The following is a 57,671-nucleotide window of genomic DNA, read 5'->3' as shown; positions in this document are numbered from 1 at the left end:
ATCCCTCATACTGTCCCTTTCTAACATCTGCTAAATTCTTTCTCTCTGGCCTTGTTGCCGCTTCTTCATACAAATACACTGGAACACCAAGCTCCTCACCTATTCTTTTACCTAAAGCCTTTGCAATTTCAACACATTCCTCCATTGTAACCTCTCTAACTGGTATAAAAGGTATAACATCCATTGCCCCCATTCTTGGATGTCCACCTGTATGAGTTCTCATATCAATAAGCTCACACGCCTTCTTTGTCATATTAAAGGCTGCCATAGACACTCCCTCAACATCCCCAACAAAGGTTACAACTGTTCTATTGTGATCTGTATCTGATGAATAATCAAGAAGCTTAACACCCTTTACCTTTCTAACCTCCTCTACAATCCTTTCAATCTTTTCCTTATCTCTTCCCTCTGAAAAATTTGGAACACACTCAACTATTTTAGCCATCCTACAACCTCCTACTTAAGCATTGGTATTTTAACACCCTTTTGTTTTGCAAACTCAATTGCTTCATCATATCCAGCATCAGCATGTCTTAATATTCCCATACCTGGGTCGCTTGTTAATACTCTTTGAAGCCTTACATCCATCTCTTCGCTTCCATCAGCACAAACAACCATACCAGCGTGAATTGAATAGCCTATTCCAACACCGCCACCGTGGTGAACTGATACCCAAGTTGCACCATTTACAGCATTTATTAGTGCATTTAATATTGGCCAATCGGCAATAGCATCTGAACCATCCTTCATTGCTTCTGTTTCACGTCTTGGAGATGCAACTGAGCCACAGTCTAAATGGTCACGTCCTATAACAATTGGTGCCTTAAGTTCACCCTTTCTTACAAGTTCATTCAGTGCAAGTCCAAATTTTGCCCTCTCTCCATATCCAAGCCAACAAATTCTTGAGGGCAATCCTTGGAATTTAACTCTCTCTCTTGCCATCTTAATCCATCTTGATAGGTGTTTATTTTCTGGGAATAGCTCTAAAACAAGCTCATCTGTTCTATAAATATCCTCTGGATCTCCTGATAGTGCTGCCCATCTAAATGGTCCCTTGCCTTCACAAAATAGAGGTCTTATATATGCTGGAACAAATCCTGGGAAGTTGAAGGCATCCTTTACACCTTCATCATATGCCATTTGCCTTATATTGTTACCATAATCAAAGGTCACAGCCCCACGTCTTTGCATCTCAAGCATAGCCTCAACGTGACGAGCCATACTCTTCTTTGCAAGTCTTATATATTCCTTTGGATTCTTCCTTCTTAGCTCAAGTGCCTCTTCATACTTCATACCACCTGGAACATATCCATTTAGTGGGTCGTGGGCTGATGTTTGATCCGTTAAAACATCTGGAACAAATCCCTTTTTCACAAGCTCTGGAAGAATGTCTGATGCATTTCCTAATACACCAATTGAAATAGCCTCTCCCTTTTCCTTTGCTTCGATTGCTCTATTTAAAGCTTCGTTTATATCCTCATAATATACATCAAGGTACTTTGTATTTATTCTCTTTTCTATTCTCTCTCTATCTACTTCAATACATAGTGCAACACCTTCATTCATCGTAACTGCAAGTGGCTGAGCTCCACCCATACCTCCAAGACCTGCAGTTAGCGTAATTGTTCCCTTTAAGCTTCCTCCAAAGTGCTTTTCTGCAACTGCAGCAAGTGTTTCATAGGTTCCCTGAAGAATTCCCTGTGTTCCTATGTATATCCAAGAACCTGCTGTCATTTGTCCATACATTGTAAGCCCCTTTTGTTCAAGCTCCCAAAAATATTCCCAGTTTGCCCAGTGTGGAACAAGCATCGAGTTTGAAATTAAAACCCTTGGTGCCCACTTATGGGTTTTAAATATTCCAACAGGTTTTCCAGATTGAACAAGTAAAGTCTCATCATCCTCTAAGTTCTTTAGTGAATTTACAATAGCATCAAAACACTCCCAATTTCTTGCTGCCTTACCTCTTCCGCCATATACTATTAAATCCTCTGGCTTTTCTGCAACCTCCACATCAAGATTGTTCATAAGCATTCTTAAAACTGCCTCCTGCTGCCATCCCTTACAGTTTAGCTGATTTCCTCTTGGTGCCCTAATCTCTCTCATAGATTAACCCCCTTACATAAGTTCTCCTATTTTTTCTTCAACCTTTATAACAAGCTCCTCTAAAAGAGCTGTTGCTCTATTTATATCCTTATACATAATTCTATCCTCATCTAATGTTGGTATATGCTGCCTTAAAAGTTCATAACCTGCTAAAGTTGCCTTTGCAAGTCCCTTCATACCCCTCAAATCAATCGCCTGACAGGCTGAAAGATATTCAATTCCTAATACCCTCATTGCATTATATAATATACTTCTTGCCTTCCTTGCTGCTATTGTACCCATACTGACGTGGTCCTCTTGATTTGCAGATGATGGTATTGAGTCAACTGATGCTGGATGTGCTAATACCTTATTTTCTGAAACAAGTGATGCCGCTGTATATTGTGCTATCATAAAACCTGAATTTAGTCCACCCTTTTTAGTTAAAAAGGCAGGTAAATCATTTAATTGATAGTTTACAAGTCTTTCTATTCTTCTCTCAGAAATGTTTGCAAGCTCCGATACTGCAATACCTAAAAAATCCATTGCCAGTGCCATTGGCTGTCCGTGAAAGTTACCCCCTGAAATAACCCTATTCTCATCTGAGAATATAAGCGGGTTATCGGTTGCTGAGTTTATTTCAATTTCAACAACCCTCTTCACATATTCTATAGCATCCTTACTTGCACCGTGTACCTGTGGAATACATCTTAATGTATAGGCATCCTGTACCCTAAGTTCCCCCTGTTTTGTTGTAAGTTTGCTTCCCTCAAGAATTCTATTTAGATTCTGTGCACATTTTTGCTGTCCAACCTGTGGACGAACATTGTGTACCTTATAATAATATGCATCTGTTATTCCCCTTAATGCTTCAACTGTTAATGATGCAACAATATCTGCAGCTTTAGATAACATAACAGCATCATATAATGCAAGTGTTCCAATTGCTGTCATAACTTGTGTTCCATTTATAAGTGCAAGTCCCTCCTTTTCTACAAGTTCTATTTCTTTTATATCTGCTCTGTTTAGGGCTTCTTTGCCAGATAATCTTTCACCGTTATAGTAGGCCTCCCCCTCACCTAACATAACAAGAACCATATGTGAAAGAGGTGCTAAATCTCCACTTGCACCAAGAGAACCCTTTTCGTATATAACTGGGTGTACACCTTTATTTAACATTTCTACAAGAGTTTCTAACGTCTCAAGCCTAACACCAGAATAACCCTTAGACAGTGCATTTGCACGAAGAAGCATTATAGCCCTTACAACCTCCTGTGGTAGCTCCTCTCCTACTCCACAGGCGTGGGATACAATTAAGTTTCTTTGTAGCTTTTTTGCCTCCTCCTTTGAAATAACAACATCCGAAAACTTGCCAAAACCAGTTGTAATACCATATACAACCTTTCCTTCATCAACAAACCTATCTACAACCTCTCTTGCAGCCTTTACTTTTCTTTTTGCCTCCTCTGCAATCTCAACCCTATACCCATATCTTGCAACCTTAACCACATCTTCAATAGTTAGATTTTCCCCATCAATAATTATTTTGTGCAAACCCACCACCACCTCAATGTTCAAAATTTTCTAATAATATTATAACATTAAATTATTCTTGAAATTTTCTGAATATTTTTAACACATTAAAGTGCCACCCAGGTGAAATGTGACATTTTCAATATTTTTGTTATTTTGTTTTACCAAAGTTTATTTTTCATTAACTGTAAAAATATTAAACCAAACTATTTTTTTATTTTTATCGTAAGTAAAAAAAATTTCATATTCAATATAAACAAAAGCATAAAACTAATTTTTTTCTAATATAATCTAATAGAAATAATTTTTTTTAGGAGGTATTATGAAAAAAACAAACAATTCAAAATGCGGCAAAATAAAATTAATTGCTAAAAAAATAAGAAGAAAGCATAATAGCGTAATTAACTTTACAAAAGATTATAGAAAAATGTACAGTATAATTTATAATACTTCTTGTACTGAAGGCTTTAACATAGAAGATATATATTCTAATGAAAAAATAAAAGAAATTATTTGGCGAAAAATTTTAATAAACAAATATAAAAAACAAATTAGAAAATTAAAACATGAAATTGAGTTATTATGGAGGTGATTAAAAATGATAAATTCTATATCAATAAGAGAAAATAAAATATCTTTATTAAAAGCTTCTAAAATAATATCAGAACAGTTAAATACAGACGAAAAAAAAGTTTATAAAGCTTTGTTAGAGTTGGCTCATAAAGGTTCTTCTGAAATTGAAAATCTTAACAATAGATTCTATGTTGATAATGAACGACTTAATGATATAAAACAAAAGATAACTGAGTTATTAAACGATGAAAACAAGGATAAAAATAAACAACATAATAATAAAAATAATAATCAATTTGATAGGAGTTATATTGAAATGATTTTGCTATTAAATAAGAAAGGATTAGATTCTAAAGATATTGCAGAAATAATGCAAGAAGTAGACAAAGTCTATTCTGCAAAAAAATAATATTAAAATTTATTATAAAAAAATGCCACTCGTTTTATGAGTGGCTATTATTTTAAGTAAAATACTTGTTTTTTAAAACTACAGAAATTATTTATGCAGTATCATAAAATTTTTAAAAATTTTCTGTTCTTTATTAAAGAGCCACCTTAAACTTCGAAAAATAATACCTAAAAATTATCTATAATACAAACAGTAGCCTAAATTTATATTTAAACACTATATTATTATATATTATTGAATACAAGTTTGTTTTTTATAATATATGCCATCAAAATAAAATGCATTATTCACCACATATCATCACTTAAATCGAATATATAGCACACTTTTCATATAATAAGTAAAAATCTCCTAAATTTCTTTAGGAGATTTTTACTTTAATTACAACTTCTGAAGTTTGGTTTTTTATGTGTTTGTTATGAATATTATGCATTTTTTTATTAAATGTACATCAAGAGGTGTTGACAAATTAAGTCTTTTCATTAACCTCCTGTTTTCAAGTTGAGCATCTTTGCTACATTTTAATTATTAACCTGTTATCAATAGTTTATACATACATCTAAAAAATTTTTATAAATTTTCCAAAATTGCCTGTGTTACTTATTGGAAAATGTCACATTTCACCTGGGTGGCACTTTTATCTTGCTAATTCATATATGGCATTTGCATAAATTTTTGCACAGGCTATCAGGTCGTCTATAGATATGTATTCATTTGCCTGATGTACTACATCCTCACACCCAGGGAAAAGTGGTCCAAAGGCAACTGTGTTTGCCATCTCCTTTGCGTATGTTCCGCCACCTATTGCAATAGGCTCACATCTTTGTCCCACATAATCCTCATATACCTTCATAAGCTTCTTTATAAGCTCGTGTTCCTTTGAGAAGTATAGTGGTGCCTGATGTTCAAAATTTTCAACTCTAATTCCGCATTCATTTATTCTTTCATTAAACGGATTCATCATATCCTCAAGCTTGTATGTAACTGGATATCTTAAATTTAGTCCAACCCTTACTCCCTTTTCATTTAAATCAATTGTTCCAAGATTAAATGACAGTTTTCCTGAAGGCTCATCCTCTAAATAAACCCCAAAGCTTCTTCCATCTGTTTCAAAACCAACATACTTATTTAAAAAGTTAATGAAATCCTTTACATCACTATCCTCTAAATTCAATTTTCCTAATAGACTCATCATCTTCATAATAGCATTTTCCCCAAGCTCAGGTGTGCTTCCGTGTGCAGATACACCATACACCTTTATAACTATTCCTCTTTCCTCTACTTCAAATTCAATCTTGTCCTCTGTCTCCTCCATATGTTTAAAAATGATGGACTTAATATATTCTACATCCCCAACAAGCTTTGCCTCACAATAGTCTGGTACCATATTCACCCTTTGTCCGCCCTTTACATACTCTATCTTTATATTTTCAGGCTTCCTATTAAAATCCTTCACAATATCAAAAACAGTTAACCCCTTTTCACCAAAAATAAGAGGAAATTCAGCATCTGGTGTAAATCCTAAAACAGGAGGCTTTTCAAACCTATTGTAATACTCGATATCCTTTGAACCTGTCTCCTCATTTGTTCCAAATATTATCCTAACTCTTCTATCAAGCTTTAATCCTAACTCCTTTATCGCATATAGCCCATAAAGTGCAGCAATAATTGGTCCCTTATCATCCATAGTTCCTCTTGCATATATCTTACCATCGTGTATCTCTGCCCCATAAGGCGGATACTTCCATCCATCACCTTCTGGTACCACATCAAGATGTCCAAGAACCGCAACATAGTCCTCCCCTTCACCATATTCAGCATATCCAACATACCCATCAAGATTTACTGTCTTAAATCCAAGCCTCTTTGATAGCTCTAATGCATAGTTTAGAGCCTCATCAACGCCTTCACCAAAGGGCTTCCCCTCCTTCGCTTCTCCTTCAACACTTCTTATTCTGCAAATCTCCTGCGTACTCTTTACAATCTCATCCTTAAGCTCATCAATTTTGCTAAAAAGCTTCTCCATAATGGCACCTCCTATATAAGTGCCACCCAGGTGAAATGTGACATTTTTCAAATTTTAGTCACAAGACACACAGGGTGGCTTATAATCTTTTATTTACGTCTCTTTTTTATCATCTTAATTGCATCCTGAAGTTCTTCCATCTTTAATAAATATGCACAGGTAACATACACTATTACACCGATTCCAATCGAAACTCCAGCATTAATTAACTGAGCAAGCTTTGAGGCATTACCTAAAACTTTATCCATTCCATAACTTGTTAAGTAAACAACTGCCCCCATAATTAAAGCCGCCACAATAGATTTAACAAAAGTTATCATTACCTCTCTTGTTTTAAGCCCCTTTGCTTTTATAGAAAGAACCTTGTATAAAACAAACATTTGAAGTAGCGACGCTAATGAGTTAGCAAGTGCAATTCCTCCAATTGCAAGATTACTAAACTTAACAAATATTAAATTCAACGTTATATTAAAAATAACTATACCTAAACCAATTTTAGCAGGTGTAATTGTATCCTGTAATGAATAGAAGCATCTAATAAGCACAGGAACTGAGCATAATGCTAAAATACCTATTGCATAAAAAACTAAAGCATACGCCGTAAATAGAACATCTTGTTCTGTAAATTTTCCAGTCTTAAATAATAATCTAACAACTGGCTTATTTAAAACCATAAGTCCTACAGTAGCAGGTATAGTAATGAAAATTAATGTTCTTAATCCTTGTGAGATAACTGTTTTATATTCTTCATACTCTTTTCTTGCAATATGTGCATTTAATGTTGGAAATATAGCTGTTGAAACACTTGCACCAAATATACCAACTGGAAGCATAATAATTCTTTGTGCGTATCTTAGCCCAGTTATGCTTCCTTGATCTAATAAAGATGCTATATTTTGGTTAACAACCAAGTTAATTCTCATAATTGCAAGTCCAAATATAGCAGGTCCCATTAACTTTAACATTCTCTTATAGCTTTCATTTTGTGTGTCTAACTTTAATCTAAACCTTTTTCCAACTTTTATAAAGCTTGGCACTTGTATACCAAAATTTAACATTGACCCAAGTATAACGCCTGTTGCAAGCCCATATATTCCAAACTTACCACCAAGAATTATCGCACCAAGTATTATACCAACATTATACATAACAGGACCAAGAGCAGGTGCTGTAAATATCTTATATGAATTTAAAACACCCATTGAAAGACCTGCAAAAACAGCAAAACTAACCGAAACTGTCATAAAACGAGTAAGCTTAACTGTTAATGCATAAGTTGCTGGATCCTTTGCATTTCCAATTGCAACAAGCGGTACCAAATACCTTGCTAATGCATAATATAGAATATTAAACACAACTATAAATATTATGGCAACAGTTATAAACGTATTTGCCGCCTTCCAAGCCCCCTCCTCATCATCCTTTGCAAGGTGTTCATTAAAAACTGGCATAAAACCAGAACTTAAAGCCCCCACAACCAAAAGGTCATACATAACATCGGGTATTGTAAAGGCTGCAAAGAAGGCATCAGTAACAGAGTTTCTACCAAAAACTTTTGCAATAATCATTTCCCTAATAAAACCTAAGAATCTTGAAAGAAGATTTATCATCATTAAAAGAAAGGCTGTTTTTTTAATATTATTCTTTTGTGACATTATTAGCCTCCTAACATTTTTATTTTTGCCTCATAATAATTTTGCGATTATTTAATTTTATTCAAAAATTGAATTTGAAACAGCTAAAACTAAAAACGCATAAAGTCCTGCAGAAGCACTAAATAAAACGTGTCCTGCTAAAAAAGAAGATCCAAATCCAATAAACAATGATACTAATAGTGCAACATAAAGCAAACTACCCTTATATTTGGTAAATCTCAACAAAAATTGTATACCATATTTTATAATATAAAAGGTCATTACAATAAATCCTACTAAACCATAAAATAAAAAAACATCCGCGAAATCCATTTCAATATTTTCAACCTCACCAGACCTACTTATACCAAACAATTTCCTTAGTAAATTAGTTTCCTTATAATCTTCATAAGCTGCTCTAAACTTAAGATTTCTCTGGTTTAAAACGTAGCTTGTTACATCATTCTCCGTTCTATTTAGAATTGCTTCTTGCCTTTCAATTGTATTTTCAATTAAGTTAATGTTTTTATGTGTTTGTATCATGTATGAAAATAAATGAAACGTAATCACCGTTAATAAAGCCATATAAATAAATTGTCTTAACATACTTTTATTTCTTGTGATAACCACATAAATAAAATATGCAATAAATGAAACAAATATTGATAAATAGGCCACTCTTGTCCCAATAATAACTAATGCCAACATAATAATAAGATTATAAATAACCAATAAATCTAATTTTATATCTTCTCTTCTAATAATCAAATATAAGCTTATCGGATAAACAACAGAAATTGCCGCAGTTAAGTCATTTCCAGCATAAAAAAATCCCTTTGTTGCTGTACTATAGGAATAGGTTTTATATCCTACACCAAGTAAAAATGTTACTACAACTACTACCGCATAAATAAAAGCTGATAATGTAAAATATTTAAATATCTTTTCATATTCATATTCTCTAAATTCCTTAATTATTTCCAGTCCAACTAATAAAATTGCCATATTATAAACAAATTTTAAAAAGTATTGGGTTTCACTAAAAGCATTCAGCTGTAGGCCACTTAAAATTTGAGATAAATTAGTAAATAAGAATGTTAATACTAATAATATAAAATACTTTATTTTTAACTTATTTACATAAACCAAATAAAACAAATACAGCAAAATCAAATTCCTAACAATAATCCCTGGCGTAAATTTAGGGTTCAAATTAAGAGTTTTTAAATAAACCCCCGTTAACAAATCCACTATTGGATTCATTAAAATTAAAAATAAAATAAATTCAAGCTTTTTGTCACCCTTTAATATGTTCATCACCATACCTCCGATTTACGACATAAGTTAATCTCTGCTAAATAAATCCCTTGTATATACCTTTTCTCTAACATCTTCTAATTCTTCACACATTCTATTTGCAACAATAACATCTGAAATCTTTTTGAACTCATCTAAATCTCTAATTAACTTTGAATCAAGAAAAACTTCATCCTTAATAACTGGTTCAAAAATAACTACTTCCACACCTTTTTCCCTTAAAAGTTTTATAATATCTTGAATTGCAGACTGTCTTATATTGTCAGAGTCCTTCTTCATAGTCAATCTGTAAATGCCAACAATCTTTGGATTTTTATTTGCTATCATATTCGCAATATGTTCTTTTCTTGTACTATTTGCATTAACAATTGCCCTTATTATATCATTAGGCACATCCTTATAATTTGCCAAAAGTTGTTTTGTATCCTTAGGCAAACAATATCCTCCATAACCAAATGAAGGATTGTTATAATGGTTTCCTATTCTTGAATCAAGGCAAACACCTTCAATTATTTGTTTTGAATTTAGCCCCTTTAATTCTGCAAATGTATCAAGTTCATTAAAAAAGGCAACCCTCATAGCTAAATAAGTATTTGCAAATAATTTTATAGCTTCAGCCTCTGTAGGGTCTGTTAACAGTACAGGAACATCCTTCTTTATAGCTCCCTCTAATAACAAATCTGCAAACATTTTTGCTCTATCAGATTGTTCTCCAACAACTATCCTTGAAGGATATAGATTATCATATAGTGCCTTGCCCTCCCTTAAAAATTCAGGTGAAAATATAATATTGTCAATTCCATACTTTTTCTTTATGTTATTTGTATAACCTACTGGAATTGTTGATTTTATTACCATAAGAGCCTCTTTATTAATTTCAATAACAGACTCTATAACAGATTCTACAGAACTTGTGTTAAAGTAATCCTTATCTGGGTCATAGTCTGTTGGAGTTGCAATAATAACAATTTCAGCATCCTTTATAGCCTTGTATTTATCTGTTGTAGCAACTAAATTTAATTTTCTTTCTGTTAGAAATTCCTCTATTTCTCTATCCACAATTGGCGAAATCTTATCATTAATTTTATTTACCTTTTCTTCACTAATTTCAAGAAGAACCACATCATTTTTTTGTGCAAGCAATACAGCCAATGATAAACCAACATATCCTGCCCCAACAACAGTAATTTTCATACTCCTCACCTCTTAAACTTTTTTATAATGAATCAATAAAATCAGAAATATAGTCTATTATAACCTGAGTCTTAGATTCATACTTTTTAGGTTCAAACTCTTCAATTTTTTCAACTGCCTCTTTAAATTGTTCATAATCATAGGCAGTTAATATAAGTCCCTGTTCCTTTAAAAGTTCAACTATTTCAATTTGATGGTCATTATTATGTTCACCATACTTTGCTAACCTTGGAACACCTATCATCTTCTTACCCTTCTTTACTCCCATCATAAGTGAACCTGTTCCACCGTGGCTTACCACAAAGCTTGCCCTATCATAATAATCCTCCATCTCATCACTACTTGTAAAATCAATTATTTTAAAATTCTTAGTGTTGTGCTTTGTAAAACCAGCTTGTACAATTACTTCCTCCTTTATAATGCCCTCTTCTATGAGTTTATCTATATACTCTAAAAGTCTATTAAAGGGCAAATCAAAGGTACCTAATGTAACAAATATCATGTTAGTATAATCCTCCTCCAAGATATTTAGCCTTTGGATAATATTTTAGTAGCTCTGGCCATTGAACAATAAAAAGATCTGCAATAGGATAGATTAACTTTCCAGATAAATTTGGGGTGTTAACCTTTGCAAAGCTTTCAATATATATAACCTTTTTACCAAATAATTTTGCTAAATAACACATAGGGACTGCTGTATGTGCCCCTGTTGTTATAACAACATTGGGCTTCTCCCTTAATAGAATATATAAAGATTTAAAAGCATTAAATAGAAAAAGGAAAAGATATTTAAATTTATTATTCCTACCTCCATGTAAAAGAAAGCTTACTTTATATTTTTCCTTTAGTTTTTCATTGCAAGGTAGATATTCTGTAACCAAATGATAATCATACCTTTCAAACAATGGCTTTAAATGCATAAGTTGAGCAAGGTGTCCACCACTTGATGAAATAAAAAGAACCTTTTTTCTTTTCATAGCACTACTCCTCTAACATTTTATTTATTTCCCTTAAAAACCTATCAATCACATAATTTGATTCGTACTTAAGTGCAGTTTTATATGCATTATCTATAATTCTCTCCCTTTGTTCGTTAGAAAGACCAATAAATTCTATAACCCTTTCTACATAACCATCAACATCATCAACATCAATCAAATATCCATTTTCTTTATCTTTTATATATGTTCTTATACCCCCAACATTTGAACCTAAAACTGGAACTTTGGCAGCCATTGCCTCAAGTCCAACAAGTCCAAGGCTCTCCTCAAGTCTTGTTGGGAAAATAAACAAATCCATTAAATTTAAATACATATTTATCTCTCTTTGTGATAATCCTCCTAAATATTCTATTTTATCTTCTAAATCAAGCTCCTTTATTAACCCAATACATTTATCCCTCTCACTGCCAGAACCTATCATTATGCCTTTAAAGTTAATGTTACTGTACTTTTCATTTAAACTTTTAATAACATTAACAAAGATGTCCCATCCCTTTCCTCTCTCTATTCTTGAAATATAGCCTAATACTACAGTATTTTTATTTTCAGTTTTATTTTTTATCTCCATTGGTTTAAATATATCTGTATTTATTCCACCAGATGGATAAACAATTATCTTATCCTCCTTAATTTTAAATTTTTTCTTTACAACCTCTTTAAAAAATTCAGAAGGAACAACTATTCTATCACACATTTTAACAAGTGGATAACTAAATACCGATAAAACTTTTGCAATTTTCCCTCTAATGATTACATCAGATCCATGCACATTTAACATCAACTTTTTTTTAGTAAAAAGTTTTAAAATCAAAACTGGTAATGCACTATGACTTATAAAATGTACATAAATTAAGTCATAAGAATTTCTATGTGTTATACCCTTTAAAATATCTCTATAAAACTTAAAATATGTAACTAATTTCTTAAAAGACTTTTGATTAGGTTCTGTAACAACAACCTTAGAAACAATCTTGAATCCATTTTTCTCAAGAATATCAGCAGTATTTTTAACGAATATACCAAAATAAGGATGGTTTTCATCTGGAAACATATTGGATATTAGAAAAATTCTTTGTTCCTTTTGTGAAATTGTCACTTATATCACCTTTTTCTAACTATTTTGCCAACAATATTTTGCATAATTTTATAAAAAGAATAATTTCTCAACGTTATATTATATCAGTTTAAATTCATTATTTCAACTTAATCGTAAAACCAAAACTATGTCCCTACAGGTTACCTTTACCTATAGGGACATAAATTACTAACAATTATAAAAGCTTTACCTAATCAAACAAACCTTTTCCTACAACATAATCCAACTTACTTAGAAAATAAGTTGTTTAAATTATCTGTTGTTACAGCTTTATCCCCACCTAAAATAAATTTAACAGTATAATTAGTATATTTAACATTTAAAAAGCTATTAATATCAGTAATTTGTTTATTAGGTGCGAGTATTATCATCCCACCATTCTTTGCCGCCAAAGACGAGCCCGAAAGAGCATCTGGGAAGTTTTCACCTGTTGCAACGTATACTTTATTATGGGATATTATATCATTAAACCTTTTAGCTATTTCAACATTTGTTAAATACCTATCCTGTCCACTTATTCTATCTACCCTATCCTCAAAACCCACAACTACATCTATAGAAACTACATCCTTCCCACCAATTAAATATATCTTCTCTGGGTTTATATTTTGTAAATATTGAAGCACCTTGTCATTTGCTCTATTTTTAGGTGTTAAAATTATTGGAACACCCTTAATTGCCGCAATTGGTGAAATAGACAACGCATCAGGGAAATTTTGTCCTGTTGCAACAAACACTTCATTTGGGTTTCCTAATTTTTCAGCAATTTTCAAAGCAGTTTCGTATCTATCATCTCCGCCTATTCTCTCTACATTTATATTAAGTGTCTTTATTCTATCTTCAACTGCTTTAGATACTGCAGCTTCACTACCAATTATAAATACATTTTTTACCCCAAGCCTTAAAAGCTCAATCTCCACATCCTGGTTTAAGCTATTTATATCTGTTAAAAGAATTGGAGCATCAAACTTTTTAGCAAGAGGACCTGCAGATAATGCATCTGGGAAGTCATCTGCCCTTGCAATTACAGCATACTCTGCCTCATCCCAACCAGTTTGGCTCACTGCAACTGCAGTTTTAATTCTATCTTCTCCATATATTCTAAATGTATTAACTGCAATTTGTTCTCCTCCTCTTGAAACCTGAGGAAGTGCAGCCTTGAAGCTTACCTCCTTTACATCGCCATAGGTGCTTGCTATCTTTGGCTTTGCTGACACCTTTATAGTATAATCACCCGCAGAAGTTGGTCTATAGCTAAACTGCTTTTCTTCCTTTTCATCCTCTGTATAAACAACCTTACCATCCTTTATAACCTCATATTTAAAAACTGCTCCATCCTCTGCCGTAACATTAAGACTTATTGCATCATTTACAAGCACAACAGCTCTTGATAGAGATAATCTATTAATATATGAAGTTAAGGAGAAAACTTGTGTGTTTGGATAATAAAAACTTAAAATTTCTGCTGAGGTTTGTCCAGCTCTTGCTCTATATTCTGCCCCCCACTGGCTTAAACCCAAGCCGTGTCCATACCCCTTTCCTGAAAATACATACTTATTTTCAGCCTCTTCAAACCTTACAGTATACAAATTACTTGGAAGTGAAAGGGCACTTCTTAATTTTTCCTTTTGAAGATCTACAACTACTTCCTTCCCAGTTGCATCTTTATAAATCGCCTTTATATTCGCAACCCTACCACTTTCATAATAGGTAATATTATTAAGATCCAATCTTAAAAATGTTCCTGTTTTGGGTATATATGCTTTATTTTTCAATAGCTCATCAATCTTTTGTACTGTAAATGTTCTATCTCCACCTGGCCAATTTGTTTCACTAAACTCATCCCTCTTACTTTCCAAATATGGAAGAGACTGTGACCAAACATTTTGACAAAGCTCAGTATATCCACCGTTACTTGAATGAAAGTATGCAGGTATTATATATTCTATATTTTTACTTTTATCAAAATAGGTTAAAACCTGTCCCTTTGTTTCCTCTACAGCTTGTCTACACTTAGTAAAGGAAGCATTATATCCCCTATACACCTGATGGCTTGTTGAGTCCATTACATCATACTGGCTTCCTGCCTTTGCATTAATATGATAATAAAGCCCATAGCTTCTTGATGCAATAGCCTGTGCCTTTAGAGCCTCAAGCTGAAAGCTCTCCGACATCTCATAAGGTATAACCCCAAGCACATATCTTTCAATATCAAGGGAATTTATAGCACTTACCTTTCCTTCACTCACTTTAAAAACAAACTTTCCAAAATAGCTTCTTCTTATTATTCTTCCGTAGCTATCCTTTAATGGTTGTAAATTTGTATCAAGGAGAGTAATTGTAACTAAATTATCTACATCCTTTGGCTCTAAACTAATCTGCTCCTTTAAAATACCGTCTATCTCAATTTTATCTCCATTTACCTTAAGTATAAACTCACTATTTTCTACCTCTTGTCCATCTAAAATATACTTTCCAGTTAATTTAACAGAAATATTCTCCTTCATCATACTATAGAGCATAACCCTTATATCTTCATAATAGGGCTTTCTATCGACAGCTGCATATACACCATTAAACCAAGATGTAACTATAACTAAAACAAGAAACAATGATAAAAATCGCCTTTTCATTTTCATCCCCCTTTAGTTAAACATTTTAAAGATATAATCTTTAGGTAGCATCCTTTCACCACCTACTACAACAACCTCTTGAAAATACTCTATATATTTTTTTATATAATCATTTCCACTAACACCTGAACCACATAAAAAAATCGGATTATTATTCTTAACACTTAAGGATGTTGCAGAAAGTGCATCTGGATAATTTTCTCCAGTTGATATAAATATCTTTGAAAAATCAAACTCTCCTTCAAAGGCTTTTATAATTTCTATATTTGTTTCATATCTGTCCTTTCCAAAAATACGCTGATAATTTGAAAATTTATCTGTAACTTCGTTTGAAACTGCTTTTTCTCCTCCTATTACATATACCCTTTCTATTCCATTAGTTTTCACATATTCCAAAGCATCTTCAAATTTGTTGTTATCAACGAATAAAATTGGAACCTCCCTGTACGAAGCAATAGTTGAAACAGAAAGTGCATCTGCAAATCCTCTTCCTGTAACTAAGAAGGCCTCCTTTGGACTTTCAAAATACTTTGCAATCTCCACAGAAGTTTTATATCTATCACTTCCTGCAATTCTTGTAACTTTTATGCCTAAATTTTTTAGCGTATCCTCTACCTGATTTGATATAACTGCTTGTCCACCTATTATATATGCATTTTTAACACCAAGCTTTATTACTTTATCCTTAACTTCCTCTTCAAGTACATTACCCTTTGTTAAAATTATAGGTGCATCTAATTTTTTAGATAGAGCCGCCGCTGTTAGTGCATCTGCATAATCTTCACCATAGGCTAAAATTATGTTTTCTGCACTTTGCCATCCCTCGTCTAATATAGCTAAATTAGTTTTATACCTATTTTCTCCTGCAATTCTTTTTGTTATTTCTATACTTTCTTTTATAAAAAACTCTTTATTTTTCTCATACACAGCATAATATTCCTTTATTGCATCGGCAATCTTTTGTGCCGCCTGCATCTGAAAATTTTCATCTACCAATTTTAAAAGCTCTGTTGGATTTGACATAAACCCCGTCTCTACTAATATCGACGGCATTGTAGTATATTTTGTAACAACATAGGAGGAGTCCTTTGCCCCCCTATTTTTTAATCCAAGGCTTGATAGATTTGAAACAACCATCTGGGCAAGTTTTTTACTCTCTAATACCTGCCAAGGTGTTGTTGAAGTTATTATTTTAACTTTACTTTTTTCTATCTTTGCCTCGACACCATCAACTAAAACATAAACATACTCAACATCATCTTCTTTTGTCTCCCTTAAATACTCATATTTTGCACCATTGAACTCCACATACTTTGTTGATTTTATGTTTGGTCTATTTGAAGAATAATAGACTTCAACTCCATTTGCAGTAGGTATATCCTTTACTGAATTTTGATGAATGCTTATAAAAATTTGGGCCCCGCTATTATTTGCAATTTCTGGTCTTTCATATAGTCCTACCGCATAATCCTGATAAGGGTCCCTTGTAAAAATAACTTCGGCTCCATAACTTTTTAAAATATCTGATAACTTTTGTGTTATTAAATTATTTAAATCCTTTTCACAGTACACTACATCACCAATTTTAGCCTTAGCACCAGGGTCATCTCCCCCGTGCCCAGAATCTAAAATTATCTTGAGTCCCTGAAGACTTTGGGCAAAGGCTATATTAGTTGTTATTAATATTCCTGCGACTGTCTGCAACAAAATTTTTTTAAACTTCAATTAAAGCCCCCCTTAATCAAATAAATGTGTATATACATCAGTGTCAATTAATAAATTAATAAGCTCTAAAAACAATGTACAATTCTTAAATTCATTCTACAATAAAAAGACATAATTTTCAACAAAACCAGATATTTTGATATATCCTTATTTTATAATTTTACTTCATACATTTTCTTAATTTTTCAACTGCCCTCTCCTTCAATCTTACAATTGAGTTGTAATGGCACCTTTTTTCCCTTGCAATCTCAACCATACTCTTACCATTAAAATAATACTCCTCTATTATCTCCCTCTGCTTCTTATTTAAACAGTTTAATGCTCTATATAACTTTTTTATATCCTCCTCTTTAACACATTCCTCCTCAAGGCATATATCATCTGGTATTAAATCATATAAGCACCCACCATCCTCAAGCTCTTCATCTAAACTTATATTTTCCCTTATCTTCTTTGAAAAGGCCTTTACAGAATAAATAACCGCACACTTTATATAGGCATTAAAATCTCCCTTCTTTTCGTCATATCCTCTTAAAACTTTAATGATAGATAGTGCCGCCTCCTGGTATGCATCCTCATAGTAATTTTTATCGTGTATATACATCCTTATAGCCCTCTTTATAAGCGGTTCATATTTTTTTATAACCATATACTCATCCATATTTACCCCTCCAAAATTATTTCCGGCCGGTTGAGTATATGGTAAAATACATAATATTTATTTTCCAAAACGTAAAGAGCAAAAAACAAAAATTATTTCGCAAAAAAACGAGCGTAATAACTGCAAAAAGTGCATTATTACGCTCATTTTTATGTTTATTGTTAACTAAAGATATATCATTTGTAATTGTAATATATATTGGTCATCAATTATAAGTTAAAATCACTTCACAATTCTAAAGCCTTAACTATTTAACATACACTTTACAACTCCTCTTATATCCCCCATCCTTTGTCCTTACAGTTACTATTGCAGTTCCTCTTCTTACCGCATAAACTTTACCATAGGCATCAACCTTTACTACCTTTGAATTGCTTGTTGTCCAAACCACATTTTTATTTGTTGCATTGCTTGGAAGAACTGTTGCAATTAATTTATACCCATTTCCTCTTTTTAATGTTAAAGTTGATTTATTTAATTTAACGCCCTGTACTTTTATAGGTGCCTTAACAGTTACTGTACATTTTGCTGTAAAACCACCATCTTCAGTTTTTGCTGTTATCACTGCTGTACCTGTTCCTACTGTCGCAACCTTTCCATATTTATCAACTACTGCAACCTTTGTGTTACTGCTACTCCATATTACTCCTTTATTTGTTGCATTGCTTGGTGCTACTGTTGCATATAAATTAAAACCTTCACCTTTATATACCGTCTTATTCGTCATATTTAATTTTATTCCTGTAACTTTAACATCAGATTTTGTGGTAAACTGTGTTTGTGCATATAAACCAACATAAGAATAGTAATATGGTATAACCTTTAATGTATAACTTGTTGAACTTTTAAGCCCTGTTATTATTTTATCTAATATACCAACATTGATATAGCTTGAATCAATTGTAGATACATCATAGGATTTTTCCTTAACACCTGTTTGATTATTAAAAACCTCAATTCTAAATTTTGTAGCATAATGGTTTTCTTCGCTTACAATATCAAAATTAACACTATTATTTGAGGTAATAACATTTTCTATTCTTGGTTTTAACAACATCTTGTCTTCTTCTTTTATATCTAAAGTTTTAACCTCTATTGTTTTTCTATTATTTAAATATCTATCATTGGTTTTAGAAGCAATTTCAATTTTATACTTTTTATTTGGAATAAGATTTTTAACTTTTATTGGATAATCCTTAATATTTGTTCCTGGAATATAAAGCCTTATGCGATCAACCTTTTCATTTGTTTCAGAGTCATAAACATTTATTTCTACATAATCTAAACTTTTAGTGCCTTCATAATTGACTTTCAGGTCAATACTTCTATAAGTAGTATTGCTAACAACAAAATCAAGTTTTACAGGATTTATTTTGGTTTTTTCTCCATACAAATTGTATGCAGATAAAGTCCATCCCCAATCAAGTTTTGAAATTGAGCCATAGCTCTCATAATCGTGATAATAATATGTAAGCCAATTAGAATCGTTATAATCAGAGATTATGTGCTCACTTGATGGGAAATCCTGTATAAATTCTCTAAGATTGGTTGTTTTTTCCCATTCTCTCTTTTCAGCATTATATTTCGGTTCTGGATGAGTTGTTGGATCCATTGGCAACCAACCGATATTAGGGAAATATACCTCAACCCAAGCGTGATAATCTCCAGACACTTCAACTGGCGTATAGTAAGTTGAAAGGTTTTCAATATTTCTAAAACCAATAACCTCTCTTGCAGGTATCTTTTGTACTCTCAAAAGAGCAATTAATAATTTTGCGTAGTCTTCACATACACCTTTTAAATTATCGATTGCTGATTTTGCACCTCTATTACCATAGGCAAAATCATACTCCATTGAAAATTGAATCCACTCATATGCCTTTAAAATTTTATCATATACATTAGTTTGTGAATCAAGCAATTCATGGCTTTTATCAATTATTGGTTGATAGCTTGTTTCAATTTTAGGTTCTTCACTAATATATCTTTCATATTGACTAAAATCTGAATAATCAGGATTTTGCTTTAATACATTTATATCATAAAAATGGGGGGTTGCAATTTCAAACTTTTGTACAATTGTTAGTCTATATTTTTGGTTTGCCTGAACAAATGGAATTCTTACTGCTATTTTTCTATCTCCATTTTCATCTACTAAAAATTCATACTCCTCGATGTCTTTATTGGTTATATACACATCTAATTCAAATTGATGGATTGAATCAATTTCATTACCTATATCAATAATTACTATAAAATCTTTAGCCGGTTTATTATTAGTATTAAATTCTACATATGTTTCTAAATATCTTTCTTCTCTGTTTCTTAATTCATAATAAGGATTAGACAAAAGCCTTTGATACTGTTCTACCTTTTTTCGTGTATATTCTTTTGGTGTATATCTTTTATAATTTTTAAACTCATCCTCAAGTTCATTTATATCTTTTTCTTCTATAATTTTTGTTTCAACATTTGTTGATGGGTTTTTCTTTACAGTAACGACATTTACTCTTTGTTTTGTATTGTTATCTATTGTATTTGCAAAAACATTGTTGAAATTTATAAATAAAAATACAAACGTTATAAAAAAGGCTATTATTCTATTTTTCCTATGCATTTTATTCCTCCATCCACCTTAAAAATAAAACTAATATTTTAACTATTTCTCATACCCATTTGGATTGTTGCTCTGCCATCTCCATGCATCCCTACACATATCCTCTAAATTTTTTTCTGCAATCCATCCAAGCTCCCTATTTGCCTTTGATGGGTCCGCAAAACACTTTGCAACATCGCCAGGCCTTCTTTCAACTATCCTATAAGGCACCTTTTTACCCGTTACTTTCTCAAACGTATGAACTAAGTCTAAAACTTATAGCCTGCACCACCAGTCACTAAAATTGACATCCTTTCATCCTCCTGTAAAAAAATTTAAAATATAAATCTATTCCTACCTAAATCTATCTTGTTTTATACATTCTATATATATAATAAATAGGTATACTTATTATCACAAATACAAGCCCTGCATTTGCAATATATAGACTAAAACTATTTAGAAGCTCATATAATATATCTTTAATTACAGCCTCATCTATTTTTAATAAACTAAAATACCTTGTATAATACAATGTATAAAAAGGAATTGCCAAAAACATACCTGAAACAAAAAGTTCCAAAGACAATATCTTAAATCCCCTATAATTTGTCATAAAAAATAGTGTAGATAAGCCTGCTAATAAAATAAAAATATAAAAGTTTAAGTTTTTATAAAGGTTGTTTATAACATCCCTTGCCAAAACAAGTGCTTCGTTTCTCTCTATTTCTTCAGCAAATTTAACATTTATCTTATCCTCAACTACACTATTAATTTCTGTTCCTAATTTCTCTAATACCTTTATTTCTTTATCACTTAAGGTTTTACCCTGCTTTATATAATAATCATCTACCTTGTTTATAAGTTCCTTATCTAAGCTTAGGCTTATTCTTGGTATTTCACCTTCTGTTTTAGTAAAATAATCTATAAACCCATATATTAGCCTGTTTACATTTGCTTCAACAAAGGATTCATCAATATATTCCTCCACCATAAATCCCTTTATCTTCTTTTCCTCTATAAACTTCTTTAATTCCTCTGAAGCCTCTTTACTAATAAGTTTATACACGCCATTTCTCTTTAAAACCTCAAAATACACCTTCTCATTAAGCAGCCTATTTTTAGTAAAAAAGCTAAACACAATCGCAAGCATATCAAAGAATATAACCAAAGTGAGCAGGACCACAACAACCTTTTTCAAATACCTCATAAAACCACCTTTTCATTATTGATTATAATATAAAAAATATCATACCATACGTAAGTGTCACCCTATTGGCTATGCTATATTGTTATCTTATTTTCTCATTTCACTTGTATGTCGCTCTTACTTAACCCTAAAAGTAATACAACATAGCCTCCAATTCTTACATTTGTGCCATTCTTGTAACTATATCCCATTAGTCTCCCACTGATGATAATGTCACATTAATATCCCCCAGATTACTTTGTTACATAAGTGTACCTGTGACAATGTGATAAAGTCGCAAATTTCTAAACTTGTGCCACCCTGGTGACAATGTGATAAAGTCGAAAGACTTTTCACATTTCACTTGGGTGGCACTCTTTATCACTTCTCATCCGCTGCAACTTCAAAATCCTTCTCATACGCACCAACAATATCCCTTAAATACCTATAAAACTCATCCTTTAAATCTTCCCTCTTTAATGCATATTCAACAGTTGCCTGAAGGAAACCAAGCTTATCCCCCACATCATATCTTCTTCCCTTGAAATTATATGCATACATAGCCTCTCTTTGTAAAAGCTCCTTTAATGCATCTGTTAGCTGGATCTCTCCTCCTTTACCTGGGCGAGTATGTTCTAAAATCTCAAATATCTGTGGAGTTATAATATATCTTCCAAGAATTGCAACATTGCTTGGTGCCTGCTCCTTACTTGGCTTTTCAACAAGGTCCTTTACCTTATACACTCCATCCTCTATGTGCATCCCCTTAACTATTCCATACTTATTTACATCTGACATTGGTACCTGCTGAACACCAAGTATAGTTGTCTTATACTCATTAAACACATCAATTAGCTGCTTTAAACAAGGAACCTCTGCATCAACAACATCATCCCCAAGCATTACTGCAAAGGGCTCATTTCCTACGAATGTCTTTGCACAAAGGATAGCATGTCCAAGTCCCTTTGGCTCCTTTTGTCTTACATAGTGTATTTGAACCATATTTGATATGTCCTGTACCATCTTTAGAAGGTCGTCCTTCTTCTTCTCCTTAAGCTCAAGCTCAAGCTCAACAGACTTATCAAAATGATCCTCTATTGCCCTTTTGTTACGTCCTGTGATAATTAATATCTCCTCAATTCCAGCCGCAACAGCCTCCTCGATTATGTACTGTATAGTTGGCTTATCTACTATTGGAAGCATCTCCTTTGGCTGTGCCTTTGTTGCTGGCAAAAATCTTGTTCCAAGCCCTGCGGCCGGAATAATCGCCTTTCTTACTTTCATAAAAATACCCCCTACACTTTTCATTTGTTAACAAAAAAATATCTTAGTATAATATATACCGTTCAAATCAAAACATTACAGCAGTATTTGTATTTTAACATAATTTTAAGAAATTATAAAGTAGTCAAATAAAATTCTTCCCCAAATTGTTCAACCCTTATAGTTGTTGCCACCTAATGGCAACCTAATAAAATCGCAAAACCTATTAGTTCCATTCTAATGATAATGAGATAAAATCCAAAAATTTTCTGCCATCGTGGTAATAATGTGATAAAGTCGCAAAAGCTTTAAGTGCCACCCTGGTGATAATGTGATAAAGTCGTAAGACTTTTCACATTTCACTTGGGTGGCACTCTTTATCACTCTGCCATCTTCAATATCTCTTCCTTAAACCTCTTTATATTCTCCTCTGCCTTCTCTAAAGTCTCTCCCTTTGTCATAAAATAGAACTTAATCTTTGGCTCTGTTCCTGATGGTCTTGCAGTTATAACACTTCCATCCTCTAAAATTAGTTGAATTACATTTGACTTTGGAAGATCTATTCCACTCTCTTCTCCATTTACCACATTCTTTATCTTGCTCATCTTATAGTCCTTTACAAGCTCAACATCATATCCTGCAACCTTCTTTGGAGGGTTGTTTCTTAAATCCTCCATTATCTTCTTTATCTTTTCGCTTCCTTCAATTCCCTTTAGTGTTATTGAAACAAGATCCTCCTTGTAGAAGCCATATCTATTGTATAGTTCCATTAAGCCTTCATATAGGCTCATTCCTCTTTCCTTGTAATATGCAACCATCTCAACAATTAGCATTGATGCTATAACCGCATCCTTATCCCTTACAAATGTTCCAGCAAGATATCCATAGCTCTCCTCAAATCCAAGAACAAAGCTCTTATCCCCATTTATCTCAAATTCCTTTATCTTCTCTCCTATATACTTAAATCCAGTTAAAACATCAAGTATCTCTACCCCATAGTCTTTGCATATCGCCTTTGCAAACTCTGTTGTAACGACAGTCTTTATAACCACAGGGTTTTTAGGCATTGTATTTGTTGCCTTTAGGTTTTCAAGCATATAGTGGGTTAAAAGAGCACCTGTTTGGTTTCCTGTTAAAACAACATAGTTTCCTTCGGAATTTTTTACAACAACACCCACTCTATCACAATCTGGGTCTGTTCCTATTATTACATCCGCATCAAGTTCGCGTGCCATCTCCATTGCCCTAACAAATACCTCTGACTCCTCTGGGTTTGGATACTTTACTGTTGAAAAGGCTGGATCTGGATTTTCCTGCTCCTTTACAACATACACATTCTTATATCCAAGTTCCTCTAAAACCCTTCTTACTGGCTTGTTTCCTGTACCGTGAAGAGGAGTATATATAACCTTTACCTTATCCTTCATCTTTTGTACTATATCTTTATTTACAGTCAATCCCTTTACAAGCTCAACATATGTATTCTCAACTTCCTTTGGCATAAAGTTGAATAATCCTGCCTCAACCGCCTTATCATACTCCATTGTCTTTATGTCACTATAGTCTACGTTCTTTATCTCATTTAAAATACCCTCTGCAAGCTCCTCTGTAACTTGACCTCCATCTGACCAGTAAACCTTATATCCATTGTACTCCTTTGGATTGTGGCTTGCAGTTATAACTATACCTGCTGTTGCCTTCATATGTCTTACTGCATAGGATAGCATTGGAGTTGGCTTTAGTTCATCATATACATATGTCTTTATTCCACTTGCATTTAAAACAAGGGCAGCCTCCCTTGCAAAAAGGTCGCTATATTTTCTTGAATCGTATGCTATTGCAACAGAAGGATTCTCTATTTTTTGCTTTAATATGAAATTTGCAAGGCCCTGTGTTGCCTTTCTTACTGTATATACATTCATTCTGTTTGTTCCTGCACCAATTACACCTCTAAGTCCACCTGTACCAAACTCAAGCTCCTTATAAAACCTTTCCATTATCTCCTTCTCATCAAGCCCCTCAAGTTCCCTTCTTGTTTCTTCATCAAACTCTAACCATCTCTTATACATATCCATATATTCCATAGATAAACCTCCATTCTTTCGAAATATTTTAAAAAACACTTGATAATAAATTATCACTTTTTAGAATTTTTTTCAAGAAGGAGGGGAAATTTTGTTGAAGATGTATAAAAAATTTTTGCTGCCCATAAGGGCAGCAAAATGTAAAATAAACAATTTCTTATTCATGCTACTTTTCTTAAAAACTTTTGCTTAATCTTTAAAACAATTTCATCAACTTCCTTTATCTTCATAAATAAAATCACAACAAAATAAACAATTCCACCTATTATAATTGAACAAATTAATGATAAATTTTTTGAGATTACACCAACTAAAACATTGTAGCTTATCTTTGCAACTGCTCCCATAATAATAGATGCAACTGTTATTTTTATAAATGATATGCTTATCTCTTTTAATCCAAATGAACCTATCTTTTTTCTTAGTGAAATAAATAATAGGCCTGTACATACTATAGCTGAAATACTTGTTGCAAGTGCAAGACCTGCAATTCCCATAAACTTAGATAACGTTATATTCAATATTATATTCATAATCAACGCTATTACAGCATTTATAGTTGGTGTTTTTGTATCCTTCATAGAATAAAAAGCTTTAGATAAAACTTCACGAAGTCCATACCCTATCATACCAATTGAATAGAAAAACAACGCACTTGAAGTCATTTGAACTGCCCTTTCATCAAAGGCACCACGTCCAAAAAGCATCTCAACAATAGGGGTTGAAAATACCATAGCTCCCACTGTTGAAGGAATAACAAGAAAATTTATTGCAGAAATTGATTCTGATAAAGACTTTTTCAACCCTTCATAATTATTTTCTGCAACCATCTTTGATATCAAAGGAAATATTACTGTACTTATAGATGTTACAAACAATCCCATGACAAATCCATTTAATTTATTAGCATAATTTAACGCTGAAATCCCACCCTCTGCTATTTTAGATGCAATTGTTCTGTCTACCAATACATTTAATTGATTCACCGAAACACCGAATATAGCAGGTAATGCTATAGCTATTAAGTTTTTAATATATTTATCCTTAACATTAAATATAAAAGTAAATTTATACCCCTTTTTAAAAACAAAAGGTAATAGTAAAAGAAGCTGTGCTAAAAAAGCTACAACACTACCTATAGATAAATATATATTATATGTTTTAGATGCCACAAACATAGAAAATATTATTATAATATTCATTGGAAATCCAATTAATGCTGGAATAACAAAATTATTTTTTATCTGCAAATAAGCTGAAAAAATATATACTAAACCAGAAAAATATATTCCAAAAATACTTATCCTTGTAAATTTAACTGCCAGCTTTAATGTTTCACCACTAAAACCTGTTGCAAACAATTTTACTATAGGTGTTGTAAATAATACAGTTATAACAACCAATATTGTACATAGTACAATTAAAATGTTTACTATATTATTAGTAAATTTAATTGTCTTCTCTTCACCTTCTTTGGCTTTTAAATCACTAAACATAGGAATAAACCCTGTGCTTATAGCTGTTCCAATAAAAGCAAATAAAACACCTGGTATTGTTAGCGAAATCAAATATGCATCTGTAACATTATTCGCCCCAAAGAAGTAAGACAAAGAAACTTCCCTTGCAAAACCTAAAAATTTAGAAAAAATAGTAATTATCATTATGATTAAAGCAGTTTTTTTCATTTAGTCACCTCTTAGTCTCTACCATATAAATCCCTTGTATAAACCTTATCCCTTACATCCTCTAACTCCTCACACATTCTGTTTGCAACAATTACATCTGATATTTCCTTAAACTCATTAAAATCTTTTATTACCCTTGAATTAAAGAACTTGTCCTCTTTTAAAACAGGTTCATATACAACAACCTCTATTCCCTTTGCCTTTATTCTCTTCATTACACCCTGTATAGCCGATTGTCTAAAGTTATCTGAATCAGTTTTCATTGTAAGTCTATATATACCTACAACCTTTGGATTTCTCTTTATTATCATTTCAGCTATATGGTCTTTTCTTGTTGTATTTGCTTTAACTATTGCCTCAATCAAATTATTTGGTACATCTTGATAATTTGCAAGAAGCTGTTTAGTATCCTTTGGAAGACAATATCCACCATATCCGAAGGATGGGTTATTATAATGGTTTCCTATTCTTGGATCTAAACAAACACCCTCTATTATTTGTTTTGTATTTAGTCCTCTAACTTCTGCATAGGTATCAAGCTCATTAAAGAAGGCTACTCGCATTGCAAGGTATGTATTTGCAAATAGCTTTATAGCCTCTGCCTCTGTTGAATCTGTAAATAATACAGGAACATCCTTCTTTATTGCTCCTTGCAGAAGTAAATTTGCAAATCTTTCAGCCCTCTCTGATTTTTCACCTACTATTATTCTTGAAGGATAAAGGTTATCATAAAGTGCCTTTCCTTCTCTTAAAAATTCTGGTGAGAATATTATATTTTCTGTATCAAACATCTCTTTAACCTTCTTTGTATATCCTACAGGTACAGTTGATTTTATAACCATAACTGCGTCTGGATTTATTGCAAGAACTGTAGCTATAACACTTTCCACTGTTCTTGTGTTAAAATAGTTTTTCTCTGGATCATAATCTGTTGGAGTTGCAATAACTACGTATTCAGCATCCTTATATGCCTTATATGTATCTGTTGTCGTCTTTAAATTTAGCTCCTTTGTTTGTAAGAATTCTTGTATCTCTTTATCAACTATTGGAGATATTTTGTCATTAACCATATCTACTTTTTCTTGTAATACATCTACAGCCACAACTTCATTGTGTTGTGCTAAAAGTACTGCTATGGATAGTCCTACATATCCTAATCCTGCTACTGCAATTTTCATCTTTGGTCTCCCCCTTTTAAATGAATATAAATTTAATTTTTTTCATTTTATATTCTTATATGTAACACCAATAATTTAACTATCGTATATACATCCTTTACGTCTTATAATTCTAAATTAATAATTAATATAAATAGCTGATAAAATCGATATTTCTATTAGTTTTAATATCTTAGTTCTAATTAAAAAGTAACTATATAGATTATTATTATTATTATTTCAGTTCTCTATATAGTTTGTATTTATTTTACTTTATATATTTTTACAATTATACATCATCTTTTTTAATTACTTTATATGGATTTCCAACAATAACACAATAATTAGTTATGTCTTTAATAACTACAAAAATTGTACAAATTACAACTCACTTTACCTTTATTTATATTACCAACAATAACGTAATTAATACCTATCCAAACATCTTAATCAATCAATATTTTATTTCTATCACACACAATGTCCCAATCTTTTATTGGTACTCCAACTTAATCATATACTATGTATCATATGTTATCTTAAAATTGGATTATTATCGTATTATCACATATTGATATTGATTGTTAATGCATATAATTATAATTGTATAATTTCCACAATTAATTTACCCTATAATTATACACAACTTAATTAATTTGTTTATTTGTTTTAAAATTTACAACAAACGATAATATAAACCAAAATTGATTGTTTGTCATGTAAGTTCCACTAAACATTAATAAAACAAAGCAATAAATTGCTAATGTATTTAGTATTTTTAAATTTACATCTTTCCTCGTTATTTTATTTAGTTTCTTAATAACTAAATAGTTGATAATTATAAATATACTTAAATATATTATGCCTCCCTGTACCAGAATCTCTAAAAACAAATTATGAGGATAGCTATTAAGATAATTATAATAACTAAATAATCCATATCCATAAATTGGTGATAGTTTTATCAATTCTATAGTTAAAATATAAATTATATCCCGTCCCGAAGTTCCTTCCCAATTAATTCCATTATCTGACACATATTCAAACAATCTTCTTAACGAACTATTAAACACAGAATTATTAATTAATATAGGTAATATATTTAAATACAATATAATAACAATAATAACAATACATATTTTATTTAATATCGATAATCTATCATTTCTAACTAAAATTAAAAAATAAATTAAATAAAAAATTACTAAAATCATCGCCCCCCTTGCACCTGTTGTCATAACGCCAACCAATTGGAATATTACCAAAAAATAACTTAATATTTTATATAATTTAGATTTAAAAATATTAAACCTTGCGATATTTTTATCCCAAACAATAAAACATAAATTAATTCCTAAAGCTAAAGCTGCTGTGTAACCAGCAAATTGATAGCTTCCACCACCAATATTTGGTTTATATCCCAATATTAAAGTATTATAAATTGTTTTTATTGTTGAAATTGTAAAAATTAACATTATTATTTCTATTGATTTTAAATATTCACAATATTCATCATCACTTATATAAATTCCCATAATTACATTAGGTATTGCAAAAACATTAAAGAGAATGAATGATTTTGTACCTATACTGTTTATTCCTACTAAAGCATCTTCAATAAAAAAAAACATAATTATTACTGCTATACTGAACAAAATTAATAATTTATTTTTATTAAATTTAATTCTTTTATAAAATACTCTAACAAAATATATAATTATAGATAAAGAATAAACTATTATATTTAATATTATATAAATTTGTGAAGATTCTCTCCCTTCATAAGTTTTACCAAAAATATTAAATATAGCAAAAAAGAGTTGAGGGAAAAAAATAATAATTATAGGTAAAAATTTTTTCATTTCAACCATCCTTTATTTTTAATTAATAAATCGAATTAATTTAGTTACATTTGATAATTATTTAAAATTTACACTTTTTTCAGCAATTTTTTTATAAGAAAAGACACTAATCCCCTGATTTTCTGATATTTGTTTCATTCTTAAATATAAAATTTTATCATACAATAATTTTTCAATTTTCTCTTTTATTTGTTCTTTTGAATCTTCATACAAAAACTCACAATTCCCCCCAACATCCACATGCGTTGTTCCTTCCCAATACTTTACAATCATTGGTATGCCTAACCCTGCTACTTGCTCCCAAAATACAGAATGCCTACCTGGAAATACAACTAAATCAGCTGCTGCAAAATAATTATATGCTTCATCAGCCGATATCCAGCCAATATATTGAACTTTTTCACCGTCAGATAAGGCTTGTACTTTTTCTTTTAATTCTTGAACTACAGATCCGAATACAATCAATTTTACTTTATCATTATTAATTTCCTTAACTGCTTCCATTAACAATAATGTTTGCCATTTTGCAGTATCAATTTTACCTCCTGTCATTATCAAAAAGTCGTCTTCCTTAATTTTATATTTTTCTCTAATTTCTTTTCTAACATTCGGATCTTTTGCTTTTATGACTTTTTCATCATCAGCTCCCATTAATAATAAATCAACTTTCTCTTCTGGAATTTTATAAACATTTTTTAAAAAATCAACCCTAGCTGGAAGAACACCATAAAATCTTGTTGTATATGGTTCAATCATTTTAGCACATAGACGCCAAATAATCTTATGTAAAATATTTAAAGACAACCAATTTGTAGCACTATTTGAAAAATCAGCATGATTATCTACAAATACCTTTATATATGGATGTTTTTTTATATATTTTACAACATCTTTTATATTAATAAATTGTACCCCATGGATGAATAGAATTTCCGGCTTCTCTTCTTCAATAGTTTTATACAAATTGTCGTATATTTTAAATTTTGAATTAATTGTTGTTCTATATTTATTTTCTATTCTAATAATCTTTACACCATGCTCATTTATATATTCACTTCTTTTATCTATTACTAACTGTCCTTTATCATTAAAAACATATCTTGAAGTAATCACACTAACTTCATACCCAAGTTTTTTGTGATACTTAGGTAATAAATTATCTTGATAAGTCCAATTATCTGTTACCGGTCCACATAAACATATATGTGTTATTTTCATAATAAATCACCATCTTTTTTATACATATTAATATATTCATTAAATTTATTTTTCTTATCAAATTTTTTTGCTTGTATAAAACAATAATCTTTTTTAATTTTGATTGTTTTAATTTTTTCTTGTAATTCTTTAATATCACCTTTATTAACAATCACTCCACAGCTTTCATCCACGCACTCCACACTTCCTCCTGTATTAAAAGTAATAACTGGTGTGCCGCAAGCAAGTGCTTCTAAATTTACTGTCGGGAAATTATCTTCTAATGTCGGATTAACAAAAATATCTGCAGCTGAATATATCTCAACTAACTCATTCAAATTATTTGTTCGTTTTATACCTACAATATTTTCAGGTAAGTTTTTTAATTGTTTTTCATTCAATCCAACTAAAACAATTTTATAATTTTCATCTAACATTTTAGAAAGTTCAATAAAATATTTTAATCCCTTTCTTTCATCCCATATATTTGCAACACCCAATATAACGAACTTATCTTCAATACTATATTTTTTTCTAAAATTACTTCCATCTACTGGTTTAAATACATTTAAATCAATTCCATTATGTATTACTTTAACTTCATATTCCTTTAAAAAAGATTCTTTTACTAAACCAGCAAGCCATTTAGATGGAGTAACAATAGTCATATTTTTTATTCCAGTAAATAATTCTTTTTTCTTTTCATAATTCACACCAGAACTATCTATAAATATATTTTGAGGATATTTATTTTTCTGTGGGCAGTTATAACAACCAGTTTTCCATTTATCACAACCAACGTAATCAAAATATGCACAGTGCCCAGTAAAAGCCCAACAGTCATGTAATGTCCACACTATCTTTTTATTGCTTCTTTTTAAATAACTAAACAAAACTTCAATATTAATGTAGTACCCATGTATATTATGAAGATGAATTACATCTGGATCTAACTCTTCTATTTTTTTAATAAAATCAATTGTGGCTTTTTTTGAACCAAACCCGTGTCTGTCAAATAATCTTGTTAAAGCTACATGCTTATATACATCAACATCATTACCAATTCTAATAGCATTATCACAATTTTTTGCTTCACCTCTACCATAGGCTATAAAGCTTTCATGTCCCTGTTCCTTCAATATTTGATGTATATCTGTTGCTATTCTACCAGTGCTTCCCACTCCACAGACAGAATTTATTTGTAAAACCTTCATTAATTCTTCCCCCACACAACTCTATTTACATAATCCGTATAAGAAAGTATTATTCTTAATACCTTTTCAGACACATTAGGCATACTATAATCTCTAACTAATCTTAATGTATCTTTCTTTTGTGTCTCTAAAATTTCAAGTCCTTGTAATATTCTTTCCTTCTTTAATCCAACCATCATAACAGAAGCTTCTTCCATTGCTTCTGGTCTTTCATGGGCTTGTCTTATATTTAATGCTCTTAATCCTAAAATTGAGGATTCTTCACTAATTGTTCCACTATCACTTAAAACTGCTTTTGCATTCATTTGTAGCTTTACATAATCATTAAATCCAAGTGGTTTAAGTGTTTGTATTAAAGGATTAAAATTTATTCCTTTAGCTTCAATCATTTTTCTTGTTCTTGGATGTGTACTAACTATCACAGGTAAGTTATACTTTTCTGCAATAGCATTTAAGCTTTCAACTAAATCCATAAAATTCTCTTCTGAGTTTATGTTTTCCTCTCTATGGGCTGAAACTACAAAATATTTTCCCTCTTCAAGTCCAAGTCTTTCAATCACATCAGATTTTTCTATATCCTTCATTTTAGCTTGAATTACCTCATACATTGGGCTTCCTGTTTTTATTATTCTATCTATTGGGAATCCTTCTCTTATTAAATATTCCCTTGCTATATCACTATAGGTTAAATTAATATCTGCTGTATGGTCAACAATTTTTCTATTTGTTTCTTCTGGTACCCTTTGGTCAAAGCATCTATTTCCTGCTTCCATATGGAATATTGGTATGTGTCTTCTCTTAGCTGCAATTGCACTAAGACAACTGTTTGTATCTCCAAGCACAAGAAGTGCATCAGGATTTTCTTTTTCTAAAATTGGATCAATTTTTATTAAAATATTTCCTATTGTTTCTACTGCTGTTCCTGTTGCAGCATCAAGGAAATAATCAGGCTTTTTTAATTCTAAGTCTTTAAAAAACACTTCATTTAATTCATAATCATAATTTTGTCCTGTATGAACTAATATATGGTCGATTGCTTCTGATTCTTCAAGTTTTTTTATAACTTGTGAAAGTCTTATTATTTCAGGTCTTGTTCCAACAACTGTCATAACCTTAAGCCTTTTCATGTCATCTACCTCTTTTTAATGTTTTTTGTATTTTTTTCTGTAAATTTTTTATCCTATAGACAATATAATCTTTATATATTAATTTATCTTTTCCATATTCTGAAATAATTTTTTTATTAATTTCAAAATCGTCAGAAATTCTTATATATTTGTTGGGTGCAATTAATATTCGATCATTACTGTATATGCCATTTATTTCCATATTTCTTTTTTGAAAATGTACATACAATATTTCATTTTTAATTAATTCATTGTTCATTAAACCAAGTCTAAATAATGAACCTTTTTCAAATAAATAAATATTATTTTTTACATATTCTTTTTTCATTAATTGATATGGATAAAATCCATATTTTCCAACATATATGTCGTGAAAAATTATCTCATCATACATACGAATATTATTTTGTTTAAAAATATAATTTATACCCCAATGCCCCCATTCATCAAAAGCAAAACTTTCGTCACAAGAAAAAACCTGTTTAAACCTTTCCAAATTATTAATTTTACTTTTATAAAGTTTGTTTATCTTCTCATTATTTCTATATAATGTAAAATATCCTCTACTAAGTATTTTATCATATTTTTCTAGTATATCATTAGTTATGAATTTTCTTATATTACCAAATATTATATCAATATCACAATATCCCCAAAAATCATATTCAGATAAATATTCATTGAATATATCTCCATATGCTGGTTTAAAATCACATAACTTATATGGTTTAGAAAGATTTATTTTAAAATCATATTTATTTTGTATTTTATTTTTTAAATGATCAAATGACATATATTCAACACGAAAATTATCTGGATATTCATAATATGTTTTATCATCTGTTACTAATAAATAGTTAATCGTTTTGTTATACTTACAAGAATTCAAAAATATATCAAAATTATTTGGCAATTTTCCAAAATATGGAATAATAAAGCATATTTTCATTGATTAAACCTCCAAAACGTATGTATCTGGCTTTTCTTTATCAAATGGTTCGTTTGCCCACATTATTGTAACCATATCTGTATCTCCAAGGTTCTCTATATTGTGTGTGTATCCTGGTGGTATATCAACTACCTCTAATTTATCACCACTTACATAATACTCTATAACTTCATCTGAATCAATCCTTCTAAATCTAATTACACCTTTCCCACTTATAACAAGGAATTTTTCGTTTTTTGTATGATGCCAGTGATTACCCTTTGTAATACCTGGTTTTGAAATATTAACAGATATCTGTCCCCTATCTATAGTTCTTATAAATTCGGTAAATGAGCCTCTATTATCAACATTCATTTTTAATTCATAACTAAACTTATCCTTTGGTAAATAGCTAAGATAGGTACTATAAAGTTTCTTTGTAAATTCATCACTCATATTAGGAATGGTTCTTTCTTCTCTACTCTTCTTGAAAGAATATATAAGTTCTGCAATCTGCCCTAAAGAAGCTGTATATATTTTTGATACTTCACAAAATTCCCCCACTCTATTTTCTTTACCTTCCAAAGCGTTTATAAAATCTTCTACCACATCATCAATATATGCAAGAATTAAGACAACATTTGGATCATTTATCTTTATAGGTAAATCATTTGCTATATTATGGCAAAATGTTGCAACTGCACTATTATAGTTTGGTCTGCACCATTTACCAAATAAATTTGGCAATCTATAAACTAATGTTTTATTTCCATTTTCTTTTCCAAAGCTAAATACTAAATCCTCTACTGCTTTTTTGCTTCTTCCATAAGGATTGTCAAGCATCGCTTGTATAGATGATGTTATTAGTATTGGAGATTTATTATTATACTTTTTTAACAGGCTTAACAACTCACTTGTAAAACCAAAATTTCCTTGCATATATTCTTCTTCATTTTGTGGCCTATTTACTCCCGCAAGGTGAAATACAAATTCACAGTCTTTAGTAAATTCATTTAAAAGACTTTTATCAGTATCCTTATCAAATTCATATATTGAATTATATCCTCTGTTTTTAAGTTCCGCTATTAAATTTTTACCTACAAAGCCCTTAGAACCTGTTACAAGTATTTTCATTTTTTTCACCTTTCTTATATCATTTTTTCTATTGTTATAGCAGCTTCTTTTACATTGTTAAACTCCTGTAGTTCTTGCTTCATATAATCAAGTGAAAGTAGCTTTTCCTTTATTTGTTCAACATTCAAGATAGTTGTATTATGTGAGTTGTATTCTCTATAATTTGATAAGTCTCTATTTCCTTCTTCAAAATATTTTCCGTAATTTAAATCTCTGTTATCTGCAGGAACTCTGTAGAACCCTCCTAAATCTTCCGCTACAAGATATTCTTCTTTAGTTAATAGTGTTTCATATAGTTTTTCACCATGACGAGTTCCTATAACTTTTATTTCATTATCTGCATTAAATATTTCCTTTATAGCCTGTGCTAAATCACCAATTCTTGCTGAAGGTGCTTTTTGAACAAATATATCTCCTGATTGAGCATGTTTAAATGCATATACAACAAGTTCAACTGCTTCCTCAATGCTCATTAAAAATCTTGTCATGTTTGGGTCTGTAACTGTAAGTGGTTGTCCACTTTTAATTTGCTGAATAAATAATGGAATTACTGATCCACGTGATGCCATTACATTGCCATATCTTGTACCACAAATAAGCGTTTTATCTGGTGATATTGTTCTTGATTTTGCTATAAATACCTTTTCCATCATTGCCTTTGATATTCCCATTGCATTTATTGGGTATGCTGCTTTATCTGTTGAAAGACATATTACCTTTTTAACACCACATTCAATTGCAGCATTCAAAACATTTTCTGTTCCTATGACATTTGTTTTTACTGCCTCAAGTGGGAAAAATTCGCATGATGGAACTTGTTTCAATGCTGCTGCATGAAATACATAATCTACACCATACATAGCATTTTTTATGCTTTGTGGATCTCTTACATCACCTATATAAAATTTTATTTTATCATTACGATAAAACTTTCTCATATCATCTTGTTTTTTCTCATCACGAGAAAAAACCCTTATTTCGCCAATATCTGTATTAAGAAATCTCTTTAATACAGCATTACCAAAAGTTCCTGTACCTCCTGTAATTAGTAAGGTTTTATTTTTAAACATATTTATACCTCCAAAGTCAAATTATTTTCAAAATATATATCAATCTTATCGATTAAGTCTTTTTTATTAAAATTTCTAATATAATATTCCCTAGCATTTTTCCCTATATACCTTAATTCCTCACAAGATTTGTTAGCCATTTTAATTATATTTTCAGCTAACTTCTCAGCATCTCCTGATGGGCTACATATACCTGCATTTGCTTCACTAATTATCTTAGCAGTTTCTCCATTAGCAGAAGCAATAATTGGTATCCCACAAGCCAAATATGATTGAAGTTTTGCTGGTATTGTCATTTCAAAAAGTGGACTGTCAGTTAAACAAATAAAAGCTGCATCGCAAGCTGCCATAAATTCAGGAATTCTTGATGCTGGTTGTTTGTCTATGAAGTTAAACATATCTGAAACATTTAAAGAATTAACAATTTCTATTAATGTTTCTTTATATCTTCCATCACCAACTATATTAAAACGTATTTTTCTTTCTAAAGATTTATCTTTCAATAATGATGCTACATTGGGTAATATATCTAATCCTTGAGCACTACCAATATTGCCTGCAAATATTATATTAAAAGCATCATCATGTGGAATTTCTTTAATATTATTTTTTTCTAATGGTATATAAAAATCTTCTGCATATTGTGGCCAAAATTCAATTTTTTCTCTTGGTACCCCTCGTTTAGCAATGGCCTCAATAAAACTTGTTGATGTTGTGAATATTTTTGTACACCTTGCATATATATAATCAACCATCTTACCTATGGAACCAATAATATACTTGTTAGTTATTCCTGTAATTATCTCAACATTCTCAGGCCATAAATCTTGCACATATAGGTAACATGGTATCTTTCTCTTTTTTGCATACCAAACTCCAGGCAAAGCCTGTGTCATTGGAGATACTTCAAATATAAATACATAATCAGCCTTTATTCTAGTAAATACTTTCCAAAAGAAACCTGAAACAACAAATGATAAATAGTTTAAGGCAAGCGTTATTGCGTTTTTACCTCTTGGTATTAATGGAATTCTAATAATCTCAACACCGTTATAAATTTCTCTTCTCTTTTTAAATAATCCATAACCTTTATAAAATTTACCTTGTGGATAGTTTGGAATGCCCGTAATTACTGTTACTTTATATCCTCTTTTAACCCATTCTACACATAAATCATTTATTCTAAACTGTTCAGGATAAAAATATTGTGATATAACTAAAATATGTTTTCTCATTATTTATTCACCATTCCAATTAATTTTCTGTTATTTTCACTGCTTCCTTTAAATCCCTAATTCTATATTCAACCTTATACTCACTCATACTCTTTTCATAAACTAAATTTCCAAATACCTTATTAATAATTCTAACTTTCTTACCCATTAGTTTAAGTAATGGATTGAATGCCTTCGTAAGCATAACTTTTTTTCCATGTGCTTCAGCTATTAATTTTACTAACTGGCTTGTCCCAACATACTCCTTATTTTGAGGATAAAATATTCCTTTTTCATTATTATCTATCATCAGTCTAATAAATTCACAAAGATTATCTATATGAAGCATACTTCTTTCATTTTTTATATCTGGAAACATAGGTAGCTTTCGTGCCACTTTAGATAGCTTTGGATAATTTCCCTTTGAACCCTTTCCAAAAATCATAGGTGGTCTTATTACTACAACATTAAAATTATCATCTTGAAGTGGTAGAATACCTTCTTCTGCTTGCAATTTGCTTCTACCATAGAAGTTACTTGGTGTTGGGACTGTATTTTTATCTATAACTCTTTTATGGTTAATATGACTGCTGTCGCCATAAACTATAATGCTGCTCATAAAAATAAACTGTTTTACACCTTCAGCCTTTGCTTTTTTTGCTGTTTCTATGGTAAGATCACGATTAACTTTATAGTATAATTCCTCCATTTTAGGATCTGTTGATATATGTGCAATTCCAGCCACATGAAAAATAACATCATACTTTGAAAAGTCATATTCTTTCCATTTTTGATTTTTCATATCTAAAGTATCTACAATATATTTATCTGGCCATTGGCTTACCCATTTTTCAAAGCTTGTACCTATATAGCTATTGGCACCGGTTATAAGTATTTTTTTCACTCTATTTTCACCTCTATTTGTTTAGTTGGATGGTTGGTTAGTTAGATAGTTGGTTAGATTTTTTCTATCTAACTAATCTTATCCCTTCCCCATTCTCACTTCGTCAGTATAATTTAATATTGTACACATTTTAATATTGAACTTTTATATTAAATTATATTTATTAATCAAATATTTTCAATAATATTTTAATTACTCAGCAATGTTAATCTTTTCATTATCTACTTTTAATTTGCCTGTTCCACCTTCAACAACACCCTCGCTTCTTAAAACACTAAATATTGTTTTAAAAAATATTTTAGTATCAAATAAGAAGCTCATCTTTTGTACATATTCTCCATCAAACTTTGCTTTTATTTGAATTGGTAGTTCATCTCTACCATTTATTTGTGCCCATCCTGTAAGGCCTGGAAAGACATCGTTTGCCCCATATTTATCCCTTTCTGCAATTAAATCATATTGATTCCAAAGAGCTGGTCTTGGGCCAATGATACTCATATCACCCTTTAGAATGTTTATAATTTGTGGTAACTCATCAAGGGATGTTTTTCTTAAGAATTTACCTACCCTCGTGATCCACTTCTCTGGATTTTCTAAAAGGTGTGTTGGTGTATCTTTTGGTGTATCTATTCTCATTGTTCTAAACTTTAATATTTCAAAATGTGTTTTATTAATTCCCACTCTTTTTTGTTTGAAAAATACTGGCCCTTTTGAATCAAGTTTTATTGCGATCATAAGAATTAGAAATATTGGTGATAAAACTATAAGTCCAATAAGTGAAAGTAGAAAATCTATAAATCTTTTTATGTACTTTCGATACATTCAATCATCCTCCTTTTATAGGTTGGAAAGGTGATAACCTCTCCACCTATTCCTCCCCTGCTGCAACCTCATCGTATACCTTATACGTCTCAACTATCTCCTTTAGCTGCTTCTTTATCTTCATAGGTTCTTCGGATTGTAGTGCAAATTTTAGGGCGTCAAGCTTAAGTTTTAGCTCTTCATAATCTATATTTAGTGGTTTTGCAACGTATATTTTGCTGTTTTGGGTCTTTGTTAGTCCCTCTTCTGATAAGAGGAGTTCTTCATATAGTTTTTCACCTGGTCTTAGGCCTGTTATCTGTATCTTTATGTCCTTCTCTGGTTCAAAGCCTGATAGCCTAATTAGGTTGCAGGCCATATCGTATATCTTAACAGGCTCGCCCATATCAAGAACAAATATCTCTCCACCCTTTGCAAAGGCTGCAGATTGAAGAACGAGTTGGCAGGCCTCTGGGATTGTCATAAAGTATCTTGTTATTTCTCTATGGGTTACAGTAACAGGGCCTCCCTTTTCTATCTGTCTTTTAAACAGTGGTATTACTGAGCCGTTGCTTCCAAGCACGTTTCCAAAACGAACTGCAACAAATTCAGTTTTACTTTTCTTTGCGAAGGCTTGTACAATCATTTCTGCTGTTCTCTTTGTTGCACCCATTACATTTGTTGGGTTTACTGCCTTGTCGGTTGAGATAAGTACAAATCTTTTTACGCTGTATTTGTCTGCACATTCAACAAGGTTTAAGGTACCAAATACGTTGTTCTTTACTGCCTCAGATGGGTTGTGTTCCATCAATGGCACGTGCTTGTGGGCTGCTGCGTGGAATACAACATAGGGTCTATATTTTTCAAATATTGTTTCCATTCTCTTTTTATCTCTTATTGAAGCTATTAAAACCTCGATGTCTATGTGGGGATGATTTGCTCTAAGCTCAAGTTCAAGGTCGTAGGCGTTGTTTTCGTATATATCAAGTATTAGAAGCTTTTTAGGATTAAACCTCATAACCTGCCTGCAAAGCTCAGAACCTATAGAGCCTCCTCCGCCAGTAACTAAAACAACCTTATCCTCTATGTACTCCTTGATTGCTCTATTGTCAAGCTTTATAGGATCCCTCTTTAGAAGGTCCTCAATCTTTACGTCCCTTATTTCCCTAACCCTTTCGGTGTTTGATAAAACCTCATCCATTGAAGGCATTATTTTAACTTCACAGCCTGTGGATTTACATATCTTAATTATCTCCCTCTTGTCGTGTATGTTTAATGTTGGGATTGCTATTATTATTATATCAGCTTTATATCTATCTGCAATAGTAGGAATATCATCCCTATTTCCTAAAACCCTTGTTGACATTATTGTCTTTCCTATCTTTGCAGGGTCGTCATCAATAAATCCTACAACTTCGTAGTTTAAAAGTATGTTTTGTCTTATCTCCTTTAAAAGGAGAGTTCCTCCAGATCCTGCACCAACTATTAGGGCTCTTTTTTTGCCCTGTGCAAGCTTCTTTGTTGCACCTATGCTCACTCTTCTATATACTCTAAAGCTAAGCCTTAGTAGGTTTGTTAAAAGGGCTGTAAATATTGCATATAAAAGAACAAACCTTGTTTCAAACTGGTTGAAAAGGAAGTTGTTTAAAAGAAGGTTTGTTAGTAAAAATAGAGCGTTTGCAAAGAAGGATGATATAAGTTCATCAACGCTGGCATAATGCCATAGGCTTTTATATAGACCAAATAGTGCATAGGATGCAACTAAAAAAACAGTATTTAGTAATAGATAAGAATTGTTAAAGGAATACTTTATCCTATCTCCATATACAAAAAATGATGACAAGACTAATGAAATATTTAATAATATGATATCTGATATTATTAAAGTTAAGTATCTATATTTTTTTAGCTTCTCCAATAAAATCACCTTCTCATAATTACTATATCGGCTAATGTTACAAAAACTTTAGATGTAATTTTTACCTATTGAATAGGAATCCCTTCTTCTTTTTCTTCTCCTGCTCTTGTCCATAGTAGTAGTGGTAGTAGTATCCATAGTAGCCGCGTCTATTGGTATCAAGCTTATTTAAAACTACACCAAGTATATTTGCACCAACCTTAGTTAGTAGTTCCTTTGCCTTAACCACAGCGTCTTTCTCTGCTTCACCTGATGCTACAACAAGTATTGTTCCATCGGCATATTTAGAAAGAACTTGTGCGTCGGTTACCATAAGAACAGGAGGTGTATCTATAATAATGTATTCATAATTTTTTTCAACGTCAGATATAAAGTTTAGCATCTTTTGTGACGATAAAAGTTCTGCGGGATTTGGGGGCTTTGTACCGGATGTTATTATATCAAGGTTTTCAACAGGCCCCTTTATTATTACGCTTTCATATTTTGCTTCGCCAACTAAAAGATCAGAAATACCGTATAAATTGGAAATTTTAAGTTTTTTATGTATACTTGGTTTTCGCATATCGCAGTCTAAAAGAAGCGTTTTATGTCCATTTTGTGCTAATGTTATAGAAAGATTTAATGCTGTTGTGGTTTTGCCCTCACCTGGGGCAGAACTTGTTATGACTATTTTTTTAACCTTTTTATCAAGAGATGAAAATTGTATATTTGTTCTTAAAGTCCTATAGGCCTCTGCTATAGGGCTCTTTGGCTTTTCTACAGTAACTAAATCAATACCAACCATTTAAACCCCCACCTTTAAAAAAATACCCATTTTAGGATGCCTTATTTACCCACATAATGTAAAAATAAAATGTCAATTGATATAAATCCCCCAAAATCTTAAGCTATATACAGACTTGTTTTCTATATTTACTGCTTCAAAAAAAACAAAAAAACAAATCACCCCAAATACAAAATATCTGGTGGTGGGTGCCCTACTATCTCCACCTACTCCAAGGGCCCAGATACAGAGTAGGCTTCACAGATCACCAATCGCTATTTAATGATAACATATGAAATATTTTTGAATAAACTTTTAAATTTTTATAATAATTACGAAATAATTATATATTTCATAATTATAATTTTGTTGCTCTAAAAATATTAAAAATACTTCGTTTTTCTTTGATTTTGTTAAGTTTGCTACATATTTCGACATTTTTTATTAACATTTCAGCATTATATGATAATGTTTGATAATAATCTTTTTTTAATTTATTAAGAATCTTAAGGGCATCTTCAAAGTGTGGGCCTCTTATGTTTTGGGTGTGGGCATCGGTTGCTAAAAAATTAAAGGAGCCATTTTCAGCTATTCTTAGGGCTGTTTTTTTTACGTCCTTTCCAAAAACTCCTGTTAGGCTGGAGGAGTTAATCTGAATTAAGCATCCTTCGTCTATTAGTTTGTTTAAAAAGGTTATATCCTTTATGACATAATAGTATCTCTCGGGGTGGGCGACAACCACTCTATATCCTAAAAGACCTATTTCATATATAAGGTCAAAACCGTAGTCAGGAAACCTTCTATAGTCAAACTCCATAAGTATATATCTTGAATCGTTTAGGGTTTGGATTCTTCCCTCCTTAAGGTCCAAAAGTGTGTCCCTTGTGGCATATACTTCACTTCCAGGAAGGATAGTAAAGTCTATGTTTTTTTTCTTTAGCAGGCTGTTTACTTTTTCTACTTCCATCTTTATTACATCTCTTGTGTTTTCAAAGTAGGATGTGTAAAAATGGGGGGTTGCGATAACTTTGTCAACTCCCTGTGATTTATATATTTTTATCATCTCAATTGTCGTATCTATGTTGTCTGCTCCGTCATCTATTTCTGGGAGTAGGTGGCTGTGAATATCTATCATTTTTTAGCACTTCCTTCTTCACCATAATAATAGTAATAATATCCATAGCCCTTCCTTGATTTTAACTCAAGCTTATTTAATACAACACCTATTATATTGGCATTTACCTTGTCAAGAAGATCCTTTGACTTTTTAACAAGTTCCTTTTCAGCCTCACCACTTGATACAACAAGTATAACTCCATCTAAAAAGCTTGATAGTATTTGTGCATCTGTTACTGCAATAACAGGTGGTGAGTTAAGAAGTATATAGTCAAAGTGGTTTTTCATTTCATTTATAAAATTTCTTAGCTTGTTTGATGCAACAACCTCCGCAGGATTTGGAGGAAGTATTCCACTTGTTAGGATATAAAGATTGTCGCTGTATTTTTGTATAACCTCAAAGGGATTTTTGTCCTCTATTAAAATGTTGGTAAGTCCTGTTTGGTTTGAGAGTTTAAACTTTTTATGAACTGTTGGCTTTCTAAGGTCTGCATCTATCAAAAGAACCCTTTTACCCGACTGTGCCATAACAAGTGCAAGGTTTCCAACAGTTGTGCTCTTTCCCTCCCCTGGTGCAGAGCTTGTTACAACTATTGTCTTTATGTCCTTATCAAAGGAGGAGAACTGTATGTTTGTTCTAAGTGTTCTATAGGATTCGGATATTGGAGATTTAGGATTTTTTTCAACAATAAAATTTGACATATATCATCACCCTATTCTTCTAAATTCTTTGGTATTATTCCTATAACAGGTAAATCAAGTAGTTTTTCTATTTCATCCTCTGTTTTTACTGTTGTATCCATATATTCAAGAATAAACACAAGCCCAAGGGATAGCATTACTCCGAGAACAAAGGCGATTGCTATGTTAAGCATCTTCTTTGGCTTAACAGGATTTTGTGGTACTTGTGCTGCATCTACTATTTGTACATTACCGTCTGGGTAGAATCTTTTTGATTCCTCAATAAAATTCTTAGCGTGAGTATTAAGTGTTAATGCTGCATCCTGTGGGTCCTTTGATTGATATTTTAAAACAAGCATCTGTGTATCTGGTTGTGGTGTTGCAGTTAAATTATTTAGTAATACATCAGCTTGTACATCTTTATTTAATTCCTTTAATGTCTTTTCTGCAACAGTCTTAGACTTTGCAATCTCTGCATAGGTCTTTGATAGTTTTTGAAACATTAAAACTTCGTTGTAGTCTGTTTTTAATGTTTCTGCAGTTCTTTCACGTCCAAGGAATATACTTATCTCTGCTTCATATATTGGAGTTAAAACAAAAAAACTAAGTAATGCTGAAATCAATGTTGTAATAAGGGTTATTGAAATAATAAACCATAACCTCTTTTTAATAATTGCAAACAGTTCTGTTAAATCCAGCGTCATTTCTTGTTCCATATTTAGTCCTCCTTTATAAGTTCTAACCACTTTTTGGTTACTTCGTCATCTTTATTAAGCTTTAAAGAGAGTTCAAAGGCCTCTCTTGCCTTATCAACTTGTCCTAAATAATAATAGCAAACACCAATGTTTGAAATTATAGTTTGGTCATTGGGCTTTAATTTGAGTGCATCCTTAAAATATTCTAATGCATCTTCAAAATAGGATAAAGATGCAAGGTTTAGTCCTATTTCAATAAGAACCTCAGGCCTCTCTGGTTGGTCCTTTAACATATAGAGGTAGTAAAGAGCCTTTTCGTTTAGGTTTAGGTTTCTGTAGCATAGGGCTGTGTAGTATATTGCATTTAGGTTTTGTGGCTCCTCTTCTATTAGTGGAATAAGTATGTTTAGAGCCTCCTTATACTGCTGCTGCTTTATTAAATCTACTGCCCTATCAAAGTTTTCAACCAATTCTATCTTATATAAAAGCTCCTCTGCCTCCTTTTTAGTTATCGGGTAATTTAGGCATTTTCTTAAGTGGTATTTTGCTAAATCTCTGTCGAAATTTAGGTAAAGTAGGGCTAAATTGTAATTGGCGGTGGGGTTTTCTATGTTTGTTTTTAAGACATCCTTTAGGGATTTTTCTATTTCATCCTTAAAGTCTAACCCTGTTTTTGCCTGAAGGTCAAATAAAAGATAAATCCTGTTTATTTGATTTGTTTCACTATTGTTTATTTTTATTAATGTGTTGGCATATATTAGGGATTTTTTTAGGTTGTTTTGCTTATTTTTTTCTATTTGGGATATTATGTAGCTCTCTATTCCATCTATACTCTTTAATGTAGATAAATATAGGTCCTTATATTTGAAGTTTTCGTCAACTCCAAGTATGGTAATAATTCCTTCTAATATATATGTTAAATTTATGTTTGATGTGCCGCTTAGGGCCATCTCCTTTAATTTTTCAGCATATATTGGATATTCACCCTTTTTTAATGTGAAGTTATTTTTTATTTTAAAATTTATATCCCTTTCTATTTCAATAAAAAGTATTTTTTCGACTTCTTTTTTTATGTAATCTACGTAATTCAACAAATCACCCCTTTTAAAACTTTAACAAATTATATTTTAATACAAATACATTTATTTTACAATAAAATTTAATATTTTTTTGAAATTGATTAAAAAAGAAAAATGCAGAGTTACATACTCTGCACTTCCACTGTGTCCTGATTTTTTTCTTCCTTTAGATAGTATATTTGTGCTATTGTTGCATTCTCTGGAAGGTCTATTGCAATCTCCTCTGCTATTTCAACGTCCTTTAGGGTTACCTTATAGTTTCCTGTTATGCTGGATAGGTCTATTGTGATGTTCTTTGGTATTCTATTTGCAGGGGCATCAACCTCAACATAGGATATTTCCTTTTGAATTAAAAGACCACGGGATTTTAGGTAGTCCTCTCCTGTATAGTTTATTGGAACCTTTGTATGTACCTTCTTGCTTCCCTCTACCCTTTCAAAGTCAACGTGGAGAACCTTACCATCGATCGGGTCCCTCTGTATATCCTTTATCATTGCATTTTCGTGTTTTCCATCTACGTTAATATCAACTATTGCGTGGGGACCATCCTTTTTTAAAACCTCAAAGACATCCTCCATTGCAACCTCAATATTAAAGTTTTCCCTGTTTAGTCCATATATAACAGCAGGAAGTTTGCCACTTTTTCTTAGCCTATGATTTTCAGTCTTTGAAACCCTTTGCCTAACCTTTGCTTGTATTTGCATTTTTACTCCTCCTTTTTACAACACTCTGCTACATTAGAGGAGTTTTCCCTATAAAGTTATTTTTTATACATTGAATATTATTAAAAATTAAGGAAAAAATTTTATATAGATAATTGCATTTTTATATAGAGTGGAATATAATTATTAAGGTTTCACTATATAAGAAAGAGGGTGGATATTACATTGTATAAGATGGATCAAACTAAAACACCAATATTTGATGCTTTAATGGAATATGTAAAAAGAGACACTATTCCCTTCCATGTACCTGGGCACAAAAAGGGCGATGGAATGGATAATAAGTTTAAGGAGTTTGTTGGTACAAACATACTTTCAATCGATGTTACTGTATTTAAATTAGTTGACAGCCTGCACCACCCAAAGGGGCCTATAAAGGAGGCAATGAAGCTTGCGGCTGATGCCTATGGTTCTGATATGGCATTTATTTCAATCCACGGGACAAGTGGTGCAATTCAGGCAATGATTATGTCTGTTGTGGGAGAAGGGGATAAGATAATAATCCCAAGAAACGTACATAAGTCTGTTACAGCAGGTATTATTTTATCTGGTGCAGTCCCTGTTTATATGCAACCTGAGGTTGATAAGAATCTTGGTATTGCACATAATGTAACACCTGAGACGGTTGAAAAAACTCTTAGGGAAAATCCAGATGCAAAGGCAGTTTTGATTATTAATCCTACATACTATGGTGTTGCAACGGATATAAAAAAGATTGCAGATATTGTACACAGCTACGACATTCCACTTATAGTTGATGAAGCCCACGGACCACACTGTGGTTTTAATGAAAAACTACCTATGTCTGCTATGCAGGCGGGTGCTGATATTTGTGCCCAAAGCACCCATAAGATTATTGGTGCAATGACACAGGCGTCATTTTTACAGGTTAGAGCAGGAAGGGTTGATATAAATAGAGTTCAGCAGATTATGAATCTACTACAAACAACCAGCCCATCTTACCCTCTTATGGCTTCCCTTGATGTTGCAAGAATGCAAATTGCAACAAAAGGAAGGGAACTTTTAGATAAGGCAATAGAACTTGCAACCTACGCAAGACGTGAGATAAACAAGATACCAGGGTTATATTGTTTTGGTGAAGAGATACTTGGACAGCCTGGTGCCTTCTCCTTTGACCCAACCAAGATTACAGTAAACTGTAAGGGGCTTGGACTTACAGGATATGAGCTTGACCAAATACTTGCAGATGAGTACCATATACAGATGGAGCTATCAGATTTATACAACATACTTGCGGTTGGTTCCTTTGGAGATACTAAGGAGAAGATGGATAAGTTTATTTCTGCTCTTAAGGAAATTTCAGATAGATACTATGGAACAAGACCTGCAATAGGAAGCGTTCTTGACCTACCTGGAATTCCTAAGAGGGCCGTTACTCCAAGACAGGCCTTTAATGGTAAAAAGAGATGTGTTCCACTAAAGGAAAGTGTCGGGCTTGTTTCAGCAGAGTTCCTTCTTGCATATCCTCCAGGTATTCCAATAGTATGTCCTGGTGAGATTATAAACGAAGAGGTTATAGATTACGTTCAGGCTCTAAAGGATGCAAACCTATATGTTCAGGGAACTGAAGATCCAAATGTTGAATATATTAAAGTTTTAGATATGTAAAAAATCCACCCAATCGGGTGGATTTTTTTAGTTGTTTAAGATTTGTACTTGTTTTTCAACAGTAGCAAAACCATAAAGAGGTCCTAAATATCTTGTTACTCTTATTGTATATGTACCCTCTTCTAATTCTGATGGTAGTGTAAAGTTTGCTGTACTCCAATTGCCATATACATAGCCACCGCTGAAGGTATCATATACAACTTCTCCATCCTTTATTATCTCAATCTTGTCTAATCCTAACTCATCTGAAGATACATATTTGTTATAGCTAATATTTACACCATCTAATGTCATAAAGTCAATGTCGTAGGATATATAATCCCCAGAATATAAAGTATCACTAATATATAAATTTCCCTCTTCTTTTTTGCTTAAGTTTATTACTACTTCAGTAAGATTGTCATTTAGTTCTCTGTAGTCGTTAAGACTGAAATAGTACATATAGCTTGATTCACCATCATAAAAATTCAAATTAACAGACTCTAAGCAAATATTATCTGTATTTGCAATATTTATTATTAATTCTTTATCACTATTGAAAACTACTGCATCCCTATTATATAGATATTCTGCATTACTATAACTATAGTATAAATACTTATCAGTTGCCATATTAAGTAGATTTTCGTCTATTCCCTCAAGAGTTACTTTAATCTTTTTGAAGTTGAATTCAACTTCTTTTTCTGCAACTACTTCACCGTATAGTGGGCCAAAATCTCTAATAACTCTTATTGTATATAAGCCTGGTTCTATGTCTTCAGGTAAAGTAAAGTAGCTATCAAAACCTGATACTTCAAATTCCTTTATTATAGTGCCATCTTTTATAAGTTGAATTTTATCCATTTCAAAATCATGATACATACCATATACTATTTCATTTCCATCTATGCTTCTTAGAGCGATGCCATAATAAATATTTCCATTTGGTAAAAAGTTTGAATTATATTCATAAATATTTAACTCTACAGTATCTGCTGCTATATTTAGTGTTACTTCTTCTATCTGATTTTGTAATTCTAACTCGATATTTGGTCTAATATAATAGACATACTCAATATAATTTTCAGAATCAACTGGTTCATTAACAAATATATTCATATAATCTATTGCAAATTTTTCTGCATCTTTAGATAGCACAAATTCAAAGTTTTGTGTGCTCCAGCCTTGATAGTCCAAATCATTGATTGTTCCATAAACATCTATTCTTTCTACATTAGTTAAATCTATTCCATCAATGTTTATTTTTACCTTTTTAAATTCAACCATTACTTCTTCTTCTGCTACTACTTCTCCATATAATGGGCCAAAGTCTTGAGTCAATCTAATCTTGTATACTCCTTGTTGTAATGTGTTGGGTATTTCTAAGAAATTTCCATCATTCTCAAGTATTAAATTATTAAATTCATCATACATTTCAAATTTAATAGCACCTATACAACCAACTTCTCCTCCATCATTTGTTATTCCGTAAATGTCAAATACTACAGTATTCCCTGGAATCAATTCTCCATCTATAGTTATTTTTGCATCTACAATTTCTGAACCAAGGTTTTCAACTACTGTCATTTCGTTTTGATTGTTATCAATATATATTTCCTGAGTTTTTGATTTATAGTAGTGCCATGGACTATCTGAATTTTCATCACCAATAGCATACTCATATCCAGTTATAACTACTTTATTTGCTTCTTTTTCTACACATATTTCCTTATCTGGATCATTTATTAGATCTCTATATCTGTAATCTACACCGTCTGCCTTTTCTACTTCATAGCTTACTGATAATTCTGTTAAGTTATTTACATCAATACCTTCTAAATTTAACTTTATTGTTACATAGTCATCTACAGTTATTGGCTTTGTAGTATTTATTGTTCCATAAACTGAACCAAAGTACCTTTCTACTTGAAGCGTATATTGTCCTGGTGCTAATTTTTCATTAATGTTTACTCGTCCATCATCTGTTTCTGTTTGATATATAACATTTCCTGCTTCGTCTAATATTTTTACTACTATTGGATACTTGTAACTATCCCAATATTGTATATAGTTACCATTTAAGTCGTGTGTACTTATATCTATCCAATAATCATTTTTTGGAATAATATTATCATTAAAATATACTTCTGTAATTACGCCAAAATCAACATCGATTGTCTTATCCTCGAATAGATTAATTTCTTCATATGGATTTTTAGTATAAACATCTTCGCCCTTTTCAATTCTTACTGTATTTAGATAGTAATCATTTTGTGTTGCATATATTTCCCCAGATTTTCCTAAATTAATGTATGGTAGCCCTATAGTCAAACCTGAAATAATATCTGCTGATATTTTATCAACTTCTTCTTCAATTCCAGTTATATTTAACTTTAAGAGGCTTAGGTTGTTAGTGTCTAATTCTATTTTGTCAAATCTGTTGTCTATTTTAAAGTCTTCTCTAATAAGTATATTTTGTCCATATTCATCATTTAAATAAACATAATATACATAATATACATCGTCTGCTATATACACCTTATTATCATTTTGTGCACTTGCAAGAAGATAGATATAGTCTAATTTTTGAGCTATTTCTACATTTTTTATTTCGCCAAATCTTGAATCATTTAGGATTATATTTACTGGGTTTAAATTTACATCTAATTCGAAATAGCCTTCAGGTGATAACTCGTATTCTTTGTCTAATACAGTTTCGTAAATTCTGTTATCCTTTGTTTTTATTTCTATTTTGTATATATATGGATACATGCCGTAATATGGCACATAATCTTTAAGTTCCATTTCAAAATTTTCATTTAATGTGGAGTATCTATCTGTTGTATATATGTGATCTAATTCCCATATACCATACAACATTTCCCAATATACCTTTACTTCTTCTATTTCTTCCTTTGGAAAATTGTTTATGTTTACTTTCACAGTATTATATACCAATATTCCATATCCCATCTCTACTTCTTTTTCAAATGTTACTTCACCAAAAAGTGGTCCTAAATTTGATGTTATTCTAACGGTATATGTTCCAGATTCATCAATATATGGTAATTCAAATTGATTGCTTCCTGTAGTTTCAAATACAACTTCTCCATCTTTGATTAATTGAATTTTATCTTCTCTGTCTGGTGATGATTCATATATAATATTTCCTTCTTCATTTTTATATTGAATCATATACCAACAAGTTGATTCTTCATCAAGATTAATATATTCAGGCAATTGTAGTTCTGGTTCACCTACTATGTTTAAATTAACATCAAATTCAGTATACTCTCCTAAGATTTCTACTTGTTTATTAAGTTCTACTACATACTCATATTGTCTGTTTTCTCCATTTAGATAGAAGTATATGTTTTTTACAAATACATTTCCAATTCCTTCATTTAGAAGTAGCTCAAAATTTGAATTTAATGGGTTGGTTTCTGTTTCTTCATTTATTTGATATTCTACAACTGCATCTACAATTGTTTCAGGGTCTATTCCTGTGAAGTTGAATTTTATTTTGTTAACATTATAAACTTCAAATTGTTTTTCCTCTGAAACAAAACCATAAAGAGGTCCCATATCTCTTGTTATTCTTAATGTATATATGCCTGGTTCTAATGTTTCTGGCATTTTAAAACTATTACTGTTCTTATCTGCTTGTGTTTGGTAAATAACTTGTCCATCCTTTAAAATTTCAATCTTATCATCACTACCACTGTGATTGAAAATATCCATTCCATCTACAGTCTTAACCTGCATATAATAATAAATATTTTCTCCAGGTAATAAATTACCATAGATTTCTAATTCACATTTTTCTGCCCTTTGAAGATCTACATTAAGCTCTGTATCTTCATTTAATTCTAATTCTTTGTTTCCTGTAATTGTATAATTATTGTTACTATATTCAAAGAACATATTAGTTATTTCATATTTACCTTTTGTTACATATACTTCTGAAGTATCAAAGGCAACACTATAATTGTTATTTAAAATAATAGAAAAATATATATTATCATCTGGTGCATTTTGTAAATTTAATTGTAGCTTTGATAAATTTGAAAAATCTGTAACTAAGCTATTGTTTTCAGGAGATATTGATTCATCAGTCAATATAAAGTACTTTCTTTTATAGTTTTCTTCAAGGAATACTAATGAAATATTATTGTACTCACCCTTTAATGTATATACTTGATTATAAACAGTTGAAAAACCTAAAAATCCTAAAAAATATTCATCTGAATAATGTATAATAACACCCTTTATATCGTATTCTTGTGGATTATTTATTTGTATATTTACCTTCATTAAATCAATATCTATACTTTCTTCTTGACCAGCTATAATATCTTTGTTTAAATCTGCAAAAATTGTGTAATTGTTATTGTCAGTTGTTTTTATAAAAATTAGATCTAAATTAATTAAATATTCACCCTCAGTAAGTGATAGAACTATTTCATTGTTTTCATTTAAAATACCTTTTTGCATTGAAACAACAATTGATCCATCAAGCCTATTTCTTATTTCATAATTAACTGATATTTCTTCCACATTTGTAAGATCTAAACCATTTAAGTTTACTTTAATTTTTGTTGCATTTTCATCAACAATTTCAGTTCCTATGTTCATAACACTTTCTATTGTTTTTATTCCATATAGTGGACCAAAATCTCTTGTTACTCTAATTAAATATTCACCTTTTTCAAGTTCTTGTGGAATTTTTACGTAATCAACGTATTCTCCCTTTTCAGAATATAATGTGTATAAAACATTGCCATCTTTAATTATTTCAACTTTGTCCTTTAAATCATTAGTAAAGTGTGCTATAAATTTATGCTCCTCTTCTTGCATAAACAAAACACTATATTCTAAGTTATCACCATTTTGATTGATTACTAATTGTGGTGTAATAGTATTAACAAAATCATATTCAAGTGTAAGTTCAACAATATTATTATCAAATTTAACTTCTCTGTCTAATGAGTACGCATACATATGAATATTGTTGTTTTCATCCCTTACATATGCTACTGCACCTAATAATTTAACTTGTTCATCTTCTACTATCATTTGATATTTAGCATCTAATTCAGTTTTAAATATTTCTTCATTTTTCATATAGTCAATTTCAACTTTAGTAACATTAGTTAAGTCTAATCCATTAATGTTAAATTTTATTATATTCCCAGTTACAACAACTTCCTCTTCTACTACTACCTTTACTCTCTCTTCCTTTTGACCTATTGTTACTACTATTTCAGCTTCTCCTGCTTTCTTTGCTGTTATTGTTCCATCTGAACTTACTTCTGCTACCTCTGTGTTTGTTGATGCTATGCTTAGTTTATCTGTTGTATCCTCTGGTGTATAATTTATTGTTAATTTTGCACTTTCTCCTACCTTTATTATTACTTCCTTTGGAGTTACTGTTAGTGTTTCTACTGGTTTTGTTTGTCCAACTACAACATTTCCTTCTGTCTTTATTTCTCCTTGACCTTCTGTTGATTTAACCTGAGAATTTTCATCTCCCTTTATTTCAACAGATTCATTTGCGACTACCTTATCAACAACAGCCTCATTTAATTCAATCTTTGTTTCTGTTTCAACTACTACATTACCAACTTGTCCACTAATTTCAACTACTTCATCTGTACTTGTCGTAACTTTTATATTTTCAATTTTTGTATCTTCTGCAGCTATAATTTTAGAACTTGTTTTTATTTCAACTTCTGAATTTATTTGTCCTTTAAATTCCACTGTATTTTTGTTTTCTGATGCAACTTCTATCTTTGTAATTTGTGTTTCATTTGATTTTACTTCAATTTTTGCATCAGATTTTACTTCAACCTTTTGAACCTTTGTCGTTCCTTCTGCAACAAGTCTTACATTTTGTTCTGCCTTTACTTCTACATTTTGTACTTCACTATTTACTAAATGTATACTATTTTGTGCTCCTGATAGAATTGTTACTTTTGTAGCCTTGACGTTTTCTAATGTAGCCTCCCCACTACTGCCTGGGTCTACAACAACTTCACCGTTTACTGTTACATTTTGTAAATGAGCCTTATTTCCATATATATATACATTTGCATTTACTGTTGAATCATAGTACTTTATTTCATCACCTAAGATTACAACATTTACATTAGAATCCTTTGAATATTGAGATGTAATTTTTAACATTAATTGTTCATCTAATATTCCTTCCACTGAGGCTTGAGGTACAACTGCCTCTCCTCCAAGTGCAATTATTTTTGATTTAACGTTTGAATTTTCCTTTAATAAAGCTTTTGTCTTTTGTAAAATTGAATTTTGATGGTCTGTTGTGCTACTCTTTAATACTAAAACACCATTATTTTTTTGCAACTAATGATGATGCTGATAACGCGTCTGCAAACTTTCCATCGCCTATACCTATTGCAACGTATATACTTTCAAAGTTTATTTCGTTCTTAAACTTATTTAATACCTCATAGTTGGTTTCAAATCTATTTGAACCAAAAATTCTCTCTGCATTCTGTAAGCTATTTTTAATATTATCAGAAATAACAGCAGTTCCACCTATAATATAAGCTTTATTGATGTTTTTTCCTTGTAAATATTGCTGTACAGTATTTTTTAATTCATTTGTTCTTGATAATATTATTGGCATTTCATATTTTGCTGCGATTGGTGCAATTGATAGAGCATCTGCATAATTCCAACCATACGCAATTACTAATTTACCGTTATAATTAAGTAATTTTGCTACTTCTATAGATGTTTCAATTCTATCTGCACCAGCAATTCTTTTTACTTGTACATTTGGTAATGCACCTTTAATTTGTGCTTCAACTTCTGTTGTAATAACTGCAGTACCACCTATTAAATAAACATTTTGTGGTCTTAAACGTTTTAATTCATTTTCAACTTCTGCAGTTAGTCTACTTTTCTCTGAAAGTAATATTGGTGCATTCAATTTCTTTGCCAATGGTGTTGCACATAATGCATCGGGGAAATCCCTGCCATAGGCAATTATTACGTTTTCTGCAGATTTCCAGCCATTTTGAGAAATTGCAACAGATGTCTTAAATCTGTCTTCCCCACTTAATCTTTCAATTCTTGAAAGATTATCTGTTTGTGCCATAACACTTACATTTAATAGTATGATTACCATTAAACTAAGTATGCAGGCAAAAATTTTTTTGTTTTTCATCATAACCCTCCTTTTTTAAAAAATACTCATATAGTATTTTACTGGTTTGAGTTATGACTTTCAATCTTTTTTATTCTACAATTATCGACATAAAATTAGAGCAGGAAAAACCTGCCCTTATAATCCTAATTCAGTCTTTAGATTGTAAATCTTTGATAAATCTAAATCAATGAAGTTATCAATAAAAATATTAAGTAGATTATCCTTTTCTGATTGTGTTAAATTTGCTTTAAGCCTTTTCATTTCTTCAACATCATTTGAATAATCATATTCTGGGTTGTCTAAAATTTTTGAAATTATCGTTGTTGCAAGTGTCAATGCTTCCCTTTCTCTTGTTGTTTTTCCTAAAATTATGCATCTTTCTAACCTCATCTTTATATCTATTAATTCGTATTTATTAAATCCCATTACAGTTTTAATATCCTTCCATTTGTCTTCATTTGGAATTTGCTTTATTAAGTTGTTAATTTTATTTTCCTGTACTAATGATACTGCATTGGTTCCACCTAATACAATTAGCTGTGTTGTATTATAAAGGTTATATTTTACAAACATCTCTACTTCATTTACTAAATCACTTTTTGTTAAAAGTATTGCTGTATTATCTATTGCAGATGCTACTGCTCCTGTTAATGCATCTGCATATTCTCTTCCTGTTGAACCTTGCCCTATAGACAGATATATTTTATTTAAATTCAACTGTTGTGAAAAATTTTGTATAAGCTTTATATTTGTTTCAAATCTATTGTTTCCTCCAATTCTTATTGGATTTGGCATTTTCATTGAAACTATACCATATATAGCATTTATTGATCCCATAATATAAGTTTTAGTTATTGATGTCTGTTTTGTAAAGTCCTCGATAACCTTTGGTAGTTCAGCTTTTTTTGTTAATAAAATAGGCGTTCCCTTTATCGCTGCGATTGATGCTGCTGAAAGTGCATCGGGATAATTTTCACCTGATGCTAAGAAAACTTCTGTATATGGAGTTAATTTTTTTAATTCATTAGCTATTTTTACTGATGTTTCATATCTACTATTGCCTGATATTCTTTCGGTTTGTATACCTAATTGTTTAATGTTTTCCTCTACTACCTGCGAAACTGCACCAGTTCCTCCAATTATATATACCTTTTTTACATTAAGTCTTATAAGTTCGTTTTTTGTGTATAGATTTAAACTATTTTTTTTGTTAAAAGAATTGGTGCATTTATAGCCTTTGCATAAGGTGCTGCACATAAAGCATCTGGAAAATCCTCTCCTGTAACTATAACAGCATATTGGCTCGTTTCAAATTTGCTTTGTGAAATTAATACTGCTGTATGATACCTATCTTCTCCACCTATCCTTTGAGATTGTGCTAATGTTTTAGGCATAAGAACTATTAAGAATATTATTATTGATAAAAATAGTTTTCTTTTCAATTTAACACCACCTTATTTTATAAATAGGCTTAAAAGCTGAGTTCTTAATGATGGACTTGTGTTTATTAAGACCTTTATTTTAAAATCGTTTTTTTCTTCTGTAGATAGTTTGCTATAGTCTGAAAGTATAACTGGCTTATCTTTATTATAGTTGTAATCTGGATTTGCAATCATTTTATTTACTACATTTTTTATTTTATTTAATAGATTTTTTTGACTTGATGTTGAAAGTTTTGACGATACAATATTTAATTCACTGTTTAGTTGTTTTAATAATACCTTTTTATATTCATCCTCACTTGAATATTTATTGGCACTTTTACTGGATTGTTTATTTGTTGTGTTGGTATTAACATTTGGTTTATTGTTGGTGTTATTATTTGAAACTTGTTTATTTTCAATATTTGTGTTTTCATTCTTTGGCAGATTAGTTTGATCCTTTGTTGTTGAATCTGCAAATAATTTTATTTGTGTTTTTTTGATTATAATTTTTGCTTTAGATTCTTTAATTTCTATAGATTCAATATTGCCTAATATATTGTTTACATCAATTTTAATTGCATCCCTATCTATATATTCCTTTAGCTTACTTTGTTTGTTTAATATACTAAATACAAAGGATTTTGGTAAATTTATCTTACCTATTTTAAAATTTCTTGGAGAATAATACATATACTCATTTTGATAATATAATTTACCTGTTGATGAGAGTTGAAAATTTTTATTATTATAACAAACATTACCGATAAACATTATTTCATCTTCTAAAAATTTAATATTGAAGTTATTTACTTTAGCTGAACCAAATTGATTTTTATATGAAAGTATTTTGTTTATAAGTCCGTTTACCTCCGAATCATCTACTATTAATTCTTCTCCTTTAATGTCCGCCTCAATCATTTTTTCTAAAAGCACTGTGGATTGTTCATTGTTATACTCATAATCCTTTGTATTTGCAAGAACTATTAATGATGCAGTTGATAGAATTAGTATTAATAAAATGGATATTAATACCTTTGTTTTTTTCATCAAATCTACTCCTTTATATTTATATTAATTTGGTTCTATAATAAATGTTGGGGCGTAGCCCCAGCATATTTTTTTTACAAAAAAAATATGCACCTGTTTTAGATGCCTGGTAAAATTAAATTAACTACA

Annotated in this window: 45 protein-coding genes (1 of these 45 running past the window's edge); 3 read left to right on the top strand and 42 right to left on the bottom strand. The window is 31.0% G+C overall.

What is annotated here, in order from left to right:
* The 3 genes in view from ftcD to hutH are tightly spaced (at most 12 nt apart) and all read right to left on the bottom strand, a layout consistent with a single transcriptional unit that may run on beyond the window.
* On the bottom strand, positions 1–445 hold the beginning of the coding sequence (gene ftcD / locus JG776_RS04880; RefSeq protein WP_291965234.1) for a glutamate formimidoyltransferase. It extends 452 nt beyond the left edge of the window; only the first 445 of its 897 coding nucleotides appear in the window; its start codon is at positions 443–445; its stop codon lies off the left edge, out of view.
* An 11-nt stretch (positions 446–456) separates the two neighbouring features.
* Positions 457–2,103 (bottom strand): urocanate hydratase, encoded by a 1,647-nt coding sequence (gene hutU, locus JG776_RS04875; protein ID WP_291965232.1) that lies wholly within the window; start codon positions 2,101–2,103, stop codon positions 457–459.
* 12 nt (positions 2,104–2,115) lie between these two features.
* The gene (gene hutH, locus JG776_RS04870; RefSeq protein ID WP_291965230.1) at positions 2,116–3,636 is read right to left on the bottom strand and encodes a histidine ammonia-lyase; all 1,521 of its coding nucleotides are present in this window, start codon (positions 3,634–3,636) and stop codon (positions 2,116–2,118) included.
* A gap of 301 nt (positions 3,637–3,937) precedes the next feature.
* On the opposite strand from hutH, the gene JG776_RS04865 reads away from it, so the two are divergent.
* The gene (locus JG776_RS04865) at positions 3,938–4,207 is read left to right on the top strand and encodes a hypothetical protein (RefSeq protein ID WP_291965228.1); all 270 of its coding nucleotides are present in this window, start codon (positions 3,938–3,940) and stop codon (positions 4,205–4,207) included.
* A 6-nt stretch (positions 4,208–4,213) separates the two neighbouring features.
* Entirely contained in the window at positions 4,214–4,597 is a 384-nt protein-coding gene (locus JG776_RS04860; RefSeq protein ID WP_291965226.1) for a hypothetical protein, read from the top strand.
* Positions 4,598–5,234: 637 nt separating this feature from the next.
* Here JG776_RS04860 and pepV read toward each other — a convergent pair.
* The 34 genes from pepV to JG776_RS04690 all read right to left on the bottom strand — a co-directional run bounded on the left by pepV (position 5,235) and on the right by JG776_RS04690 (position 46,265).
* A complete protein-coding gene (gene pepV / locus JG776_RS04855) occupies positions 5,235–6,623 on the bottom strand; it encodes a dipeptidase PepV (protein WP_291965224.1) in 1,389 nt (462 codons plus the stop codon).
* Between the two features lie 89 nt (positions 6,624–6,712).
* Positions 6,713–8,278 carry a murein biosynthesis integral membrane protein MurJ gene (gene murJ, locus JG776_RS04850; protein WP_291965222.1) on the bottom strand — a complete coding sequence of 522 codons (1,566 nt, stop codon included), beginning with the start codon at positions 8,276–8,278 and terminating at the stop codon, positions 6,713–6,715.
* Positions 8,279–8,335: 57 nt separating this feature from the next.
* A complete protein-coding gene (locus tag JG776_RS04845) occupies positions 8,336–9,574 on the bottom strand; it encodes an O-antigen ligase family protein (protein WP_291965220.1) in 1,239 nt (412 codons plus the stop codon).
* A 27-nt stretch (positions 9,575–9,601) separates the two neighbouring features.
* Complete coding sequence (locus tag JG776_RS04840) at positions 9,602–10,768, bottom strand: nucleotide sugar dehydrogenase (RefSeq protein ID WP_291965218.1); 1,167 nt, start codon at positions 10,766–10,768, stop codon at positions 9,602–9,604.
* 22 nt (positions 10,769–10,790) lie between these two features.
* Entirely contained in the window at positions 10,791–11,270 is a 480-nt protein-coding gene (gene pssE / locus JG776_RS04835) for a PssE/Cps14G family polysaccharide biosynthesis glycosyltransferase (RefSeq protein WP_291965216.1), read from the bottom strand.
* Between the two features lies 1 nt (position 11,271).
* The gene (gene pssD, locus JG776_RS04830; protein WP_291965214.1) at positions 11,272–11,745 is read right to left on the bottom strand and encodes a PssD/Cps14F family polysaccharide biosynthesis glycosyltransferase; all 474 of its coding nucleotides are present in this window, start codon (positions 11,743–11,745) and stop codon (positions 11,272–11,274) included.
* A gap of 4 nt (positions 11,746–11,749) precedes the next feature.
* Positions 11,750–12,865: a glycosyltransferase family 4 protein gene (locus tag JG776_RS04825; protein ID WP_291965212.1), complete on the bottom strand. Its 1,116-nt coding sequence runs from the start codon at positions 12,863–12,865 to the stop codon at positions 11,750–11,752.
* Positions 12,866–13,092: 227 nt separating this feature from the next.
* Positions 13,093–15,498, bottom strand: coding sequence for a SpoIID/LytB domain-containing protein (locus tag JG776_RS04820; protein WP_291965210.1), 2,406 nt, complete (start codon positions 15,496–15,498; stop codon positions 13,093–13,095).
* Between the two features lie 12 nt (positions 15,499–15,510).
* Positions 15,511–17,223 (bottom strand): cell wall-binding repeat-containing protein, encoded by a 1,713-nt coding sequence (locus JG776_RS04815; protein WP_291965208.1) that lies wholly within the window; start codon positions 17,221–17,223, stop codon positions 15,511–15,513.
* A gap of 160 nt (positions 17,224–17,383) precedes the next feature.
* Complete coding sequence (locus JG776_RS04810) at positions 17,384–17,884, bottom strand: sigma-70 family RNA polymerase sigma factor (RefSeq protein ID WP_291965206.1); 501 nt, start codon at positions 17,882–17,884, stop codon at positions 17,384–17,386.
* Positions 17,885–18,131: 247 nt separating this feature from the next.
* Positions 18,132–20,501 (bottom strand): Ig-like domain-containing protein, encoded by a 2,370-nt coding sequence (locus JG776_RS04805; RefSeq protein WP_291965204.1) that lies wholly within the window; start codon positions 20,499–20,501, stop codon positions 18,132–18,134.
* Positions 20,502–20,543: 42 nt separating this feature from the next.
* The gene (locus JG776_RS04800) at positions 20,544–20,711 is read right to left on the bottom strand and encodes a GDP-mannose 4,6-dehydratase (protein ID WP_366934190.1); all 168 of its coding nucleotides are present in this window, start codon (positions 20,709–20,711) and stop codon (positions 20,544–20,546) included.
* Positions 20,712–20,844: 133 nt separating this feature from the next.
* Positions 20,845–21,690: a hypothetical protein gene (locus tag JG776_RS04795; RefSeq protein ID WP_291965202.1), complete on the bottom strand. Its 846-nt coding sequence runs from the start codon at positions 21,688–21,690 to the stop codon at positions 20,845–20,847.
* A 360-nt stretch (positions 21,691–22,050) separates the two neighbouring features.
* Positions 22,051–22,953, bottom strand: coding sequence for a UTP--glucose-1-phosphate uridylyltransferase GalU (gene galU / locus JG776_RS04790; protein WP_291965200.1), 903 nt, complete (start codon positions 22,951–22,953; stop codon positions 22,051–22,053).
* A gap of 359 nt (positions 22,954–23,312) precedes the next feature.
* Positions 23,313–25,016, bottom strand: coding sequence for a phospho-sugar mutase (locus JG776_RS04785; RefSeq protein ID WP_291965198.1), 1,704 nt, complete (start codon positions 25,014–25,016; stop codon positions 23,313–23,315).
* 161 nt (positions 25,017–25,177) lie between these two features.
* Positions 25,178–26,701 (bottom strand): murein biosynthesis integral membrane protein MurJ, encoded by a 1,524-nt coding sequence (gene murJ, locus JG776_RS04780; protein WP_291965196.1) that lies wholly within the window; start codon positions 26,699–26,701, stop codon positions 25,178–25,180.
* Between the two features lie 11 nt (positions 26,702–26,712).
* Entirely contained in the window at positions 26,713–27,879 is a 1,167-nt protein-coding gene (locus tag JG776_RS04775) for a nucleotide sugar dehydrogenase (RefSeq protein ID WP_291965195.1), read from the bottom strand.
* A gap of 626 nt (positions 27,880–28,505) precedes the next feature.
* A complete protein-coding gene (locus JG776_RS04770; protein ID WP_291965193.1) occupies positions 28,506–29,489 on the bottom strand; it encodes an O-antigen ligase in 984 nt (327 codons plus the stop codon).
* A 288-nt stretch (positions 29,490–29,777) separates the two neighbouring features.
* On the bottom strand, positions 29,778–30,938 hold the full coding sequence (locus tag JG776_RS04765; RefSeq protein ID WP_291965191.1) for a glycosyltransferase family 4 protein: 1,161 nt from the start codon (positions 30,936–30,938) through the stop codon (positions 29,778–29,780).
* Positions 30,935–32,131 carry a glycosyltransferase gene (locus JG776_RS04760; protein ID WP_291965189.1) on the bottom strand — a complete coding sequence of 399 codons (1,197 nt, stop codon included), beginning with the start codon at positions 32,129–32,131 and terminating at the stop codon, positions 30,935–30,937. The genes JG776_RS04765 and JG776_RS04760 overlap by 4 nt, the downstream gene beginning before the upstream one ends.
* Complete coding sequence (gene wecB, locus JG776_RS04755) at positions 32,131–33,258, bottom strand: non-hydrolyzing UDP-N-acetylglucosamine 2-epimerase (RefSeq protein WP_291965187.1); 1,128 nt, start codon at positions 33,256–33,258, stop codon at positions 32,131–32,133. Before wecB ends, JG776_RS04760 begins: the two co-directional genes overlap by 1 nt.
* Before the next feature lies 1 nt (position 33,259).
* A complete protein-coding gene (locus JG776_RS04750) occupies positions 33,260–34,207 on the bottom strand; it encodes a DUF6625 family protein (protein WP_291965186.1) in 948 nt (315 codons plus the stop codon).
* Positions 34,208–34,210: 3 nt separating this feature from the next.
* The gene (locus JG776_RS04745) at positions 34,211–35,320 is read right to left on the bottom strand and encodes a capsular polysaccharide biosynthesis protein CapF (protein WP_291965184.1); all 1,110 of its coding nucleotides are present in this window, start codon (positions 35,318–35,320) and stop codon (positions 34,211–34,213) included.
* Positions 35,321–35,334: 14 nt separating this feature from the next.
* Complete coding sequence (locus JG776_RS04740; protein ID WP_291965183.1) at positions 35,335–36,390, bottom strand: nucleoside-diphosphate sugar epimerase/dehydratase; 1,056 nt, start codon at positions 36,388–36,390, stop codon at positions 35,335–35,337.
* Positions 36,391–36,392: 2 nt separating this feature from the next.
* Positions 36,393–37,625, bottom strand: coding sequence for a glycosyltransferase family 4 protein (locus JG776_RS04735; protein ID WP_291965181.1), 1,233 nt, complete (start codon positions 37,623–37,625; stop codon positions 36,393–36,395).
* Positions 37,626–37,644: 19 nt separating this feature from the next.
* Complete coding sequence (locus JG776_RS04730; RefSeq protein WP_291965179.1) at positions 37,645–38,508, bottom strand: NAD-dependent epimerase/dehydratase family protein; 864 nt, start codon at positions 38,506–38,508, stop codon at positions 37,645–37,647.
* A gap of 192 nt (positions 38,509–38,700) precedes the next feature.
* Positions 38,701–39,330 (bottom strand): sugar transferase, encoded by a 630-nt coding sequence (locus JG776_RS04725; protein ID WP_291965177.1) that lies wholly within the window; start codon positions 39,328–39,330, stop codon positions 38,701–38,703.
* 46 nt (positions 39,331–39,376) lie between these two features.
* The gene (locus tag JG776_RS04720; RefSeq protein ID WP_291965175.1) at positions 39,377–41,227 is read right to left on the bottom strand and encodes a nucleoside-diphosphate sugar epimerase/dehydratase; all 1,851 of its coding nucleotides are present in this window, start codon (positions 41,225–41,227) and stop codon (positions 39,377–39,379) included.
* A gap of 61 nt (positions 41,228–41,288) precedes the next feature.
* Entirely contained in the window at positions 41,289–42,011 is a 723-nt protein-coding gene (locus JG776_RS04715) for a CpsD/CapB family tyrosine-protein kinase (protein ID WP_073248406.1), read from the bottom strand.
* 337 nt (positions 42,012–42,348) lie between these two features.
* Positions 42,349–43,125: a CpsB/CapC family capsule biosynthesis tyrosine phosphatase gene (locus tag JG776_RS04710; RefSeq protein ID WP_291965171.1), complete on the bottom strand. Its 777-nt coding sequence runs from the start codon at positions 43,123–43,125 to the stop codon at positions 42,349–42,351.
* The gene (locus JG776_RS04705) at positions 43,122–43,808 is read right to left on the bottom strand and encodes a CpsD/CapB family tyrosine-protein kinase (protein ID WP_291965169.1); all 687 of its coding nucleotides are present in this window, start codon (positions 43,806–43,808) and stop codon (positions 43,122–43,124) included. Before JG776_RS04705 ends, JG776_RS04710 begins: the two co-directional genes overlap by 4 nt.
* Positions 43,809–43,819: 11 nt before the next feature.
* A complete protein-coding gene (locus JG776_RS04700) occupies positions 43,820–44,503 on the bottom strand; it encodes a Wzz/FepE/Etk N-terminal domain-containing protein (protein WP_291965168.1) in 684 nt (227 codons plus the stop codon).
* A 2-nt stretch (positions 44,504–44,505) separates the two neighbouring features.
* Entirely contained in the window at positions 44,506–45,573 is a 1,068-nt protein-coding gene (locus JG776_RS04695; RefSeq protein WP_291965166.1) for a tetratricopeptide repeat protein, read from the bottom strand.
* A 110-nt stretch (positions 45,574–45,683) separates the two neighbouring features.
* Positions 45,684–46,265, bottom strand: coding sequence for a 50S ribosomal protein L25 (locus JG776_RS04690; RefSeq protein ID WP_291965164.1), 582 nt, complete (start codon positions 46,263–46,265; stop codon positions 45,684–45,686).
* 183 nt (positions 46,266–46,448) lie between these two features.
* On the opposite strand from JG776_RS04690, the gene JG776_RS04685 reads away from it, so the two are divergent.
* Positions 46,449–47,912, top strand: a complete 1,464-nt coding sequence (locus tag JG776_RS04685) for an aminotransferase class I/II-fold pyridoxal phosphate-dependent enzyme (protein WP_291965162.1) — start codon at positions 46,449–46,451, stop codon at positions 47,910–47,912.
* A gap of 27 nt (positions 47,913–47,939) precedes the next feature.
* On the opposite strand, the gene JG776_RS04680 is transcribed toward JG776_RS04685, so the two are convergent.
* From JG776_RS04680 to JG776_RS04660, 5 genes are all read right to left on the bottom strand, one after another.
* A complete protein-coding gene (locus JG776_RS04680) occupies positions 47,940–54,260 on the bottom strand; it encodes an Ig-like domain-containing protein (protein WP_291965160.1) in 6,321 nt (2,106 codons plus the stop codon).
* Complete coding sequence (locus tag JG776_RS04675) at positions 54,247–55,089, bottom strand: cell wall-binding repeat-containing protein (protein WP_291965158.1); 843 nt, start codon at positions 55,087–55,089, stop codon at positions 54,247–54,249. The genes JG776_RS04680 and JG776_RS04675 overlap by 14 nt, the downstream gene beginning before the upstream one ends.
* A gap of 117 nt (positions 55,090–55,206) precedes the next feature.
* Positions 55,207–56,328: a cell wall-binding repeat-containing protein gene (locus tag JG776_RS04670; RefSeq protein ID WP_291965156.1), complete on the bottom strand. Its 1,122-nt coding sequence runs from the start codon at positions 56,326–56,328 to the stop codon at positions 55,207–55,209.
* A complete protein-coding gene (locus JG776_RS04665; protein ID WP_291965154.1) occupies positions 56,265–56,513 on the bottom strand; it encodes a cell wall-binding repeat-containing protein in 249 nt (82 codons plus the stop codon). The genes JG776_RS04670 and JG776_RS04665 overlap by 64 nt, the downstream gene beginning before the upstream one ends.
* Positions 56,514–56,525: 12 nt before the next feature.
* The gene (locus JG776_RS04660) at positions 56,526–57,542 is read right to left on the bottom strand and encodes a hypothetical protein (protein WP_291965153.1); all 1,017 of its coding nucleotides are present in this window, start codon (positions 57,540–57,542) and stop codon (positions 56,526–56,528) included.
* Positions 57,543–57,671: the final 129 nt, after the last annotated feature.

Origin of the sequence: Caloramator sp. (genome assembly GCF_020054765.1) — a bacterium.
GTDB lineage: Bacteria > Bacillota > Clostridia > Clostridiales > Caloramatoraceae > Thermobrachium > Thermobrachium proteoclasticum.
This window is presented reverse-complemented; position numbering and strand designations above follow the sequence as displayed.

What these genes read in the sequence shown, in the direction of transcription:
- hutU (WP_291965232.1), bottom strand. Translation starts at nt 2,103, where the DNA reads ATGAGAGAGATTAGGGCACCAAGAGGAAATCAGCTAAACTGTAAGGGA.
- JG776_RS04865 (WP_291965228.1), top strand. Translation starts at nt 3,938, where the DNA reads ATGAAAAAAACAAACAATTCAAAATGCGGCAAAATAAAATTAATTGCT.
- JG776_RS04860 (WP_291965226.1), top strand. Translation starts at nt 4,214, where the DNA reads ATGATAAATTCTATATCAATAAGAGAAAATAAAATATCTTTATTAAAA.
- pepV (WP_291965224.1), bottom strand. Translation starts at nt 6,623, where the DNA reads ATGGAGAAGCTTTTTAGCAAAATTGATGAGCTTAAGGATGAGATTGTA.
- murJ (WP_291965222.1), bottom strand. Translation starts at nt 8,278, where the DNA reads ATGTCACAAAAGAATAATATTAAAAAAACAGCCTTTCTTTTAATGATG.
- JG776_RS04845 (WP_291965220.1), bottom strand. Translation starts at nt 9,574, where the DNA reads ATGAACATATTAAAGGGTGACAAAAAGCTTGAATTTATTTTATTTTTA.
- JG776_RS04840 (WP_291965218.1), bottom strand. Translation starts at nt 10,768, where the DNA reads ATGAAAATTACTGTTGTTGGGGCAGGATATGTTGGTTTATCATTGGCT.
- pssE (WP_291965216.1), bottom strand. Translation starts at nt 11,270, where the DNA reads ATGATATTTGTTACATTAGGTACCTTTGATTTGCCCTTTAATAGACTT.
- pssD (WP_291965214.1), bottom strand. Translation starts at nt 11,745, where the DNA reads ATGAAAAGAAAAAAGGTTCTTTTTATTTCATCAAGTGGTGGACACCTT.
- JG776_RS04820 (WP_291965210.1), bottom strand. Translation starts at nt 15,498, where the DNA reads ATGAAAAGGCGATTTTTATCATTGTTTCTTGTTTTAGTTATAGTTACA.
- JG776_RS04810 (WP_291965206.1), bottom strand. Translation starts at nt 17,884, where the DNA reads ATGGATGAGTATATGGTTATAAAAAAATATGAACCGCTTATAAAGAGG.
- JG776_RS04805 (WP_291965204.1), bottom strand. Translation starts at nt 20,501, where the DNA reads ATGCATAGGAAAAATAGAATAATAGCCTTTTTTATAACGTTTGTATTT.
- JG776_RS04795 (WP_291965202.1), bottom strand. Translation starts at nt 21,690, where the DNA reads ATGAGGTATTTGAAAAAGGTTGTTGTGGTCCTGCTCACTTTGGTTATA.
- galU (WP_291965200.1), bottom strand. Translation starts at nt 22,953, where the DNA reads ATGAAAGTAAGAAAGGCGATTATTCCGGCCGCAGGGCTTGGAACAAGA.
- JG776_RS04785 (WP_291965198.1), bottom strand. Translation starts at nt 25,016, where the DNA reads ATGGAATATATGGATATGTATAAGAGATGGTTAGAGTTTGATGAAGAA.
- murJ (WP_291965196.1), bottom strand. Translation starts at nt 26,701, where the DNA reads ATGAAAAAAACTGCTTTAATCATAATGATAATTACTATTTTTTCTAAA.
- JG776_RS04775 (WP_291965195.1), bottom strand. Translation starts at nt 27,879, where the DNA reads ATGAAAATTGCAGTAGCAGGATTAGGATATGTAGGACTATCCATAGCA.
- JG776_RS04770 (WP_291965193.1), bottom strand. Translation starts at nt 29,489, where the DNA reads ATGTTTTTTTTTATTGAAGATGCTTTAGTAGGAATAAACAGTATAGGT.
- JG776_RS04765 (WP_291965191.1), bottom strand. Translation starts at nt 30,938, where the DNA reads ATGAAAATAACACATATATGTTTATGTGGACCGGTAACAGATAATTGG.
- JG776_RS04760 (WP_291965189.1), bottom strand. Translation starts at nt 32,131, where the DNA reads ATGAAGGTTTTACAAATAAATTCTGTCTGTGGAGTGGGAAGCACTGGT.
- wecB (WP_291965187.1), bottom strand. Translation starts at nt 33,258, where the DNA reads ATGAAAAGGCTTAAGGTTATGACAGTTGTTGGAACAAGACCTGAAATA.
- JG776_RS04750 (WP_291965186.1), bottom strand. Translation starts at nt 34,207, where the DNA reads ATGAAAATATGCTTTATTATTCCATATTTTGGAAAATTGCCAAATAAT.
- JG776_RS04745 (WP_291965184.1), bottom strand. Translation starts at nt 35,320, where the DNA reads ATGAAAATACTTGTAACAGGTTCTAAGGGCTTTGTAGGTAAAAATTTA.
- JG776_RS04740 (WP_291965183.1), bottom strand. Translation starts at nt 36,390, where the DNA reads ATGTTTAAAAATAAAACCTTACTAATTACAGGAGGTACAGGAACTTTT.
- JG776_RS04735 (WP_291965181.1), bottom strand. Translation starts at nt 37,625, where the DNA reads ATGAGAAAACATATTTTAGTTATATCACAATATTTTTATCCTGAACAG.
- JG776_RS04725 (WP_291965177.1), bottom strand. Translation starts at nt 39,330, where the DNA reads ATGTATCGAAAGTACATAAAAAGATTTATAGATTTTCTACTTTCACTT.
- JG776_RS04715 (WP_073248406.1), bottom strand. Translation starts at nt 42,011, where the DNA reads ATGGTTGGTATTGATTTAGTTACTGTAGAAAAGCCAAAGAGCCCTATA.
- JG776_RS04710 (WP_291965171.1), bottom strand. Translation starts at nt 43,125, where the DNA reads ATGATAGATATTCACAGCCACCTACTCCCAGAAATAGATGACGGAGCA.
- JG776_RS04705 (WP_291965169.1), bottom strand. Translation starts at nt 43,808, where the DNA reads ATGTCAAATTTTATTGTTGAAAAAAATCCTAAATCTCCAATATCCGAA.
- JG776_RS04700 (WP_291965168.1), bottom strand. Translation starts at nt 44,503, where the DNA reads ATGGAACAAGAAATGACGCTGGATTTAACAGAACTGTTTGCAATTATT.
- JG776_RS04690 (WP_291965164.1), bottom strand. Translation starts at nt 46,265, where the DNA reads ATGCAAATACAAGCAAAGGTTAGGCAAAGGGTTTCAAAGACTGAAAAT.
- JG776_RS04675 (WP_291965158.1), bottom strand. Translation starts at nt 55,089, where the DNA reads ATGAAAAACAAAAAAATTTTTGCCTGCATACTTAGTTTAATGGTAATC.
- JG776_RS04670 (WP_291965156.1), bottom strand. Translation starts at nt 56,328, where the DNA reads ATGTGCAGCACCTTATGCAAAGGCTATAAATGCACCAATTCTTTTAAC.
- JG776_RS04660 (WP_291965153.1), bottom strand. Translation starts at nt 57,542, where the DNA reads ATGAAAAAAACAAAGGTATTAATATCCATTTTATTAATACTAATTCTA.